Consider the following 57,671-nt stretch of genomic DNA (forward strand, 5'->3'; position numbering starts at 1 on the left):
ATTTACCATTCTATTTTGAAAATCAGGGTATTCAAAGAACGGGCAGAGGCAGAATGAACAGACTTTTATTCTCCTCTGCTTTTCTTTGAAAATAACTTCTTATTTTCAGGGTGCAAAGTAAAGACCCTCCTTGCTTAGGGTTATAATAAATGTGAATAATCTTCAGGAAGTTCAGCGTCAATATCTCTTAGATATTGCTGTAAAGCAGAAAGTGTGGAATGTCCTGTAATAAGCATTAGCCTATCATAGGTTTCATATTGTGAGTATTTAGAACGTAACTCTCTGTATAACTTGGTAATAAAGGTATGCCTAAAAGAATAAAGTCCATAATCTTCTCCTAAATTAAGTTGCTTCTTTAATTTTCCAAAGCGTTTAGTCCAATAATCGCGTTTATTTACCTCGCTTGTCTGCCAATCATCAACACCATTGGGAGTAAATAAGAAGTAATTAGGATTTGCTCCTTTTAAATGTTGAATTTCTTTAAGAAGTATTTCTGGTATTATCTTAATCTTTACCAGTTTATTTTTAGCACGTACATTTAACTTAGCACCGTCAAAATCAATATCTTTAATTTGCAATCTGCATACCTCTATAGGTCGTAAGAAGTTATAAGATACAAATTTAACAAACAAAAGTAACTCTTTATCCTTTTGTGTCATAAGAGTAAAAATATCGTCTTGTTGCTTCTGTGTGTAGGTTTTATTGCGTTCTGGTTTAGCTTGCAGCTTCTTAATTTTTGCAACTACATTTTGTTGTACAATCTCATTTTCTTCTAATGTAGCAAATATGGCATTGATAACTGTAAGTGTATTATTTCGGTTACGAGGGCTTGTTCTCAGTAGTATTTCATTCAAGAAGTCATTAATATGTCTCTTTGTTAAACTGCTTATAGGAGATTTATCTAAGTTTTTATCTATCAAGTATTTTTGAAATTGTTTAATACGATAACTATAATCAATAAAACTATTTTCTGAAACACTATTTTTCTTTAGTTTCAGAGCAAAATCAAGTGCAGATACTGTAGTGTATTGCTCGTTAATTATAGAATTTTGAGTATTTTCAGCATTAGGAGTATAGCCATTTTTTAAGATACGTTCAATGATATTTCGCAAGGTATGAATTTCTGTGTATCTACTATCAAAATCTTTATATACTTGGTTTATTTTGAAGAAAATAGAGGGTTGCTTTACCATTTTACCTTCTTTATTACGGAAGTAGTAATATACGTACCAACGCTTATATTTTTGCAGTATTTCCTCCTTTTGCTTTTCAGTAAAAGCACTTAATCGTTTCTGCTCTATAATTTTGGGGTATATTTTTGGTACTGAATAGTTTTTCTTATCCATAACCCTGTCGGTTTTACGATTATTGATATACTCGGTTTTATACTCGCTTTCTATAAGTTCGTTTAGTATAGACATAAAAAAATACGCTCTAAGGCGTATTTTTATTAGGTTTTTACCTTTGTAGCGGGAACTGGACTCGAACCAGTGACCTTCGGGTTATGAGCCCGACGAGCTACCTACTGCTCTATCCCGCGATTTTCTGAGTGCAAAAGTACAAACTTTTTTTTATATGACAAGCTTTTTTGTAACTTTTTTTGATATTTTTTATCATTCTATATATAAACGCTTGATTCTGTGCGCCATAGAGGTCATCAATTCATATGATATTGTCCCTGCTGATTCTGCTAAAGTCTCTGCTGTATGCTCCTTGTCAAATACTATTACCTCATCTCCTTCCTCACAATTTATGTGGGTGACATCTACCAAAATCATATCCATACATACATTTCCCAGTATAGGGGCTTTTTTTCCGTGTATAAATACAAAACCTTTTCCTTTGCCGTAAATTCGGTTAATTCCATCGGCGTGGCCTACAGGTATAGTTGCTGTTTTAGTAATATGACTGGCTATATAACCACGGTTATACCCTAAACTATCACCTACTTGTAGCGTATGAATTTGCGAAATAACACTCTTCAAAGCCATAATAGGGGTTAAATTAGGTTGCAATGCTGCATCATTTGCAAAACCATACATTCCTATACCACTGCGCACCATATCAAACTGTGCCTCAGGATAATTGAGTATCCCTGAAGTATTGCATTGGTGGTAAATCACTTTATGTGCAAAAGTTTGGTTTATCTTTTCTTGAAAAGCGATAAAACACTGTATCTGGTTTTTGGTAAACTCTCGTTCATTCATATCTTCTGAGGCTGCCAAATGCGAATAAGCTGTTTTTACCTTTACAGTAGTGTTATTTTTTAACAAACTAAGTACTTCATCTATTTGATTGAAATCAAAGCCTAAGCGGTTAAGCCCTGTATTGCATTTAAGATGCACAGGATAGTGAGTTAATTGGTGCTTTTGAGCATATTCTAAAAACAAATGTGTTGTCCTAAGTGAATAAAGGGTAGGTTCTAATTGGTATTTTATAATATCATCAAAATTAACACTTTGTGGGTGTAGTACTATGATAGGCAAGCTGATACCACATTTGCGTAGTGCAATACCTTCGGAAGTATAGGCTACTGCAAAATAGTTTGCCAACTTTTTTTTCTCTATATACGCAGCTATTTGGGTAGCTTCATTGCCGTATGATGAGGCTTTTACTACTGCCAAAAACCAAGTAGTGGGTTTTAGCTTACTTTTCAAATACTGTACGTTTCTCTCTAAAGCGTTAAGGTCAATTTCTAATACAGTTTCTTCAGTTTTCATTTATTCTTTAATTTTTCTAACATTAATCGTGTTTGTTCAGATAGCACTAATTTACCGGAAATAGCTGCATTATCTAATAGTTCTTTTTCCCAATGGTCTGTATGTTGCCAAGTAATGCGCTTCATTTCTGATAGTGCCAAAGGATTTGATTTCAATAAAGTTGCTATAAAATCATCAATCTCTTTATCCATATCTTTTAGATTTTCAAATACACGGGCAAACAATCCTTTTTGCTGTGCCCAATAAGCATTTTTCCATTGATTGGGTGCCATAAATAGCTCGTTAAGAGCTGCCTGTCCTGCTTTTCGCAAAATTACAGGAGCTATTACAAAGGGACCTATCCCTAATGAAAGTTCTGATAGCTTAATACTCGCACTTTCGGTAGCAAATACGTAATCTAAGGCTGCCACTAAGCCTACACCTCCCCCTACAGCCTTACCTTGCACTCGCCCAATAATAAGTTTTTTACAACGGCGCATAGCTAAAAAAAGATGGGCAAACCCTTCAAAAAAAGAGGTACCTTCAGCTTCATTGGTAATAGCTAAAAGCTCATCGAAGGAGGCTCCTGCACAGAAGGCTCTTTCGCCTTCGCTCTGCAACAAAATGATGCTTACTGCTTCGTTTTGGGAAAGTGTATCTATTTCTTTAGCTAAACGTTTTAAGAGCTCTGAAGGAAAAGAGTTTGCATTAGGATGCCCAAAAGTAATAGTTGCTAATTGGTTATCTATTTTGGTGTATAGAGAGCCTAAATGATTGTTGATATTCATAAGCTTTATTTTGAGGGCAAAAGTAGTAAATAATGTTTAAATATCAATGATTAATAATTAATTTTGTTTGATAAAAAAGTTATGGTTAGACTCTTGCTATTGGTGTGAGCTGCACGGGCTTCTAACCTTCGGTGCGAGCCGCACAGGCTTTTAACCTTCGGTACGAGCCACACGGGCTTTTATCCTTCGCTCAACCTTCGCTCAACCTTCGCTGAAGGTTCGGTAGTTATAAGGCTGATGTGACTGGTAAAAAAAACTTTGGCAAAGGCTGTGGAATGATTCCCATAACCCTTGCCAAAGTGCATACGCTGTACAAGTGTGTACTGCTATTTTGGTGTTTTACTAAAATACATCTTTGATGTGTTTCATACTATTAGTGATGCTGTCTTTAGCTTCTGAAAAATCACCTTGACCTATCTTTTTGATGATATTGGTAGCAAAGCCTTTCATTTGCTCAAAGGTAATGTGTGGTGGCATTGCTAAGGTGTCGCGATTGGTGTAGATGTTCACCAAAGTAGGTCCATCGTGCTCAAAAGCGGCTTTTACAGTAGCTTCAAGGTCTTCGGTTTTGCGTACTTCATAGCCTTTGATGTTCATCAGGTCGGCGAGCTTATCAAAAGGTGGGTTTACCATATTGGTTTGCCAATCGAGGTAGCCTGATACTTCCATTTCGAGTTTCACCATTGCAAGCGAACGGTTGTTGAAGACAAATATTTTTACGGGGTATTGGTACTGCATTAGGGTTGCTAAATCGCCTAAAAGCATAGAGAGACCGCCGTCTCCGCACATTGCTACTACTTGTCTGCCTTTAGCTGAGGCTGCTGCACCTATAGCCATTGGGAGGGCGTTTGCCATAGAACCGTGATTGAATGAGCCGGTGAGGTAGCGTTTGCCTGTTCCTTTTATAAAGCGTGCTGCCCATACTACATTCATACCTGTATCAACGGTGAAGATAGCGTCTTGAGCGGCATATTTATCTAATAATTTAGCGGCATATTCGGGATCTATTTGGTTTTCTTCGGTCTTCTTTTTGGTGTAGTCTTCCAATGATTTTTCGAGTTCTAAATACTCTTTGTGAATGTCTTTTAGGAAGCTATCATCGGTGCGTGTGCTTAGCTTAGGCAACAAAGCTGTAATAGAGTCTTTTATATCGCCTGCGAAGCCGTAATCTACTTTGGCACGGCGACCGATAATCTCGGGGCGTTCGTCTATTTGGATAATAGTACTTTTCTTAGGCAGGAACTCAGCATAAGGGAAGTCGGTGCCCAACATAATAAGGACATCGGCTTTGGCACAAGCGTCATAACCAGAGCGGTGCCCAAGCAAGCCGTTCATACCTGCAATATAAGGGCTATCGGCGCGGTCGAAGAATATTTTGCCACGGAAAGAGGCTACGATAGGAGCTTTAAGGGTTTCGGCAAGCTGTTCTACTTCTTTCACTGCGTGCTGACAACCGTGTCCGCAGTAAAGGGCAATTTTCTTATTTTTGCTATCGTTAAGCACCACCGCAAGTTTGTCGAGCTCTTCGTCTGAAGGGCGTACTACGGGTTTAGCCAAGAAGGTTTGGGTAGCAGTAGGCACTTCTTCAAGTTCGGCACCTGCCACATCACCTGGGAGTCCTAATACTGCTACGCCTTTTTCGTTGATAGCGGTTTGAATAGTGCGTTGCATCATTGTAGTGAACTGCTTAGGGGTATTGGCTACGTACACGTATTTGCTGCAGTCTTGGAATAGCAAGAAAGGGTTGGTTTCTTGAAACCAGTGGGTGCCGAACTTGTGAGTAGCACAGGTGCTGGCTATGGCAATCACAGGGTTGCCAGAGCGGTTGGCATCGTAAAGCCCATTGATAAGGTGTACGTGTCCAGGTCCTGAACTACCCATACAGCAACCGATACCGTTGAGTTCGGCATCCATAGAGGCAGCATAAGCCGCTGATTCTTCGTGTCGTACGTGTATCCATTCTAAACGTCCATCGCGGCGAATGGCATCATTTACGGGGTTTAGGCTATCGCCTGTAATGGCGTATACGCGTTTTACGCCTGCTTGTACTAACATTTCAACCAATTGGTCGGATACATTTTTGCTCATATTTTTTTTGTTTTACTAAACTTTTATTTTAAATATTTCAGACGCAAAAGTACGATTTTTTTCATTTTTTAAATGCTAATGTTTTGTTAATTTTTTCGGAGTAGTAAGAAAAACAAATAGTTATGTATTACTTATTGAATATTATTTTCGTATATTTGCAGCATAATAAAAAATACAAAAATTATGGCTAAGAAACTACCCGTAAAAAACGGGATAAAAATAGCAGTATCTATCATTGTGGTACTATTAGTGCCTTCTTTTATCTATCTTATTACCGATGATAGTGATTTTGGTGGAATTATTCTTTTTGCTATGGCTCTGTTTGCCAGCTTTTTGGTGGTAGTTATTTTTTCTATCTACTATAGTTTTTTCTACCGTTGGGCAAGGATATTATTAGGATGTCTGTTGGGGGTAGTTTTCTTAATTATTTTATATAACGTTTTTTCTCAATACAAATACCGCATTGAGGAATGGTATGCCAATTATACCTTGCCTGAGGAGTACAAAAGTTATGAAGATATGGATTTGGTTGCTGCAAAATCATCTTACCATAAAAAGGGTATGACTTTAAAACTTGTTACTCGTTATTTAAACCTTAACGATGCACTTTTTTACAACAAAGCAAACCAACTTATTTATTACAGAAGCTCGAGCTCTACTTTTATGCGTTATGACCAAGACGGAAGATTTATTGATAGCCTTGATGTAAGTATAACGCACTCACAATCGTATGAACCTCCTGTATTTTTAGGGGATTATTGGGTGGATGTTTATCAAGATTGCTATTTTTCGTGGGCGGTAGATGGTGATGAATATGCTCAGCCTATAATTCCTGTATATGATTCTGAAGATTGGAATGATGATACTCGCAAAATGTATTTCAAAGAAGTACAAAAAACAGCTGATTATTTTATGCTAACCCCCATAAATAGCAATGAGGCTGATGCTGGTCATAAGCTAAATCGCAGCGATTGCAGTGCTAAAGTAGTTTTCTTTAGGGAAAAAGAATGGTACTATTTTTATATGAATACACCCTCTAACTATGGTTATGAAGATTTTATAGCTGAAAAAGGCAAAAGATCTGAGGAAGAACTATTCCTCCAATTTAAAGAGCGGGCTACCAACGAAAGAAGTACACTGAAGCGACGCCTTATCCGCCCTCGTTATCTAAGTTATGACGATTATATATATCTGGATATAGCTACTTTTCAGCTAAAAAGTTCGTGGTGGTATAACGATGAGGAGCAGATGAAGGTAGAACCTACTACATTTTATTGGAACAAGGACGAGTCGGTAGAGAATTTTAGCAATTTTTATGTTTACCAGAATAACAACGTAAATTACAGCTTATTGAAGATTGAAGACGGAGTGTATATTCTCAAGTAGTTCTAAATCACTCTGGAAACAGTAATTCCATCGCGTATGGGGAGTAAAACGGTCTCTACACGGGGGTCGTTTTTTAGTTTTTGGTTATATGCCATTAGTGCAAGGGTATGCTTGTCGTTAGGCTTTACTTCTTCTACTACCTTGCCGCTCCAGAGAACATTATCAGAAAGAATAATACCACCTTTATTCATTCGGGAGATAACTAAATCAAAATAAAGGGCGTAATTTTGTTTATCTGCATCTATAAATACAAGGTCAAAAAAGGTATTAAGGGTAGGAATAATATCGGCAGCCTTGCCAAGATGTTGTACAATTTGGTGTCCATAACCGCTACGGTCAAAAAACTCACGTTGCAGGTCAGTAAGTTCTTCTTTTATGTCAATAGTATGCAACTTGCCTTCAGGAGATAGTCCTTCTGCAAGGCATAGGGTAGCATAACCTGTATAAGTACCAATTTCTAAGATAGTTGTAGGGCGTAGCATCTTGGAAAGAAGACTCAGAAATCGCCCTTGCAAATGCCCACTAAGCATACGTGGTTGCAATACGTTTAAGTGAGTGCGGCGTGTGAGCTCTTGTAATAGTGCAGGCTCATCAGTGGTATGGGTAGTGGCGTAGTTTTCTAAATCTTCTGATAAAAAGTGCATTATAAATTATTTTATATATAATAAAAAAGCTGCCCTAAAAAGGACAGCTTTTATAGTACCTGAGGAGGGAATCGAACCCTCACTCCGAAGAACACGAGTTTGAGTCGTGCGCGTCTACCAATTCCGCCACTCAGGCAAGTTGCTTTTTCAATTCGGGTGCAAAGGTACACAAGTTTTTTTAATATGCAAAAAAAACAACAACTTTTTTTCAATCTTTTTTATAACTACTTATACTTCAATACTAACCGATTGCGTCTTTGTATTACTTATATCTTCAAAAAAGAAGTCTATACGACCTAAATTGATGCCATAGCAGCCCACTTGGTTCACTAAAGTAGTCTTACCGCTCTTGTTGGTTACTAAGGTTGGTTTATCTAAAAAGGTATGTGTATGCCCTCCAATGATAAGGTCGGTATGAGAAGTTTGGGCAGCTACTTTCAGGTCTGATACTTTAAGAGGGTTATCGAGGTAGTCATAGCCAAGGTGCGACAAGCAAATTATTAAATCACATTGTTCTTCGTTGTGAAGCTTGTGTTCCATATCTTGGGCTATTTCTATAGGGTTGAGGTATACCGTTTCTCCGTATTGTCGTTTATTTACCAAACCTTCCAGCTCCACCCCTAAGCCATACACTCCTATTTTTATCCCTGCTACATTGTATATTTTATAGGGTTTTACGTGTCCTGCAAGGGCTGTATTGCTCACATCGTAGTTGGCGTTGATAAACTCAAAGGTGGCGTGAGGAAGCTGGGCTACCAACCCTTCTACCCCATTATCAAAATCGTGATTACCAAAGGTAGCTGCATCATATTTGAGCATCGACATTATTTTAAACTCTAATTCACCCCCGTAGAAGTTAAAGTAAGGAGTACCTTGAAAAATATCGCCTGCATCAAAGAGCAGTGTATTTGGATTCTCGGTACGTATTTGGTTGATAAGCGCAGCACGGCGTGCAGCTCCTCCTTTATTAGGGCGCAAAGGGTCGTTAGCTGGCAGTGGGTCTATATGGCTATGGGTGTCATTGGTATGCAGTATAGTAATCTGTTTTAGGGTTGAGTTAGCTTTCATTGAGAGCGTACTCCAAGCGCCTGCTCCTAATAACAACGAGGTAGCTCCTATATTTTTTATAAAAGTTCTTCTTTTCATCGTAAAATTAAGGTTTATATTCAAAGCGGTTATCCTGTTTAGCGTGTAGGGTATCTATTTTAGTAAAATAGTCTATGAGTACATTGCGTACTTTATAGTCCAACATATCTGTTTTTAGCGGATTACTGAAGAAGTACATCGCATCGCCGCCATACATTAAATAATCGGAAGTAGCTACAAGGTAAGTTGCTTTAGGATTAAAGGGCTTGCCGTGTATGGTGAAGTGGGTTATCTTGCCATCGTGGGTAATTTGCAATTGCACTTGCTTGGATAGCGGGTGCGGCAAGCGGTGTTTAATAAGGTAGTCGGCAAGTTCTTGTACCTTCTCGCCGCTCATTGTGAGCACTACCATTTCATTTTCAAAGGGCATCAGGTTATATGCCGACCCCATTGTAATATCGCCTTTAGGCAAATCGGAACGAATACCTCCAAAGTTAAGCAGTACAAAATCTATAGTTTGCCCTGTGCGCTTTTTGTAATAAGGAGCAATAGTTTCATATATTGCATCAGCAAAAAAATTGCTAATAGGCATATTTAGTGGCGGATTATTGCGGTCTTTCACCAAATCCTGAGCATTTTGTGCCAATACTTTATTCATTTCGTTATCCACGTGCTGCCTATAGGGTGCTATAAAATTCTCAATTGTAGCCTCTTGAGGGCTATTCTCGTCTATAGGTATATTTATTGCCTTAATGAGTGTCAGTACTTGGCTCATAGAAGTTGCACAAGCACTCAATACTATTAAGACAATAAAGTAAAGGAATAGTTTTAATTTTTTCATAAATTGTTGTTCTTAATTTTAGTCTATCGGTATTTTCATTTAAAACTGCACATTGGCAGCTACCTCTTTTTTCAGTTCTGCCGAAGCCTCTACCAAAGGCAATCGCACATAAGGCTCACAAAGCCCTTTGGCTGCTAATATAGCCTTGATACCTATAGGATTCCCTTCTTTAAACGCCAACCCTATTTTGGGTAACAAACCGTAGTGCAATTGGTTGGCTTCAGCTACTTTGCCTTCCAATCCCAAACGCACCATTTGCGAAAATTCAGCAGGATAGGCAATGCCTATTACCGAAATAGCGCCTTTACCCCCCATATACACTGAAGGTAAGGTAGTGCCGTCATCGCCCGATAGGAATGTAAAGCCTGCAGGCAGCTGTTTTAACAATTGCATATCAAATACCAAGTTGCCCGAAGCCTCTTTCACAGCGGTAATATTACTAAAATTAGTAGCCAAAGACACAATCGTTTCCGCTGTCATTGATACCCCCGTTCTGCCTGGTACATTGTAAAGTATAATAGGTAACGGACTTGCCTGTGCTATGGCTGCAAAATGGGCATACATACCAGCTTGTGAAGGCTTGTTGTAATAAGGCGTTACCGATAAAATTGCTACAAAGTCATCTAATTGAGTATGTTTTATCTCGTCTATCACATTTTGGGTGTTGTTACCGCCTATCCCTATTACCAAGGGTACGCGTTTGTTATTAACCCTCACAATAGTATTACATACCAATTGTTTTTCCTCTTTGGTGAGGGTGGGTGCTTCGCTGGTAGTACCCAAAGCAACAATAAATTCCACTCCACCAGCAATTACGTACTCTACAATCCTTTCCAAGGCAGGTATGTCCACTTGGTTATCAGCTGTAAAGGGGGTAATCAGTGCTACCCCTGTTCCTTTAAGTTCCATAATTTATTTTATTTACGAATGATTGTACTCAAAACTTTTTTTACTTCCGAAGCAAACAACTCTCCCTGCGCAGGCGAGCAGCCTATCACTATATCGTTGTATTGTAGGTCTATTCCTTGAAAACCAATGCGCAATTTAGCTTTTATAGACGATGAAAGCAGTAATAAAGGCAGTTTAGGCTCACTAAAATAGTTAATAAGCAAGTCAAATTCTTGTTCTGCAAGACGATCGGCGTGATAATTGCGTACCTTTCCCTGCCAATTGATTTCTTTATCAATCAAAATAGGGGTGCCATCGTTGTGTGTTTCTTCCGAAGTGCGTTTATAACCCAATATAATTTGATTTTCAGGACGAATATTGTAATATTTTATAAGGCTTAGCAGTGGTTTTATATCTTTCACCACATCCATATCAATAATACAGCCCACTTTCACAAGTTCGTTATTCAGCTTGTTGTTATATTTAGCCAAAAGTTTAAAGTTCTTGCGAATTTTATTCTTTATGTAATAATTCTTTATAAATTCCACAGTTTGTATAATTTTCTATATCTCTTAAGTTTCAGGCGACAAATATACAAAATATTTTCTATTTTTGAATAATGATTTTTTGAATTATTGCAGATATTAGTTAAGAATCAAACTGTTTTATTTCCTTCAGTTGCTCGTCATCTATGTTGTAAATGTCGTTTTTGATGATTTGTTGCCCTTGTTCGTCTATCCAAGAAGTATTGTAAATAATATTGATTTTAAACTTTGTTTTTAGAGGAACGCGATATTGGTTGCGCTTGCCGTGCATTGCTTCATTTACACGCTCTTCTGTCCAAGGGTTCTCAGCATCTTCATTTTTAAGTAGCTGATAAGCAAGCTGTGATGGATTTTGCACCCGTACACAACCGTGACTAAGGGCGCGTACTTCTCTGTCAAAAAAATATTTAGAAGGAGTATCGTGCAAGTAGATGCTCATATTATTGGTAAGAATAAATTTCACCAATCCCAATGAATTATTCGCCGATGGTGCTTCTACAAAAAAGAAACCGCGTTTGTGCACTGCAGGGTCGTTCCAATCCACCTGAGTAGGGTCTATTTTTTTACCGTTTTCGTACATCGTATAGCCTCTATTTTTATACTTTTCTGGGTTGGCTTGTGATACTATTTGGGGTATCATCTCTTTTTTGATAATACTTTGCGGTACCGACCACGTAGGGCGAAATTCTACGTATTGTATCGTATCGGTAAAAATAGGTGTAGAAGTAGCTGATTTTCCTACCACTACTTTAGTTTCAAAAAGTACTGAATCTTTTTGGTAAAGAGCAAGTTTAAAATCTGGGATATTCACTATAGCGTAATTATCGCCCAAATTGTTGTTAAACACGCGCATACGTTCCATATTTAGCTGTAGCAAGTCGCGCTCTTTGGTGGGGTTCATATTGATAAAATAGAGCGTTTGCTTACCCAAAACGCCATCGGGGGTAAGCCCTTTACTTTGTTGAAAACGTTGTACCGCAGCTATTAGGGTACTATCTACGGTTTCAGGAGTATCTGTAATAGAACTATCAAAGCCTTTTTGTTTCAGTATATTGCGCAGCTGTGTTACTACAGTGGCTGTATAGCCCACCGCAAAGTTTTTAGGATTGTCAATCGTTAGCACCGAAAGTGAGTCGGCAGTGAGCTTTTTAAGTGCTGCGTATTTTACCCGCATCTTTTGGTATTGTTTAGAGGTGGGTAATAAACTCGTTATCAGACCGCTCAAAGGTTCTTTATCGTCTATCTGCAACAATAAGTCCGAAGGGCTTAGCGTGTTTTTAGGTCTAAACCACGAGTGCTCTCCGTAAAACTTCTTAGCAAAACGCCCTTTGGTGAGGTGCTCTAATAGCAAGAAAAAAGATGCTGTAATTTCTTTATCGCATTCTGCCTTTACCTCATCGGGCACCTGATGGGCATAGAGACTATCCACTGTATTTTTAAGTGCTGTACGCCTATAGGTTTCGGGATTAAGCCCATCGCTATCTATGCTATCCAATACGGCAAGGTATTCAGCAAAAAGACGCGAAGGCATATCTTGGTACAACCAGCGCGTTTTCATTCCGTTTTGTATGTAATAACTAAGTGTGTGTGACTGTACACCTTTTTTGTAATTATTATCCAACACTACCAGCTGTGCAAATGCAGCTGCAGTAGTATCTACAGCAATAGTTAGTGCTTCTTTATACACTTCTTCGCCTGTTTCTCGCAAAGACGAATTGGGGTGTGATGAAGGGTCATTTTTACAGCTTTGCATCACAAACAATACACCTATGAGCAGTAAGTATTTAATAATCGTGTTTATCATTGTTGTTGTTTTAAGTTACGAATTACGAAAATTTATGAATAGCTTCTTCTATCACCTCATATACTTTGCTAAGTTGAGCATCCGTAATGATGTAAGACGGCAATATATAGATGCTGTTGCCTACAGGGCGCAGAATAACGCCTTTAGAGATGAAAAAGTTATAGAGTTTATCGCGGAAAGAACCGTAATAATCGGTATTTTCGGCTGTTTTGAGTTCAAAAGCTAAAATTACCCCCAAGGTGCGCGGATTGAGCACTTGTGGATATTGGGCAATGCGTTGCAAAAACTCGTGATGGCGTTGCGCTACACGCTTTAAGTTTGCTTGCATCTCATCTGATTGCAGTATTTTTATCGCCTCAAGGGCTATAGCACAACCCGTTGGGTTTGCAGTGAAAGTATGTCCGTGAAAAAGGGCTTTATTTACATCATCACTATAAAACCCATCAAATATTTTTTGAGTAGCTGTAGTAACCGCAAGGGGTATGGTGCCACCAGTGAGTGCTTTGGAGAGACAAATAATATCAGGTTTGTGCTCTAAATAATCGGAGGCAAAGGTACGCCCTGTGCGCCCGAAGCCTGTCATTACTTCATCGGCAATGGTAATAACGTTATTGGCTTGTGCTATTTGTATCAACTTATCGAGGGCTGCTGGCTCATAGATTTGCATACCCGAAGCACCTTGCACCAAAGCCTCAAAAATAAAAGCGGCAGGCTGATGCTCGTCAATCACTTGTTGTAGTTTTTGGGCAGCTGCATCGCTTCCTTTTTCGGGCAGTGGAATACGCACTACCTTCAGCAAGTGATTTTTGAAGGCTTCTGTAAAAAATGAAATACCTGAGGCTGCCATTGCTGCAAAAGTATCACCGTGAAAAGCATTCTCAAAAGCTACTACCGTAAATCGTTTTTCGCCTTTGTTAAAAAAGTATTGCAATGCCATTTTAATAGCAATTTCTACAGCGGTAGAGCCATTGTCGGAAAAGAATACTTTTTGCTGATTATCAGGCAGAATACTGATAAGTTTTTCGGCAAGAAGTACAGCAGGTTCGTGTGTAAATCCGCCAAAGAGTACGTGCTCTAAATGAGTGAGTTGTTTGTAGGCAGCTTGTGCCAATTGTTGGTTGCTATGCCCGTAGGGGTTTACCCACCAGCTGGCGATAGCATCAATATATTCGTTGCCGTTTTCGTCCCAAAGAAGCGCATCTTTTCCTTTTACAATAGCCAGAGGTTTAGCAGCAGTTTGGTGTTGGGTGTAAGGATGCCATAGGTGTTGGGCATCGCGTTGTTGTAAATTCATTTTTTCTTTGATTGTATAATGGTATTGGTTATAATATCTTTTTCTAAGCTCCAGCCTCTTGCAGGGCTATACTCTCGCCCGTATAATATAATTTGTATGTGGAGTTTATTCCATTTGTCTTTGGGGAAAAGACGCTTGGCATCTTTTTCGGTTTGAGTAACGGAAGAGCCATCGGAGAGCCCCCAGCGATGCATCAGGCGGTGTATATGGGTATCTACAGGAAAAGTAGGAATACCAAAGGCTTGTGATAGTACTACACTAGCTGTTTTATGTCCTACAGATGGTAGCGCTTCAAGCTCTTCAAATGTTTGTGGCACTTCGCCGTTATGTTTGTCAATAAGTATTTGTGATAAGCCGTGTATGCCTTTTGATTTCATCGGCGATAAGCCCAATGGCTTGATAATCTCACGTATTTCATCTACCGATAGCAGTACCATATCATAAGGATTATCGGCTTTGGCAAAAAGTATTGGGGTAATGGTATTTACGCGTGCATCGGTAGTTTGTGCCGATAGCAATACCGCAATCAGCAAAGTGTAAGGATCTTTGTGATGCAGTGGGATTTCTATCTGAGGGTAAAGTTCCTCAAGGGTATTGATGATAAACTTTATTTTCTCTGCTTTTTTCACTTCTAAGAAATTACGCCGCAAAGGTAATAAAAAATAATGATATAGTAGGCAACGAACGTTAATTTTTTGTTAAAAAGCGAAATAACACTATTTATGGTATTATTTTTGTACCCTGATAATCATAATGAAAAAGATTTTTATACATATTATTCTTTCACTACTCATCTTGTTCTCAAACTCAGGATGGGCAATATCTTTTCATTACTGCCATAACAAACTTACTTCGGTAACTCTGCAATACAGTGAAACTGACATAGAAGAGGGTTGTACCGATATGGATAGTTGTTGTGGTGATGATGAAGAGGCTGAAGATGATATGAGCAATGACGATGAGGGTTGTTGCAAAAAATCTTCTGTAACTTCTTCAACTTCTGATAGCGTTGATGTTGTAAAGCTGTTTAGCTTGCATCTTCCTATATTTGTGCTATCGGGTGAATCATTTGTTTTATTAAACGCTGACATTGTTCCTGCAGCAGCAAAAGAGTCTGTTACGCCTATTTACTATGGTTCAGGAGGTCTTCCGCTATATGCGCTTTACTGTCAGCGGGTGTTTTATGCTTGATACTTTTTTTGGATAAGGTGTAGGAAGGCTGCGCCAGTTCGGTTCGAGCCGCACAGGCTTCACATACTCGGCTGCGCCAGCTCGCCGACTTTCCTTCGCTCATCCTTCGCTCAACCTTCGCTGAAGGTTCGCTTAAAGAAGGGGCGAGATGACGCTGTATCAAAAGAAGTAAAAAAAATAAAACACTTAAAGAAAATAAAAATGTACAAATCATATATATTTATCATAGGGCTATTGTTGCCCTTATCACTCTTTGCTCAAACATTTAGCAAAGGAATGGTTGTAGATGAAGCTCACCAACCGCTAATAGGTGCTGAGGTATATTGGGAAAATACCGAAATTGGTGTTTCTACCGATGAACAAGGCAACTTTACCCTTAAAAATACCCCCGATTCACATACTTTGGTAGTAAAATACGTAGGCTACCAAATTAAAAAAATAAAAGTAACAGGACAAGCTCCATTACACATACAATTAGCTCCTGAAGCCGATTTAGACGAAGTAGTCGTAACCCAAAAACGTGCTAAAGTGATGAAATCTCAATTTCAGGTGGCTAACATACAAACAATGAGCAGCGGGGAACTGCTAAAAGCGGCGTGCTGCAACTTGTCGGAAAGCTTTTCTACCAATCCATCAATAGATGTGAACTTCTCTGATGCTGTTACGGGTAACAAACAAATAAAAATGTTGGGACTTACAAGTCCGTATATACTAATGGCAGAAGAGAACATTCCTGCAATGCGAGGGGCTTCGCAGGCTTATGGTTTATCGTTCGTACCAGGTACGTGGATAGAGAGTATTCAAATTACAAAGGGTGCGGGTAGCGTAATCAATGGGTATGAAAGTATATCGGGGCAAATAAACTACGAGATAGAAAAACCGATGAATACCTCGCCTTTCTTTTTAAACTTGTATGCTTCGGGCGATAAAAGATATGAAATCAACGCCCATACCAATAAGCGTCTGTCGGACAAGTGGGCAACAACGCTCTTGGCTCACGGCAATGTGCGTCAAGAAAAATCTGACCACAACAACGATGGCTTTATTGATAGTCCATTAGGAAACCAAATCAACTTGTTAAATCGCTGGCAGTATACCAATCACGAAAAAGGTTGGGTAGGCTTTTTGAACCTAAACTATATGAAAGACGACCGCCAAGCGGGTGAAATGCGCTTTGATAGGCTTACGGATAAACTTACTCACAATGCGTGGGGTAGCGAAGTAAATTCGGAACGATGGGGTGCTACCAACAAAATAGGCTATGTGTTCCCCGAAATGCCTTATAAGAGTTTCGGTTTCCAAAATTCGTTTTTGTCGCACAAACAAAACTCGTATTTTGGATTAAACCAATACGATATTCACCAAAAAAGTTGGTATGGTAACTTTATTTATAACTCTATCATAGGAAATGCAAAACACAAATTTGCTACAGGCTTAAACGGAAGTTATGACGATTATGACGAAGAATTAGCACTGCCTTATGCTTATAACGATTTTTCGCGTGTAGATAGACAAATGGGGGCTTTCTTTGAATATACTTATGACAATCAAAGCAACTTCAGCGTGGTGGCTGGCTTGCGTGCCGATAGTCACAACCACTTGGGCTATTTTATTACACCACGCTTGCACTTGCGCTATAACCCTTGGAAAAATGCTACTTTTAGGCTTTCGGCAGGTAGAGGAAAACGTGCTGCCAATGTGATTGCCGAAAATCAGCAGTTCTTGGCTTCTAATCGCCAATTTATACTAAGGGGTGATGGTGGTAAGTTGTACGGCTTCAACCCCGAAATAGCGTGGAACTACGGAGCGAGTTTCTTGCAAACCTTTAAGGTATTGGGCAAAAACGCAGAAGTATCTGTAGATTTTTATCGCACTGACTTTAGCAATCAGGTAGTTGCCGATGTAGATCACTCGGCGCAACAGGTGCTTTTCTATAACCTAAATGGTAAAAGTTTTGCCAATTCACTACAAGCTGACTTCAGTATCAGTCCTGCCAAAGGTTTAGACGTGAAAGCAGCTTATAAATATTACGATGTGGAAACTACTTTCACCAAAGGGCTAATGGAAAAAACACTTACCCCCAAACAACGTTGGTTTGCCAATGTAGCATACGAAACAGAAGATAACCACGAAAATAACCACTCTCAATGGAAATTTGATGTTACCTTCAACTGGCTAGGCGAACAACGCCTTCCTGATACAAGTGCTAACCCTCTGCCCTACCAAATGGAAGCGTATGCGCCTGCTTTTGCTACGCTCAATGCACAAGTTACAAAAGTGTTTTCTAAACGCTTTGAAGTATATGTAGGTGGTGAAAACCTCACTAATTACAAACAGAAAAATGGTATAGTAGCTGCTAATGCTCCTTTTGGTGCTTACTTTGATAGTACGATGCAGTACGCGCCTGCTTTTGGGGCTATGTATTACGCTGGACTACGTTTCAAACTAATAGCAGATAAATAAAAAGAAATAGAACTATAACAACAAAATAAAAAATAGTAAACAATGAACATTAAAACATTTTTATGGATAGCTTTAAGCCTAATAGGGCTTGGCACCGCAGGGGCACAAACTACGCCCAACAAAAACAAAAAAGTAGAATTTGCTGTAGGAGGCAATTGCGAACAGTGTAAGGCTCGTATAGAAAAAGCGGCTTACAGTGTGAAAGGAGTGAAAAGTGCTAATTGGAACATCAATAGTGGTAATATCACCCTTATCATAGACGAACGCAAATGCAGCGAAAGCGATGTGCAAAAAGCCATTGCCAAAGTAGGACACGATGCTGGCAAAGAACGTGCTGATGATGCTGTGTACAACAAGCTACACAACTGCTGTCTGTACGAAAGATTACCATAAACACAAAAGAGGCTGTCTCAAAAACGGGACAGCCTCTTTTGTATTTTATAAAGAACGTAGTAAATAATACTAAGCTTCGCAGCTGCTGCAATTTACAAAGTTCATTATCATTTCTTTAGCCACCGACTGGCTTCGTTGGTAATACAACGATTTTACCCCCAGCTTCCAAGCTTCAATCATTACTTTATTCACATCTTTGATAGGCATTACTGAAGGGATATTCAAATTCAAACTCTGCCCTTGGTCTATATACGCTTGGCGCTGTGCTGCCTGCGATACAATTTCCATAGGCGAAATTTCTTTAAAGGTCTTAAACACGTTCTTTTCTAACTGCGATAGCTCTTGCAAATGCTGTACAGAGCCATTATTCAAGCGTATAGAACGCCATATATCTTCATTATTCAATCCTTTTTCCTCCAATAATTGGGTAAGATACTTGTTTTTGCGCATAAAGTTACCCTTAGAAAGCCCTACTTTGTAATAATTGCTTGAATAAGGCTCGATACCTGGTGATACTTGTCCTAAAATAGCCGAACTTGATGTTGTAGGTGCAATTGCCATAGTAGTAGTATTGCGCCTGCCGTAGCCTTTTAGCAATTCAGGCTCACCATAAATATGCGCTAACTCTCTGGTTGCTTTATCAGCCTCTTCACGTATATGCTTGAAGGCACGAGCGTTGAACTGGGTAGCTTCAAAGCTCTCAAAAGGTATCATATTGCGTTGTAAATACGAATGATATCCCAATACTCCCAAACCTACTGCACGATGACGCATTGCAAAGCGGCGTGCCGATTGTAAGTAATAGTTACCCTTAGTTTTTTCAATAAACTCCGATAAGACGGCATCTAAAAAGAAAACGGCAAGCTTCACTGCTTTAGTATCCTTCCATTCATCAAAAAGCTCTAAGTTCATTGAAGATAAACAACATATAAAAGATTCTTCTTCTGATGAAGGCAACATAATCTCACTGCACAAGTTACTAGAGCGAATAATCATATCATTATCTTTGTACACCTGTGGGCGAGGACGGTTTACATTATCTGTAAACAGAATGTAAGGAAGCCCCTTTTGCTGGCGTGATTCAAGAACGCGCGCCCACAAACGGCGTTTTTCCATATCGCCATCAATCATTTCTTGCATCCAATAATCGGGCACACATAAGCCGAAGAAGAGGTTTTGTATGGGGAACTCTACATCTTTAATCTGTAGAAATTCTTCAGCATCGGGGTGGTCTATATCAAGATAAGCCGCAAAAGCACCACGCCTTACCCCTCCTTGCGATACCACATCCATAGCCGAATCAAACAGTTTCATAAAACTCACCGCACCGCTTGATTTTCCATTATCAGTAACTGCCGAACCGCGACTGCGCAATTCGCCAAAATAGCCAGAAGTACCCCCGCCTATTTTAGTCTGCATAATTACCTCGCCCAATTTGTGAGTAATACCTTCAATACTATCGGGCACGTGGACGTTGAAACAAGAAATAGGCAAACCGCGCTCGGTACCCATATTAGCCCATATAGGCGAAGAGAAGCTAATCCACCCCTTGGTAATCATCTCTTTAAAAGCAGGCTGTAATTCAGGCTTGTACAACCTACGAGCTGCAGCGTGCGTAATCCTATCTATCGCTCCCTCAACACTTTCACCCTTTAATAAATACCCCCGATTGAGTATCTGCTCAGACTCTTCGTTGAGCCACCATATATTTTTATCTTCATTCATAATTTTACTTTTTCAAGGGTGCAAAATAACGGCTTTTATTTTGATTTACAAAATTTAAATATTAACACAGTTTTCAACAACTCCACCACCAATACGCACACTCACTCCTTCAGCAAAGGATAAAATTGGCGCACCAAAAATTAATCATCAATCATTGATATTTAAACATTATTTACTATTTTTGCCCCAAATCATAGTTTTATGCAGATTATCACCTTAACTACCGATTATGGGCTGCGAGATTATTCAGTTGCAGCAGTAAAAGGAGCACTTTACAGAGAGTGCCCCACGGCTACTATTGTAGATATTTCGCATCAAATTTCACCCTTCGACATCTTCCAAACAGCTTATATACTAAAAAATGCCTATATTCACTTCCCCAAAGGTAGTATTCACGTAATAGGTGTGGATGATGAACGCACCTCACAAAAAAAACACCTTATTATGTACTATAACGGACATTATTTTATAGGTGCCGATAGTGGTATCTTCAATCTAATAACCGATAATAAGGAAAATATGGAACTATATGAGTTCAAACATCAATATCCTTCAGAACTATTCCCCACCTTGTTCGTCTTTCCAAGTATCGTACAGCAAATTTACAACAACGTTCCACTTGCCAAAATTGGCACTAAAACCGAACAATACATAAGAGCTACCTACTTAAAACCAGAAGTAAACGCCGATAATACTTATATTTATGGTGCTATAATGTATATAGACCATTATGGCAACGCCGTGAGTAACATTACACAAGAACTCTTTGAAGAAGTACGACAAGGACGCTCCTTTGAAGTAATCTTCAAAATGTACCCCTTTGATAAAATTTACAAATACTACAGCGAAATAGTTCGCAAATACTCCATAGAAGAACGCTCAGAAAAAGACGGCGAAAGTATGCTCTTGTTCAACGAACTCGGTTATTTACAAATCAGCATTTATAGAAGTAATTGTGATACCGTAGGAGGTGCTGCTTCACTTTTAGGAATCTACTTACACGACAGAGTATCGATACAATTTAAGTAAAAAATTAACTATCAGTATTTTAGCAATACCCTACTCCTACTCCTATATTTTTTGGATTAAAAATATAGGAAACTTTTTTTGTTTATTAAGTTTTTTGTAGTATCTTTGCACCCCGAAAATAAAGTTGTTATCAGAAAAACACTTTAGTTACAACTTATCATAAAATATAATCTTATAACAAATGAAAAAAGTTATCACTGTAATTATTATTATAGCCTGTTTAGGCTTAATGGGATACAAATTGTACTCTAATAAACAAAAAAATGAACAAGAAGTGGCTATCGTTGCCCAAAAAGATGCTAAAGTAGCTGTACGTATAGCCAAAGTTACTGAAGAAAAAATAAGCGACTTATTTACCGCTAATGGTACTTTCGTAGCCGAACAAGACTTAGAGGTATCTTCTGAAATGGGCGGACAAGTAGTGAAAATATTAGTAAAAGAAGGCGATTATGTGAGTGCCGGACAAATATTAGCACAAACAAAAAGCGACAGAACCAATGTGCAACTTGAAAATGCTAAAGCTGCCCTACAAACAGCCCAATCAGACCTTAAACGTTTTGAAAGTGCTTTTAATACAGGAGGGGTAACCGCTCAACAATTGGAACAAGCCCGTTTGCAACTGAAGAATGCACAAGCCAACTACAATTCGGCTTCTATACAATCAGGCAATACCGAAGTACGTAGCAAAATTAGTGGTATTGTTAGTAGCAAGAATGTAGAAGAGGGTACATTGGTAAATCTAGGGCAACCACTATTCAATGTAGTAAATATAGATTTCTTGAAGCTAAAAATAACTGTTGATGAGCAACAAGTAGGCAGATTAAAAGTAGGTGAAACTATTAAAGTGCGCCCAAGTGCCTCACCCGAAACTATAGAGGGTAAAGTAATTTTTATTGCTCCTAAAGCTAACAATGCTTTAAAATTCCCCGTAGAGGTATTAGTAGCCAATAAGGATAAAAAGCTAAGAGCTGGAATGTATGCTACAGCAGCCTTTGGCAACGAGAGTACAGCTTCCAATATATTGGTAGTGCCACACGCTGCTTTTGTGGGTAGTGTAAGCCAAAATAAGATTTTCAAGGTAGTAAAAACAGGCGAAGATGATTTAAAAGCCGAAATGATTACAGTACAAAGTGGTCGCAACTTTGGTGATAAAGTAGAAATATTATCGGGCTTAAATGCTGGAGATGAAGTTGTTGTAAGCGGACAAATAAACCTTGATAATCAAACTCCTATAAGAGTAGTAGAATAGAAGTTTTTATAGCTTTATACAAAAAAAGCCGTCAGTAAAATAACTGATGGCTTTTTTATTATATTGTAACAATGATTACTCATCGCCGTCCATATATTCCAAAAACTCTTTGATAATTTTGGTAGGGTTAGCTTTTTTCGTCCATAGAACAGGGGTTTCTTCAAAATCGTGGTGATGAATAATGATGGGTATGTTCTTACCAAATACTTTTTCAATAATGCCTTCATCAAAGAGTTGTTTTGCAAGGGCTATTACTTCTTTGATAAATTCTTTGTCAAACTTATCACCTTTTTTAAGGAGCTTTTCATATAATTCGTCATCGTGTTCTATAGCTCGTTCATTTTCTTCGTCTGTATAGAAATAGGGTGTTTTGGCGAACCATTTGGCTAATAGCTTGTCTTTTTTACCTCCAATAGTTTCTAAATCGTTTTGTAGCCAATAATCATAGTGCCATTTAGCTTCTTCTTTAGAGGGCGCATTGTAGATTTCCTCCTTTACGTTGTTCAGGGTGTTGTAACTAAGTGTAACTTTTGGAAAACGCAAATCGTCATCTTCGCAGGTATAACACAATGAAAGTGTGTATATATCTTTGAGTTCTTCATCATTGGCTATTTCCTGAACAGCGTTTTTCAACTTTTCATAACTCTTTTCTACAAAGTTCTTTTTCTCTTTTTCCACTATAAAATGTTGTTTTTAGTTTATATTTTTTTGAATTGTTTTTCTTAAAAAAATGCCTGCAAAAGTACATTTTTTATTTGATATAGCGAAACTTTTATTTTATTTTTTTTATCATTAGTAGTTTAGCTTACAATTTTGTATTTATTAGTAAGTTTCAGGGCTACAGTTTCTCCAAAGGAGGTAGTGTTTTTTACTTGTATTTCATTGTTACTCTGCTGTATAGTGAGTGTGAGTTGCAAAGAGGGGTGTTCCTGTGGATTGATAAGAGCCATAAACTTTACATTGGTAGTTTTTTCTAAGAAGAGTTCTTTGCCTGTAATTTCTTCAGTAATATTCTTAATTATTTGCATCATACACACTCCTGGTGTAATAGAGTTATTAGGAAAATGCCCTTCAAAAATAGGATGTTGAGGGTTGAGGGTAATCGTGCAAAGGTAATTTTCAGCATCTTGCTGCTCCAAACTGCTGAGGGTATAAAAATCTTTTAGCATAGGTTTAATAAGGATTTAAACTTTATTTTAGTAAACAAACTACATTGTAAAATTTGTTTCATCAATATTGGTGTTCAGCTTTTTATTGCTAAACAATATTTCGGTATAATCTTTTGAGGGTTGTATGAGTTTCACTCGTTCTACTATGTAATCAGCTCCAAAATAGAGTTCTATTTCGCCTATATACTTTAGTAACTTCTTATCGGTGGGCAGGAGCTTTACAAGGGTACTTTTGTCTGTTTTGGTGTAGCTGATAGTAAAAGCTTTATCGTTGAACATATCGCCTGTGATAGTGCCTATTATAAGGTTGTTTATCTTCTTAAAGGCTTTATTATCAGCGTTTATTTGTGATACTTTTCCTGCATCGTTTATAGTGATATGGTTGTTATGGAAGATAATTCGGTACTGATAGGGCTTGGTGTATTGCCAATTGAGTTTAGCGGGCTTAGCAAAAGCCATTTTGCCAAAGCTCTCAATATCCTTGGTCATAAAATCGGAGTGTTTTCTTTGCAAAAAGTCGGTTTGCATTGTTTGTATAGATTGATTTTTGGCTTGTACTTGGGCTTTGAAGGTTTGCACTTGTGCTGGCGTAAGAGTTTGTGCTTGCGCTAAATAACAGCCACAGAGGCTAAAAAGTATCAACAGTTTTTTCATTCTATATGGTTTGTAATTGTATAGTTATTTTCTTTGAGGTATTGCAATAAGCGTTCCAGAACGCGAAGAGTATGTAAGTGCTTATCGTGTAGCAGGATTATATTGCCGTGAGTGAGTTTGCGTACAATTCTATTAAAAAGTTGGTCTTCATCTTTGATAATTGTATCCAAGGAGCGTATATCCCAACCTATAGTTTTTTTGCCCGTAGTGCGTATGGCTTTAGCTAATTTGGGATTGGTAATGCCATAGGGCGGACGGAATAGGTGGGTGTGTATGCCTAATTGTGCTAAGGCTTCATCGGTGCGGTTAATTTCGTTTATGAGCTTTTGGGTACTGAATAGGTTTTTGGGTTGGTGACTAAAGGTGTGGTTGCCTATGAGGTGCCCTTCAGCCTGCATACGATTGATGATTTCAGGGTATTTTTGTACTTGCTCACCTATACAGAAAAAGATAGCTTTGGCGTCATAACGTTGTAATAAGTCTAAGAATTGCGGGGTAAGTTCAGAAGGTCCGTCATCAAAAGTAAGAACTATTGTTTTGGTGGGTCGTTGTTTTAAAAAATACTGAGTTTTTACAAAATACGACAACCTCACATCAAAAACGCCCCACGAAGTGATGCCTAAATATATGAGTGTTAGCGTTATATAGGTATAAAAAGGCTGCTGCCATAGGGTACAAGTGGCTATGGCGAGTAAAAAGAGTATAGTAATATAAAAATGTTTGCTTAATTTCATATGTTTTTATTCATTTGCAATTGCAATGCTATAAATTTTCTATTACAACGAAGCTAATAATACCAAACTAAAGTCCTTATTGCGATAGGAATTGATAAGCAATACATATTTTGCTTGGGTGTGTTTTATATAGTGGCTGGCGTAACATAAACCAAAGGCAGAGGCGGTGTAATACTCGGCACAAAGAGGCTTGTAATGTATGGTGGGAGTAGCAATATTGCGTTGTTGGTCTTCGCCTGTAAAAATGAGGGTTATATCATCAAGGGTAAGGTTGTTTCGGTTTAGGAAATTGGTGAGAAATGGGGAAAACTCATCGGGGGTGAGTTCATTACGCAGGGTTATATCAACAAGCTGAGCATAAGTAGAAGAGGTTGGTACTGATGAAAGTACAAAAAAGCTCGCCCCCTCCCCTTTTTGGTTAAGCCCTACCAAATTATGCAAAAAAACAGTGTGGGGGCTGTGCTCATCAACTCCACCTACCAAAGCGGTAGCGATAGTGCCTTGTTCCATTTGTATTTTGGCATCTAATAAGGCAGACTCAAACGATACGGCTCCGTTTACGTAAGTAAAATTAAGCCCTTTGCACTGCAAATTGAGGGCTATTTGCCCTGCAACTGTGTTGTGCGTAGATTGTATAAAAGAGGTAGGGGTGAGATGCTGCTCATTATTCTGAAGGAGTGCCGTAAGAAATTTTTCGGAATCTTGCACGCAACCCATACCTGTACCTACCAAAATAGCATCGGGAGTGGTGATATTAGCTTCTTTGAGAGCTTCGGTAGCGGTGGCTATGCCCATTTTTACGCCTTTAGCCATACGCCTACTGGCATTGGGGGTTATATACTCTTTATAAGAAGGTTCTTGAGCGTAATACACTTCTTCAGAAGAAACTTTAAGCGCTGCTATGCTTTGTTCTTCCTGAAAGAAATGGGTTAAGAAAGTAGGTTGTATTGAGATACAGGATGTTCCGTTGATGTAGGAGTTCATTTAATTATTAATGATTAATGGTTGATGAAAAGGTTTATTTTTTGTTGTGTTTCGGTATCTACAGGTAAATATTTATTGACTATGAGTGTATCGGTTTCATCATCGTGAATAAAAGTATGAATGCTCTTTAAAAAGGGTTTTTCTTTTAAAAGAATTTTATATTGATCTGTACGAGTGTTACCTTGAAACATATTTACCTCTAATGTATCGGCATTATTTACAACATTCATCTCATTGACTGTGATTGTATCATCATAAAACATATAAAAATAGGGTATTAAATATGATTGTTTTGAATAGCGCAAATAGTATTTTGTACTTTTTTCGTCTTGATAGCACTTTATAGTATCTCCTTTAAAAAGAATTTCCTTTTTGTTAGCTTCTTCAAATAGTGCTACATTCTGTGTGTTTTGTTGTTTTTCAACACAGCCTAACAAGAGCATTAATAGTATAACTATCAGATATTTCATATTTTACTTTTTTTACTTTTCACAAAAGATAGTATTCCCAACAATAGTACTACCCCTATTGCGTAATATACAAAAGTGGGGGTGATAATCTTGTCGCCTGTAGCATAGCTGTGCATACCTGTAAGGTAGAAATTTACGCCGAAATAGGTCATCAATATACTGCCAAAAGCAACAACGCTCATAAAATTGAACGCCCACAAGCTGCGCATTTTGGGTACTAAGCGCAGGTGGATTACAAAAGCGTAAATCATTATGCTAATCAGTGCCCACGTTTCTTTAGGATCCCAGCCCCAATAGCGCCCCCAGCTTTCGTTTGCCCACATACCGCCTATAAAATTGCCAATAGTGAGCATCACCAAACCTACAGTAAGCGATAGTTCGTTGACAATGGTAAGCTCTTGCTGAATTTTCTTAAGCGTAAGTACGTTGTTTTTGGTAGTAAAAATTATCAGCAAAAGATTGATAGCCCCCAAAAGCATTCCTAAGGCAAAAGGACCATAGCTGGCTACAATTACAGCTACGTGCAGCATCAGCCAATAGCTATTGAGCACAGGCTGTAGGGTGCCAATAGCGGGATCCATCCAGTTCCAATGGGCTATCATCAGTATCATAGCGGTTACAAAAGCAGTGGCTGCTACCGACAGAGGAGAGCGGCGAGAGAAGAAAAGTCCTGCGCCTATAGCCGACCAGCCCACGTAAATCATACTCTCATAAGCATCGGTAAAAGGAGCGTGCCCTGATATGTACCAACGCAGGATAAGCCCCGTAGTATGAAGGGCAAAACAGCACCAGAGCAGGGCAATGGTCAGCTGGGTAAGTATTCTAAACACTCGTTTAGGGGTGAAAATATGCCATAATTGCACAATAAATAGTGCTATGCCAAGATACAAATACGCCTGAAAGAGCCATTCGAAAATATTGATGCGGTTATACCATAGTTCTGTTGTTACTTTGTAGGGTGAAGGGAGTATTGAAGCCGAATAGAGCTCTTGCTGCAGTTTAATATTCTCTAATACTTTATCGGCTTTGCTGTAATCACCTGTTTTTGTGGCTTGTTGCAGCAGGATAAGATAAGCCGGCAGCGCGTTCTTTACAAACTTTTTGTAGAGTGGGTCGGTGATTTGGAGGGTATCCCTTAAGTAATCTAAGTGAGAAATCCACTTGTGATTGGTATCGTTAGGTACTGGGAAGACTTTGAAAATGTCGCCTTGCAATGCACGATTTAGCAAGCCGATGCGCTGGTCTACTTCCTTAAAATCTTTCTGAAACTGATTGGGAGTATTGGTATTGTAAATGTCTTTTAGCAAAGGGGCGAGTTTATAATGCCCTTGTGCATCAAAAAAGTCGCTGGGTTTTACCCATTTACTACCTTCTTTTACACCCAAAAAACGATGCAGACTATCATTAGCTTTCTTTACATACACAAGTTCGCTCTCATACCACAATTGCGGACTGAGAAGCATAGAGAGCAGCACTTGGTCGGCATTGAGCCCTTGGTAAGTGTCGTGCTTGCTGAGTTTTCTCAAGAGTTCTGAAGAAAAAGTATTAATAGGCTTAATGCGTCCATCGTCTTGAATGAGTAAGGCACCAAATCTAGCAGCGTGGGTTTTATCTACTACAGGATAAGATTGAGCCGTTAGCAATGAAGTAGTTATAAAGAAAAGGAAAAGAGCCCCCGCTAAACGTTGCTTTTGTAGTGATTTAAGTTGTTGGCTGAGTTTCCTAAACCGCGACTTGCCTACAAACATAAATAGCAACAACCCAATAAATAGCAGTGAGTAGCCTATATAAGTAATCAGCGTACCCCAAAAGTCGTCATTTACGGAAAGTATGGTACCTTGTTCATCGGGGTGAAAAGACGATTGAAACAAGCGGTAGCCTTTGTAATTGAGAATATGATTCATATAAATATCGTAGTTGAAGCTATCTTCACGACTATCAATCGATACTTTACTTTTAAATGAGGCATAACTATTTTCAGTTCCTGGATATTTATCAGCTATAAAATCATTTAGTTTGATGCTAAAGGGCAACAATACTTCACGCGCCCCGTAACTAATGTGAAAGTCTAAACCATTGAGGCTTGCAGTTGTGGGAGGGTGTTGTAGCCCCTTGTGCCCCATCACAGTAACTTGCTGCCGTTCGTTACCCGAAGTAATAGTAAATACCACTGTGCTCATTCCCTCAGTAGGTTCAGAAAAACTCTGATAATCCACCTGGAAGGGTTTTCCTTTAAAATCGGAATGCCATTGGTAATGATTGGAAGTATAAGTAGAGAAAAGTACCTCTTTTTGGTTTCGTTTTCTGAGCGGTTTTCCTTGATAATCACCATCTACTAAAACTGTAATATAAGTACGGCTGGAAAGATAGGCGTTAGCAGTTTCACCCTCGCGTAATGAGATAGTACCTTCATCGCCAAAATAACGCGTAATGCCCGCCCCCACAATGATAAATACCCACGAAAGATGCAAAATAAACACTGCCCAATTTTCTTTTTTTAGCAGGCGATAACGCTGTATATTCCCTATAAAATTCACTACAAAAAACACTATCATCGCCTCAAACCACCAAGTGTTGTATACCCAAATGCGCGCAGTATCGGTATCGTAGTTGCTTTCTATGAAAGTACCACAAGCCATAGCGGCTGCAAAGGCAATAAAAAGAACTGCCATCAGCTTGGTAGAATAAAAAAAAGAAAGAATTTTTCGTATCATAACAGCGGCAAAGATACGTTATTTTTGATAATTACCAAAGTAATAAATAGGGTATTTAATTTTATTTTTTTGAAAAATATTGGTATTTAAAAAAATAATTGTACATTTGTGCGATTATTAAGTATTTAAGAAATGGAAAAGTTTGGCGATATTATCAATGTAAGCACTCCTGTACTACTATGTTTTTATTCTGAAGGGATTGAAAACTCACTGCATATGAATGCGGTATTGCGTGAAGTTGTTTCTATTTTTAAGAGTCACGTGAAGGTAGTAAAAGTAGATATAGACAAAAATAAAGAACTTAGTAAAGCACTAAAAATTAGCACAATACCCACTATTATCATCTTTAATAAACAAAGTTTGATATGGCGAGGAGAAGGATTTCAAGATACAGAAGTATTGATGAAAGAGCTCAATAAATTTTTGCAGTAATCAGGGGCTTATGAAGTGTAGTGAGAAATAAGAAGCCCTACTACCAAATCATAACTATTAATACCCACACTCTGTTTATTTGCTTTTAAGAAAACATTATAGCTGGACTTGAATACAGGTTCAGCTTTATTTTTATATTGTTCCCAGAAAAGACGCACTTCTTTGTAATTTTCGAAAATACCTTTGTGAACCTTTGCTCTCAGTTCTTCGTAATGCTGAGGGGCTACCATAGCTACCTCACCCAAAAAGTAACGCAAGGCAAAAAGCTCGGCACTGTAATTAAAATAAGGATTTTGAACTTTTTCAGCTGCCAAATAGCCCAAATAATTCGCTTCTTGTTCAGCAGCATACCCCATTTGGTGCGCTATCTCGTGGCAAGCCGTAATAGGAGTGCTATAGCCCACCATTAGTCCGTTTACTTGGGCTTCATTGGTAAAAGGATTTAGATAACCACTATAGCCCATATAAGTAAGCAATTTGCTGTACAATGAGGGTTTAACGCTCTCTATAGCCTTAAAATCAGTAATACCTTGTCTATTCAATGGGTAAGCCGTTGCTGCAATGCGATATATTTCAGATTGTGATAACCAAAAATCTACCTTAGTACTATCATTTGCTGCCAACTTACTATGTAAAGCGTTAGCACGTGCTATACAATTTTCGGTAGCTTTTAGCAATTGCTCCTCTGTATATTTTCTATCAATATGAAGACTTTCTGCCAAAGGTATTCTAAAATAGTTAAAACCCCACAGCATAAAAAATGCAAAAACAAGGCGTATTAGTTTAGTAAATAATTTGTCTAAAGTCTTTAGCGGTTCTTGCCATAACTTCCTGATGTATTTCACTGTCCCAAAAATAATGGCAATAAGCAATATAGTATAAAAAACATCTCCAAAAGAAAAAGGCAGCCATCCCCACAAAAAATGCTGTATTTTGGCAATAAAAGGATAAATACCACAGCTATAAATAGACTCGGTGAACGCAGGAAAGTTACGAAAAACCAACCATATTGCTACCAAAATAGCAAGTATAATATATTTTCGCACTGTCTTTTTCTTCATTGCTTCTATTTTTTATCGTCTTTGCCCTCTAAATCTCTCTCAAATTGTTTTACCTCTCTAAGCTGCTCTACAATCTTATCAATAGTTTCTTTTTTATCTACTTCAATAGGTATTTCCACCTTCAAGTATTCCCAACGTATCACCAAATTCACTTTGTCATTAGAGATAGCTTCAAATGAAAACTCCAGCGACTCTTGCAACTCTTTAGTTTGCGTTACAGGTACGGTAAATTCTATAGCGTTTTCATTGGGGTCGTAACTATAAGCGCCCCAAGCGTTCGAGTCGTAGTTGAGCACTACCGTCCATTGGTGAGCTTCTGGGGTTACAAATATAGCATAATCACCTTTTTTTACGGGTAAACCTCCAAACTTTACAGGCTGATAAAATGTAATACTTGTAGCCTGATTAGCCCCCAAGCGCCATATTTTGCCATAAGGCACTAGTTCGCCAAATATCTTACGCCCACGCACACTCGGGCGACCATAATCTACTGTAATTTGGCTTACTGAAAATTGTTGGGTAATCACTTGGCGCGGACTTGCCATTGGGTAACTAAAGTTCTGCCCAAACGACCACAAGCCGCATAAGAAACATACTATAAAAGTAATCTTTTTCATCTTATTCAAAATTCAAGTTCAGAAGAAAACCGCGAGTTTTCATACCATTTAAGTTGCTCGTCCAAGGGCTATTAGGGTCGTTATCGGGTACCAACTCATTGTTGATAGAGAACATCGCCCTTGCCGAAGCCGAAACCCTAAAATAATGCGTATAAAAGTCAATACCTAAACCAAACTCATAAAAGTATACATTCTTTTTTACGCGAAAGGTACGATCAGCATTATCAATTGTTAGGTTGTCATTGCTACTAAGGTTGAAAACTGTCGATGCCCCTGCTGTAAGAAAAGGCTTCACGTTAAACCAACGTATAGCACTGTATTTCAACAGCAAAGGTATGTATATATAAGTAGATTGTGCATCGCGCTCCCAATCACGAGCTTCACCAAAACCAGGGAAGGTAAGCACACGCTTGTTGTATACCAACCCAGGTTCTATGCGCAAATCCAATTGTTTTACCAAACGCATCGAGCCTGTCAGCCCTACATTGAAGCCTATTTTGCGTTCCGTAAGCACCTCTTTAAGCCTATCTACACCATAATTGAGTTCGTTGTAGTCTATTTTAAAATCAAAAGTATTTGCCCCAAAATAGTAGCCCCATTGGTAGCGCTTTTCATCAAAATGCTCTAAATTTATCATTGGTTGCTTGAATTGTGCATAGAGTTGAAAACCACCCATACACACAAGTAACATCAATAGAGTTCTTTTCAGACTTTTGTTATTCATTATTTATTTTTATTTTCTATTTATTTGCAATGTAAATGGTAGCTACCCCTCCTAAAGTTTTAGGGTGATAGCTCGTATGCTGATAGCCTACCTTATCCAATATTTCCTGAAACTTCTTGCCATAGGGAAAGTGTATGGCTGAGTTTGATAGGTATCGGTATGCCGAGCGGTCTTTAGAAAACAACTTGCCTACCAAAGGCATCACATAGTTGGTATACAAGTGATACCCCTGCTTAAAAGGAAATTTTTCGGGTACTGAAGTTTCTAAAACTACCAAGCGCCCGTTAGGTTTCAGCACTCGTTTTATTTCAGAAAGTCCTTTTTCTAAATCCTCAAAATTACGCACACCAAATCCCACCGTTACAGCATCAAAGCTTTCATCGGCAAAAGGCAGTTGCTCACTATCGCCTTGCACTAAGGTAATGCGGTCGGTAAGGTTGCGCTTTGCCACCTTTTCACGCCCTACCGATAACATCCCTTCCGAGATGTCTAAGCCTGTTATTTTTACCCCTTCTATTTCGGTGAGGGCAATTGCCAAATCGCCTGTGCCGGTAGCCACATCCAATACTGCTGTAGGGTGTATTTCAGCTACTTTCTGTACTACAAACTTACGCCATTTTATATCCGACCCCAAAGAAATAACACGGTTTAGCCCGTCATACGTACCCGATATGGTATTAAACATTTGGGTAACTTGTTGTTTCTTGCCCTGTGCCGAATTTTGATAAGGTGTAACTGTGTTTGCTGACATACGATGCGTAATTTTTTGCAAAGATACAAAATAATTATAAATGACAAATTACAAACCACAAATTATTTGCGCCAAGATTTAATAGCTAAGTGTATTGCTCGTATGCTTTTTTTAGATGTTTCTTTACTTCTTCAGCCAATGAAGCAGGCGAAAGCACTTTCACATACTGACTGCGAGCGCATATCTCCATCACAAAATTGTAGTTAGGAACAAGCTGTAAGCTGATACGCACCTCATCTTCATTATCCTCTAATAGCTCTTGCGAAGGGTGCAGTGGTAAGGTTTTAACGTACTGCCCCTGCTCGTAGTCAAACGATAAAATGATTTCTTGCGGAGGTGTCTCCGTATCAATCATTACTCCATAAGTATTTTTAAAGAGGGCTTCTATATTCACCTTTTGGCGGTGTGCTTTGGTAGCTGTAACCTCCAATTGCGTGATACGGTCTAAGCCAAAAGTCTTAAACTGCATAGGCTCTTTGTGCTCTGCCGCTATAAGATACCAACGCCTGTTGTGTTCCTTTAAGGCATAGGGCACCACCTCGCGCTGGCGAGCTACCCCTTCCCAAAATTTGGTGTAGAAAAACCGCACTGTACGCTCTTTTTCTATAGCCTCAATAATGTCTTCAATATAGTTTAAACCCAGCGTTTTTTCTTGTCGTTCAAATAGTAGCACCTCTTGCATCTCTTTGGTGCGGCGGTAAGCATCCACCAATAAGATATTGTCAAAAATAGCATAGCGATTTGTTAGTTCACTTTCTTCAATCACCCACCTATCTCTGCCGTTGCGTACTATGTAAATCATAAAAATATCTTCTAACAGATGTCTATCCCGCTGAAAAGTCTTTTCCGAAAAAGTAAACTTATCTTCCTCGCAGTCTTTATCCTCGTGTTTTTGCTTTAGGTAATCGTATAACTCCCGATAGCTAAGTCCCTCTTCAGGAGCTCTTTCAAGAGCTTTTACAATATACACCAATCGCAATAATTGTTCTTTTTTAGCCATAGTTTTTTAGTATTATATTTCAGTAATTGTTTTAAAATTCTTCAGTAGCCGCTCTATATTCTCCTTCCCTACAGGGTTTTGGCTGTGTACTGCAAAAGCAGGCAAAGACAACTGATGGTCTAAACAATAATCCACCAAATATTTAGCACAATCATAGCCCGAAAGCCCCTCGCCCAAATCGTGGTCGAACGAAATAAAATCAGGCAACCCATACCGCTGAAGATAAGCTACAAATTCCTCATAACTATACACCCGCTCAAACCCCTCAGGAGTTGTACGGAGGTCATCTAAATAAAGATTCATTGCATTACTTTAAAAATTACACTGCAAAGATACAAAATAAAGTGGACATATTATGACCAACTATATTTTTTCTTCAATAAAAAATCCCCACTTTTTTAGGAGTGGGGAGAGGTTGATAGCTATTATTTTAGAATTTCTTCTCGTAAGAAATTTAGATATTTAGTTAGATTTTCAACTACTTTTTGAGCATTTACAAACCCTTTTTCATTAGCCAACCAATTTTCTTTATCAACAATAGCAACTGTCATATATTTGCCATTACCAAACCTATCAGGTTTTCTAATTTCGTTTAATCCTAAAGCGTTTGCTTTCTCAATAATTAAATTGTAAAGCTCATTACGAGTGTTTGCTCTGTCAAAATTATCAGGCAAATCAATATCGTCAGGGTCTGTAGATAATTTAAAGCACAATTTCCCTTCTTCAAGTTGTATGTATACGGGATAGTCTCCCCAATACTCCCAATTAAGAATGGCATTCCAAAAACCTCCGTTTGGATTGTTTACATAATGCCATTTTAGTATATTGATTTTAGTTTCAATAAGTTTGAAAAAGCCTTGCCAATCATTGCCATTCCATTCGTCTAAAGGCTTATGTTCAAAGTCAGTACTTAATTTTTCTAAGTTAGTCATACGTTCGTAAAAATCAATAAAGATATTGTTTTTAATATCTTTATGACTATTAAGTAAAGTTATGAAGTCAGTCCTATCAAAGATAGCGTATCCTTTATCTTTTATTGCATTAAAAATACTCAAACTTTCATTCCCTGTTTTAAGGTAAATACAAATAGGTGTTTCATATTTGTTTTCTGAACACCATTTTTCTGCTATTTCCTTATAACGTTCTAATTGATTAGAATGTTCAGAACTAATGGTTTTATCCTCTATTATGATAAGATATTTACCATTTACTTCTGCCCATACATCAATGTTTTCCCACTGACGCCCTGCTTCAACTGTAAGTATGGGCTCATTAAAATTTGGAATTTGTTTTTTTATGAGCATAGAAACAAATTCTTTTGCACATAGATTTAATTCCTTGCCATATTGCTGATTGTCATCATCAGCAAAAGCCAATAGCCAAGTGATAAAAGCATCCTGACTAAGTTCTTTGGTAGCGATGTCAAAAATGTTTGGTTTCATAAATATATTTTTTATTTGTTGCTGCAAATATACAACTTTTTTTAATACAACATTAACTTTTTTTTATTTTTTCTATAACTCTTCAAAGGCATAAATACGCTTATTGTTTCATTGGCTGATAGATAGACTTCCGATGCTATTCTTTCACGGAGTTCACCATTTTCATATAAACTCAATTCCCAAGTATACCCTCGCCATTTGTATTCGCAACCCCATACTATTTCGCCCTCTGCATTCTCTCTTCCTGATTCAAATGTTAGCCAGTCGCCAGAGTCATCCTGATTAGAACCTTCATAGCTCAGTATATAGCCATTGTCAATATTACCCTGTTCGTTGAAAGTTACACTTCCTAACCTGATGTCTCCCCAGCGATTTACAATGTTGAGCTCTTCAAAAATACTTAGCGTTTGATAGTCTATATTCAACTTTTCGTTACAAGTTCTAAAAGTTAAACAATTCTTAGTTGCGTTTGCTCCAAATTCTACCTCCATTCTTAGAAACATAGAGTCCTTTGGAAGTAGTAGCTAAAAGCTCTGAACCATTAGCTGAAATAGACTGAAAGTCTCCACAAGAAGAGCTTGTATAACGGCTACTCCAAATTCTGCCCCCATTAGTGGACACATATACTCCCTTAGAAGTGATAGCAATAATCTCACTACCATAAGAGGTAAGATCATAAAACGCTCCACAAGAAGAGCCTGAATAACGAGAACTCCAAATTCTACCGTCATTGGTAGAAACTTCAATTTTGTTACTGTTGGTGGGACAAATTCTCAGTAATTCGCTCCCTAAGTTAATTAAATTCGCCATATAATTTGAATTAATTGGTTTATACTCATCTTTCAAAAACACACCAAGCGCAGGCTTCCTATTACTTCGTCTGGAGCCCGACCAAAGGCTAACACAAAAGCAAAAAGGAATACCTGCGCTTATAAGGCAGGCATCTCGGCATTTGCTTTCCTTGTGTTATTGAAAATGTTTGGTCGTATTCCAGAACAGGAAAATCAAAGCGAAACGCTATATCGTTGTATGTATTTGTACCTCTATCTCAAATATTCGTATACTTTTTAAATTTGCGACAAATATACAATCTTTTCCGGATATATATCCCTTTTTGCTAAAAAAAGTTTTATTTTTCTTTTTTCAGCCGCAAAGATATAGTACAAAGTGGACAGAATAGGTCAGATAACAATATTTTTTTCATTTTTTATACCTCTATACATTTTTCCCAGTCAAAACCTTCGTGTTCCTCGCGCATCACATAGCCTAATTGATTAGTGAGTAGCTGGGTGTTACCTACCTTAAAGTCGGGCTGGTTAAAATGGTGATGCCCATAAATCCAATAATCTATAGGGTTTGAGACAATAAAATCGGCAAGGTCTTGCGCAAAGGCTTCATTTAGCGGACTGTCGGCGTATATTTCGGGATAATGCTCTTTAGTGGGTACGTAATGGGTAGCAACTACGATACGCTCTATCTCGCCAACTTGCTTGGCTTTAGCCGCTTTTTTCACTTCTTTCTTCAAGAAACGCACCGCTTCTTTATTGAAATAGTTAAAATCAGCTATTTCTAAGGAGTCAATTTCACCTCCTTTAGTGGGGTTTAGCACAGTAATATAGCGGAAATCATTCATTCCATACTTTATAGCTTTCTCGTTCTTTTTGCTGATATGGCTCCACATTGTGCTAAGTATCAGCTGAGTGTCGCCTATACGCTCGCTATAGTTGTCTACCAAGTAGAGGTTAGGCACTTCTTTCAAGGGCTGCTCACAGCGAGTGCTGGCGTAGTGGTGCGTATAGAGGTAATACTCGTGGTTACCAGGCAACCAAAATACCTTTTCAAAACCCTTGCAAAGGTCAGCTATTTCACTTTTATAGAGGGCTTTAGAGAGATTTACAAAAGGCACAAGGTCGCCAGCGATGATAAGAATATCACCCACCCGCTTTATAGGGCAATTGCTCAAAAAGTTTAAATTATCCTCAAATTCAAGGTGTAAGTCCGAACAATATTGTATTTTCATAGGCTGTTATTGCTGTGCTTTAATAGCATTAAGAAGTGAGAGGAGGTCATCAGCAATTTCTTGCTCAATAGCTTGGAGTTGAGGATAGTTATTTAAGAATTTTTCTACAAACCAAGCGTTTACCTCAATGCTAAAAGGTTCTTTAAAGGTGTTTTTGTAGACCTCTGTGTTTTCTAACTTTTTAGGGTGTTCTAAAGAACGGAAAGAAAGATATTTTTCATTTTGCTTTAGATCAATCCTGAAGTCTAAAACATCATTTCCAACTCCCTTACATTGAGCTGCATAAATGTTTTTCTTATTTTTCCATAGAGTAAACTCTAATTTTTCAGCCAAAATTTTGTTTATCTGTTCAATATTAACATCAGAAGCTTTTACGTTAGGTTTAAAAGTAAAAGATTTGAGGGGCTTACCTTCATAAAACTCTTTTATGTTAGTATCAATAGCTTCGTATTCTGCTGTTGACACGGCATAAGAGGGATGAGAAATGGCAAGTACTTGTTTCCCAAACAAATCTCCTCCTTGTACAAGGAGTCGTTTAGTTTTACCTTTTAGTAGTGTTTTTTCAATTTTAGAAATACTTTCAATACCTTCTAAGCCCAAAACAATAATATGTTTAGGATTGATAATCTCAATAAACTTCTTAGTAAGTTCTTTACATATTTGTATTGCTTCAGGATGTTTCTTGATTTTTTCAAAAACAGAAGTGCCAAAGTACACATAATTCATAAAACAGTAGTTATTACTATCTACTGCTTGCTTGATAAACGGAATTCTGTTTAAACCTCTAAAGATTTTCCATTCTTCTTTTTCCTCAATAAAAGGATTGCCTTTTAACAAGCGTTCAATGGTCATCTTACCATCTTTAAATTCCCATTTATCCTTTGTCTTTTGTTCATTATACTTTCCTTCTGATCCTGGGTTTAACCCAATAATCAAGAGTTCGGGATTCATTTTAGCTTCTGTTTGTAGAGGGTAGTAAGCTAAATCAATTTGTTCGGCAAAGGGGGTGATTTTCTCTATCACTTCAGCTGCCCATTGTTCTAATTCGGGTACGAATTTACTCATATTAGTTTTGTTTTAGTTTTTCGTTGCAAATATAATATTTAATTTTGATTTAAACGGTGTTTAAATACTGTTTTACTCTAAACTATAATCTATAATAACTTGTTGTTTGTAGTTTTCTCCTTTCTCGTGAAAGATTAAAGAACCGTGTTCTGTATTCCGAAAATAGCTATTGGCAGGACCTTTGCCATAAGTTACTTGTTTTTCATCATCGCATTTAAGTATACAATGATTGGAAATTTCTCCATTTTCACTTTCTATATAGGTTTCGGTAGTACGCCCTTTATCATCCAATAAAGTAACTCTATCAAATGGTTCTCCCATTCCGCTAGGATAGGTAAATCGTTTTATGATTTTATTTTTCTCATAAGTAGTAAAAATTCTTTTTTCAGGATCTATCCAGTCACCAGAACAATAACACTCAATTTCCCGACCTTGCTCATCAAAAATTGTATAAGATTCTTCTAAAAAACGATAAGCACGATTGCGAGTAACGCATCGCTCTTTGTTTTTCTCGTAAGAGTATTTACTAATAGATTCTAATTTACCATTCTCCATACGTGTCTGTTCTATAACTCTCCCTTTTTTGTCGTAAGCAAATGTTATTATAGCGTCAGTTGTAAATGTACTTTTATTACCCCAACAGAGGTTTTCCACTATTAACTTGCCTTGAAGGTTGTACAAACGTTGTATCCTACTCCATATATTACCTTCTCCATCCTCCTCCGTTTGGGTAGTGCAATTACCTTGTGCATCGTATTCATAGCGTATTATGCTATCTCCCCAAAAACGTTCTTCAAAGAAATTAGTAAACTCGCTATGTATGCGTTTTACCACTTGTTTTTGGTCGTTGAAATAAGTAGTATCAATGTTTATAAAAAGAATTTTAGAAATATCAACCAATCCTGAGTTGATGATTTTTTCTTTAAGAGTTGTGTACATATTAATTATTTTTTACAATAACTTTTAAATGTTCTTCACATTCATCTTCTTTAATGTAAAAATGGTGGGTAGTAAGAAGTTCAATATCGGTTTCAACCCCCTCATCAGCACGCCATTTTTTTAATTCTTCACGGGTGAGGTTGCCCTCAGAGTCGTAGTAGTAAAGAGTGCGTTCTAAGAATATTTTATCTTTTGTTTGAAATTTGAGGTTAGGGCGTTCGCCTATAACCTCGAAACTATTTTTATATTCTCGTTTTTCATTGCGCTCTACTTTTTGCCCTTGTTCATTGTAGAGAATGATTTCTGTACTATAATAGCCGTCAGACCAGGGAAAACCTTCTTTATCTTTATCAACATACCGACTCACTTCTTTTACAAGTACTCCTGCTTCGTTATAAGTGTATTCTTGAACTGTTTTATCTGTTATTTCATCACTTCGCACATTTTTCTCACCTGTCCATTTTTTATATTTTACTTCATAATTAGTCTCTATTTTTTCTATAATTTTACCAGTAAGGTCAAAGGTGGTAACTTCTTTTTTACCTCTATGGTCATCTTCAGTATAAGTAGTTTCTATAGTTTTATTCCCTTTTTTTTCTATGAGTTTGCGACTCTCTTCGGCAATTTCTTTAGGATTATCGAGATATATTTTTGTGCGAATCACTTCATCTCCTTTATAAGTGTAATATGTGAGCCCTCTAGAATCTCCGTAGCGATTGGTATCTATGCGTTGCATTACTCGGTTTTGCTCATCATATACTGATACTTCTATAGAGCTTAAAGTATCTTCTTGCCAAGAATGTGCTTGAAAAATTCGGTTGTTTCGAGCGTCAAAAGTACGATATTCTATGCGTTGTTCTCCCCAAGATGATACATATTCTTCTATAGCACATATATTATCTCTCTCATCACAAGCAATATTATCTATATTTGTTCTGTTAGCTTTTTCAAAGTACCCTTCACAACCATGCCAAGTTTTCTGTTGTATGCCTCCAATCTTGTCAGTACTTTTTATCTGAAGGCTAATTTCTGCTACCTGCTCAGGCGCAAAACCTAAGTTTTGTACCCATTCTTTAATAGGTATATGTTTAGCTCTCAATTCCTGCTCACTGTATAAAGGCAAACTAAATTGAAGAATCTCACGACCAAATTCATAGAATGACTTATGTACTATCCCTTCGTTGTAGTCATAACGTTCTACTAATCTGGGTCGCCCGTGGTGTACAAAGCGTCTTTCTAATAGGCGTCCGTTTTCGTCAAAATCCTTTTCTTCTAAAGCAGGCTCTTTGTAGTCTATACTGCTGGGTATATTGCAGGTCATCGCCTCAAAAGCATCGGCAAAGGCTATTTTATGTTTTTCTGAAAAATAAGCTAAAGTCATAATTGAGTGTTTTATAAGTTTGTTTTTATCGTAATTTCCAAGTGTTCATCATAATCATCTGTTAAGGTGTAAAAATGATGAGTAAGATGTGTAGGAGTGCTTTCTAATAAAAGTTTTCCCTCTGTATCGTAAGTATAAACAGTCTTTTCTGAAGTATAAACTTCTTTGTTTGAGTTTTTACGCCTATAGATACGTTCTATTTTTTGCCCTTGTGTGTTGTAAAGTAAAATTTCAAGTTCAGTAAAATTATTGGTGCTGAGGTGTATTTCCTTTGTAAGTACGCCTTGCTCGTTGTAAATATACCTACTGATTTTCTCACTACTTTTTTTGTGTCTATTGGCGTAAGTAGTATTTATTCTATGTATTACTTTGTCATACTCGTTAAAAGTAGTAAGCTGTTTAACAGTTTCAAAGTTATCATTATAATGTTGAGCTATTTGGGTGAGAGTACCTTTTTTAAAAGTATGTGTATACCCTTCTTTTTTACTTTTAGTAGGATCTTTGGGGTCTATTTTTATTACCTTTGTTTTGCTTTTTTGCGGTTCAGGAGTATAATTCAGAATATTGCAAACTCCCTCTCGGTTAGTGATAATTTTCTGCCTAAGTTTCTTATTATCATCGTAATGATACACCTCTACTGTACTAAAAGTATTCTCATCCCAAGAGCTTAATTCAATAAGGGTCTGACCATTCAAATCAACAGTGCGCAGTATGTTTCGCTTTTCGTTCCAATAAGCATTAAATCCTTCACTAGAATAGAGTTTTTGTCTTTCATCATAGCGTATATTATCTATCCCCATACTGCCTTTTTCAGCAAAAAATCCCTTACACCAATTATAAGTCTCTTGCAGTTTTTGCCCTTTTTCGTTGTAGTTTTTTAGACGTACAGTTATTTTGGTGATTTCTTCAGACTGAAATCCTAAATTCAGTATACGTTCTTTGATAGGCAGGTAAAGAGCTCTTTGCCTTTCTTCTGTATAAATAGGGCAGATAAGGTGTACTATCTCTTCACTATAAGGATATAGTTTTTTATGCACATAATCGTGCTGATAATCATATATTTCTCTAAAGAGGAGTTTCTTTTCATCGTTGTACAAACGGCGTTCGGTAAGACGATTTTGTTCGTCGAAGTCTTTTTCTTCACGAGTATCTTGGCAGAGCATAGCTTCCAGTATATCAGCATAAGCTATTTTTAGCTTGTCACTAAAGTTGTCTAAAATCATCATAACAAGGTGTTTTTTATTATTTCTGCGGCAAAAATACAGCAGACACAGGACAAACTACGACCACCAAATAATAATTTGCAAAAAAAATGACAAACCTCGCTCTCGCAAGATTTGCCATTTGTATTGTAGTCTTACATTAGGACAGTTTTCCTTATAAACAGTCTCTTTTTTAGGTTTTTCCTTTTAGAACTGTTCACAATCATCAAGTAATTCAGTCATTAGCAACTACTACAAACTAACGACTAACGACTAATCACTAACGACTAACTACTACTTAAACGCTTTCGTTTTGTTCTTAATAATCAGTTCTTTTTGTTCAGCAGGGATAGAGTATTTATTGCCATAGGCAGCACCTTCCCAGTCGCCGTAAGAGTAGTTGGGCAAGATGATAAAGCGCTTGCCAAACTCATTGCGGTTGTTGTGCACGGCTTCTGAGCGTCCTTCGGGGGTACGGCTGTCGAAGTCTTTGGCAAAGTCAGAAAGGTTATCGCCCATTAGTAGCACGATGTCGTAATCTTTAGCTATCTGTAAGCGGCGGTTTTCTTTGCTTTTCTCGGCAGTGCGGAGTATCAGTCTACTATCGGAAGGGAAAGGAAAGTTGTACTTGCGTAAGTTCTTGGCAGTACCTTCGCGCTCTTTTTCTAAACGATTGGTTACGTAGAAGATAGCCACTCCTTTGCTGTCGGCGTATTTAAAGAAATCCAACGCCCCTGCTAGTGGTTTGGCATCGCCTAATACCGTCCATTCTTCCCACGCCTCTTGCGAGTAGCTGATACCCTTTTTAGCACAATAGGCTTCAAAAGGCGAGTTGTCTAAGAAAGTCTCGTCAATATCAGTAACGATAGCGAGCGGTTTATCGCCTTTTTTAGCGAGAGCCTCGTCTAAACGAAGCTGAGCTACATTGAAGGCTTGCAGACAAAGCGCTTCATATTCAGCAGCGTTTTGCTGAAAGTAAGAAGACCATAGTTTGCCATTGGCAATAAGCGCACTTTCGCCCTTGGAGGCTTGCGCTGCGGTAGTAGGTTTGGTAGCACAACAACTCCCCAACAAGAGAGCCGCTACCCCAATTAATAAATAATTCTTTTTCATAATATATCAAATATCAATTTTCTTATATAGAATCGCTTTCTAACGACTAACGACTAATGACTAAAATTAATTATCTTATCTACAATCGTCTGGGCTAGTTTTTCTTTGCTTTCAAGTGTCCAGCCTGCTATATGGGGGGTTAGGATTACATTGTCTGCCTGCAAAAGGTATTTAAAGGCTTCGGGCATCTGTTTATCACTAAAGAAATCTTCAAATGAGGCTTTCTCATACTCAAGCACATCCAATCCTGCGCCCAATACTTTGCCGCTTTGTAGGGCGCGCACTAGGTCATCGGTAATGACGCTCTTGCCGCGCGCTGTGTTCAAAAACCAAAAACTCTTGGCAAAACTATTGATAAACGCTTCATTTATCATTCCTGCTGTTTGGGGCGTTTGTGGGGTGTGCAGACTTACCACATCTGCCTGACGGAAAAAATCTACTAACGTTACTTGGCGAGCATTTTCATCGCCTTTGTTAGGCAGTATATCGTAGCAAATTACTTGGCAATCGAAGCCGCGCAATTTTTTAGCAAAGCTCTTGCCCATATTGCCGTAGCCTATAATGCCTACGGTTTTGCCGTCTAACTCCCAACCGCGATTTTCCTCACGCAACCATTTGCCGTTTCTGATTTCGTTATTTGCTTTTTTAAACTTGTTTAGTAGCGATAGTAGCATTCCTAAAGCGTGTTCGCCCACTGCATTGCGGTTGCCTTCGGGGGCTGCTATTAGCTCAATGCCTTTGCTTTCGGCATAGGCTACATCTATATTTTCTAGCCCTGCTCCTACCCTACCTATAAATTTTAGCTGGGTAGCTTTGTTTAAAAATGCTTTATCGATAGGAAACCTACTGCGAATGATAATGCCATCGTAATTTGCTATTTTAGCCTCTATTTCAGCCTTAGTACTAGTGTAATCTTCGTGGTTTTCAAACCCTTGTGCCGCAAGCTGTGCCAGCATCAAAGGGTGGTTTTTGTCTATATGAAGTATTTTCATCGTTTTATACTTTTTGCCGCAAAGATACAAAATAATTATTAATTATTAGGTGCGAGTCGCACATTAGGTTCGACTCGCACAGAGTAGCGGGTTAGTGGCTAGTAGCTAAGGGATTCCTATTACTGAACCCGCCATTTTTTACCACCTAAAATTCCTAGTATTTCGGGGGTTTTCTGGTCTTGGCTTAAGAAAATTTCACCGCCTTTAGAGTGCAGGCTCTCTGCAAAGGCTTTTAAAGCTGCGCCTATAAGCCCCTCACCATTATGGCGACCGATACCTACCCTATTGAGCTTAGTGTTGGCACTCACATTCAATTGGGTAATAGGGGTGCTGCTTACAACTAATTCTTCAAGCTCGGGGAAGCCGCCAAGGGCAAGGGTACTAAGCTGGGTTGTCTCTAGACCTAATACTTTAAGATGGGGCAATTTGCCAAGTGTTAAGGAGCTTAAAGGATTAAAATCTATATATAAAATCCTTAAGTTATCATTATCAGGGATGTTTAGCGATTGTAGCTTGTTTCCACTTGCTCTGAAATCCTCAAGGTAAGGATTGTGAAGTGCTATGGCTGAAATGTCATTTCCATCACATTTCAATAATGAAACTTTACCATAAATCCTAAAAGTGTTCGCTTTTAAGGAATACGTTTCTTCCCCAAAGTTAGTAACTGCTATATCAATGCCTTCCTCCCATTTGTTATTGCCATTGAGGTCTATCCATACCGTTTTTTCATCCTCTTTTGCTGCTTCAATTCTCAGTGTTACACTACTTTTTTGGGTAGTAAGCTGTATATATTCTTTCACCTCATCGCGGTTTACTTGGGTAGTAGCGGGTGCCTCTGGCTGGTTCTTATCTTTAGAACAGCCTGCAAAAATTAGCAAGAGAATTAGCAAATTAGCAAATTTGGAAATTAGCCAATGGGTGTGGTGTGGGTTTGTTAACTTTTTCATATTGATTTTTTTTATTTATTAGGTTAATCGTTAGGTTTTTTGCTGGTTATTGGTGAGTAAGAATTAGGGAATTAGTAAATTAGTAAATTAGCTAATTCCCTAATTCTGGTATTGGGTACTCTATTCAGCTACAATATGCAAATCGGGGCAGTGGGTACCATCTTGTTTGAAGAAGGTGTAAAAGAAATCTTTCTTTTGTACGGTGGCTCCTACGGGGTCAACAACTTTGCACTTTGAAAGGGTAATACCTTCTAAAGACACTAAAGCTGCTACCTCTTTATTATTTATATTGATTTTTAGATTGGCTTGGTTGATAATAATCTGTTTTTTAGCTGAAATTTGATAGCTTGATACAACCTTACAACCTGCCCCTTCTATGGTAATATTCGCTTCGGAGTAAATGGCATCAGTATTTTTAGTGTTTATATGAAGCTCACCAGTTCCGGTAATGCGCAAATCGGCTGTTTCTATAACTTTACTAGTGGCTATAGAATTGTAACCGCGCAACACTATGGTAAGGGTTTGAGTAGCCGAAATAGCTGCTTTTTCTTTTCCATCTTCGTAACTTACTGAAATATCAGCTCCTTCAAGGGTAAGCACGCTATTGATAGGGTCGTAGTACGCTTTACCATCTTCTAATGCTGGAAATTGATTTTTATGTATATAGTAATAATTGCTAGAGGTAAGCTCTTTACCGCCTATATACACACCATATCCGCCTTGAGGTACTTCGGCATAAGGAGTATTAGGATTGCCGTTGTAGAGGCTTTCTGTAGCATTTTTGTCGTAATACATAGCTATCCAGTTTTTGCTTGCCAACACATCCAACACTTCTTTGGTAACTTTGTTTTTTTCAGTCTCACCTTTAAGCGATTGCAAGTATATTTTAGCCATTTCGGTATCTACTCTTTGGGGTAGCGTTTTTACCATAGCAAGCATAGCTTCGGCTGAGAAGTTATTCTTTGTTACATCTACCCACTTAAGATTTTTATTTTGGCTAAGGTTTAAATTGGCAAGTTCGTTACCCTCTACATTCAAGCTTTTTAGGGCAGGAGCGTGAGTTACATCCATATACTTTGCTTTGGTAGGGTGTAGCCTAAACTCGGTAGGGTTGCTATAGAAGGTAAAAACATTAGGACCCTTTGCTTCAACCGGAAATATTTGTTTTGCTTTGAACTGGTATGTTTTTTCTACTATACCTTGCTGTAAGCCGTTGTTATTGGTGTCGAACCAACCTTCGCCTTCAGCCTCTATAAGGAAGGCTTGAAGTTGATGTTCGGTGTAGAAGGTAATATAGTTGGTTTCTCCTTCCTTAATATTAGGTTTTATAGGCCAGTCTTTATAAGTAGTTTCTACTTTGCTGGGGGGTTCATTGCCATCGCTTTTAGAGCAAGCAGCGGCAAAAAGTAGCACGCAAATTAAGAAATTGGCAAATTTAATAATTTGCAAACGCGCAGAACGCAGGGAAATTAGCGACTGCTCTGAATGGGTTTTTGTCAACTTTTTCATAATAAATGATGTTTAAAATTATTTTATTTTTTTAGTATTCATCTTCCACTTCTAAATTCCAACCTTTTCCTTCTAAAATTTCCTCAATTTCATCTGTTACTTGGCTTGGGCTAAGCACTATTTCGGCACCATCACCTTCTTGAGCTTCTGCTAGCTGTTTTACAAAATTTAGAAGTGTTTCTCCTTTTATTCCTATCCCTTCTGGGCTGAGGCTAGCCGTTATAGAAGCTAATAAATTTTTTACTTTTATATTGGTGATAGGGCAACCTTTGATAGAAAGAATTGAAATTTGTGGGTTATTAGAGAGGTCTAACTCTGTAACTGCCCGTAGCTGTAAGGGTAATAGTGGTGGAGGTAGTAGCTGAGGCACTACCGGCAGCAAATACCATATAGGGTTGCTTGCTATCCACCTTGGGCTGGGGTGTCCAATCTTTGAGGTGTTCGGGGGTTTCTACTTGGGTAGTAGCAGCAGAAGGAGCCTCTGGCTCGTTCTTATCTTTAGAACAGCCAATGAAAATTAGCAAATTAGCCAATGTGAAAATTAGCAAATTTGAAAATTTGGAAATTAGCAAATTTAGAAATTTGCCAATGTGCGTGTTGTAGGTTTGTGAACTTTTTCATATCGATTTGTATGTGTTGGATTAATACTTAGTTGTTGAGGTAAGGTGATTGGCGTATTCGCCTAACCTCAATTAGCAAGATTGCTAATTTGATGATTTACCATATTATTTCGCTGCAAAGGTACGATAGTTTAGCCAATAAGAGTTTGCATTTTCTGCCAAAATGTAGGCAAAATCGGACATTTTTTAAAATTACAAAACTTGCAAAATCAGCCATCACCCCCCTGCTCAGCCCTTGCTACGCCTCAAAAAGCAGTGTAAGGTCGTAGCAAAAAAATAGTCGTTAGGTGCGAGCCGCACAGGCACCCAACAACTAAAATCGCCTGTGCGGCTCGCACCTAACGACTAATTATTATTCTGAAATGATTTTTTAAATTCATCATACAATTTATCGGAGGCGTTGAGGTCTTTGATAGTTTTGTAACGTCTTCCTACCACTTTGGTTACTCTGTCATTTTCATCGCAAGTAATCAGGTAAGAATGTGTAAGACCATCTTTAGGCTCATAGAAAGAAGTAGCATAAACTTTATTCTTACTCTTTTTCTTACCCGATGAGGCTAAGAGTTCTCCAAAACCTTCTTTAATAGTAATATCAGTAGGCAAGACAGGAGTGTTGGGCGAATAAATATAAAAGCTAACTTTCTTGTCGGGCGAGGTAAAAATAGCACTTACAAAAGTATCATCGTTGTTGTCTGAAGGCATAGAGCCTTCGGCAGTGAAATTAGCTGGGTATTTTACAGTAAAATTACTACCGTAAAAATCTTTCTTTTGTGCATAAACTCCCAAAGTAAGCACAAAAAAGAAAATTGCAATAACTGATTTGTTCATAATCCTTGATTTTAATTATTATTTATTCTGCTGTTTTATATCCTTTTCGGACTTCTTTCACCCATTTTTCGTTTACCCATTTGAAAATAACGTGTTTGTACTTTACTTTAGCATCTTCCAACCCTGCTTCGTCAAACATTGTTTCATACTCCATATCAAAAGGAATAGAACCTACGCGCATTTCAATTGAAGTTCCTTTGCGAGGAAGCACGTATTGAAAAACTACCCTATTTTTGAATAAATCTTGCAAAATAGCTTTTTCTTTAGCATTAAGGTGAGAGGTCTCAAAAAAATCACTGAGCTGAACGCCATAGGTTGGAGGTTCGTAGCTTGAGTCCTCTTTCAAATTTCCGTTGTCGTATAAATAAAATTTGAGAGCTCCATTGCCTTCGTCTTTGTTTACCCCCACGAGTTTTCGCCCGTCTTTGAGGTTCCAGTAGCAGATTTCAAATTTATAGCCTTCCAAAAAATAATAAAAGGCTGAAAGATAACCACTTCTCGGATCGCATACATCTATATAAGCATAAGTACCTTGGTAATTTTCAACATCTGTATTAGGTCGTTGACCAATGGTTTTAAGCATTTTCTTTCGATTTTTGAGAGTAAAATCTTGATGATCGAAAGCACTATCGGGCAGCATCAAAAAAATATCTTTGATACCTATTTTCTTAGTTGCGTTGGGTTGATTGTTGTTCTGCGCTACCATCCCAACCACAGATAAGAAGCATACAATACATAATATTCGTTTCATAAATTTATTAGTTTATAAAAGGAGCTACGCCCTTGTAAGGATGACTATAACTAACGGGTTCTGGATCTACAAGTATGTCGCCCGATGATTGTACAAGATAGTACTTATCTTGGCTCGGCTCGTCTGGCTTAGCGGTTTTAACTACTGAAAACTGAGCAAATTCCTTTGCTATATAACCATTCCCTTTTAAGCGTCTAAAGTTATAAACTTTTAGGTATTTCAAATAGGCTTGAAACTCGCTGGAATAAGTACCCCCTGCTTCCTTTTCGGTATCTTTCATCAGTGCTGTATCCACTTCCACTGTAATAGTATAAGGCTCAATAGGGTTATAGCCTGTTGCTGGCTTGCTCCCCGCCAATAAAGAAGCCGCTGCATAAGGCTTTTTGTACTCGTAGAAAACTCGTTTAAAACTATCTACAACAAACCCTTGGTAAGTAGCGGTTACACATAGCTTAACGCACTCTTCGCCAATAGCTTTGTTATGACTATACATTTCCATAGCCATAATTTGCAATAAGATAGCACCTCCTAATCTAGTACCTACTTTTTCGCGTACTTCCCTAAACTCTTTAACCGAATCGGGAAAACGATTGAAGGTAAAAGTTTCGGTGGCTTGCCCTGTAGGATTCTCTCCTATACGTCCCTCAACTTCTACTGTAAGAGGTGGTAAATTCTTTTTACCTGTAATAGAAGTTGTAAGTATATTAGAATGGGAGTTCACATTAGCGTTCGGGTCTTCTTTTTTGCAGCTGCTAAGGCTTAGTGCTGCAACTATAGCCGCAAGGGTTGCCCCTTTTTTGATTAATTTTATTGCCATAATCATAGTGTATTAATTACTTTTCAAAAAGTTAGTAGTATTCTATTTTATAAACCCTTATTGATGGGTTTTCGTCATTAATTATGGTTGATTGTACAATATTACCTTTATCGTCATAAACGTATTCGTTAGTATTTTCACGATGGTCTTCATCATACTCAATGCCAGCAGGAGTATCAAAAGTTGATTTAGTAATATTGCCATACTTATCATAAAAGAAAAGAGAAATGGTAGGTGGATTTCCTTTTTCGCTAGTTCTTTGCTCTATTCTTTCGCACAAGTTTTTGCCGTTGTATGTGTAAACAGATTCTGATTGGGGCATTGGGTCTTCCCCTGCATAAAAACATTCTTTCACCAAAAGGTTTTGCTTGTTATAGTACTTAGCAGTATAGCTTTTTTGATCGTAGCTATTTGAGTTTCTCTCTACAACCTTTTTCCCTTCAGGGGTAAGCGTAAGCTCGTAGCTGTAGGTTGTTTTATCTTCCATATTTTCTTTGTTGTTTTTATAAGTAGATATGCAAGCAGTGAGGTATCCATCGGCTGAGTACTCATAGCGGTCGGTCGATTCGCTATCGGCATCCTTTCTTTTGATAGCTATAAGTCGGTTTTGGGCATCGTACTCGTATAGTGATTCTAAAACAGGCGCCTCGCCTTCTTTTTGATAATTAGCTACACGTGCGAGCAAACCTTCTGGGGTAAATTCTTTTACTACAATAGGTTCATAATCTTCAACCAACGCTCCGCGTTTTACGTTGTTATTGTCGTCTATTTCTACTTCATAGTTATATTCTGTTATTTTTTTCACCTTACCTTGCAGGTTAAAGTCTTTCCAACAGCAATTTTCTACTAAACCGAGTGTGCTACCGGATGAGGTAGCATTACTATGGTTTGAATTGTTGTGGCAGGCTATAAATGCCAAACAAAAGACCGAAAATGTAATTACTTTTTTCATAGTTAATAATTTTATTTGTTTAAAATATCCCCCCTTCCGCTGTGACACTCGCAGACTCCCTTCAAAAAGAGAATAAGGGGGGGGATATCATACCTGAAAAATTTTCGGGGTAGTTTCAAATACTAAAATTTCTTTTCCCAACCTTTGGCTTCAAGCAGGTCTACAGCAGTTTGGGTGATAACCGGCGAGAGGGCTTTGAAGACGCCTTTTTTCTCTTTATCTTTGCGTGAGGGAAGGCGTTTTAAAAATTCATTAAAATTCTTTGTGCCTATTAGCTTTGGATTGGTCATCACTACTTCGCGAAGTTCTTTTATAAAGTTTTCATTAGTAGAGAGTTCAATATTTTCTACGCTCTCACTTCCGCTAATGTCAATTACTTCAAGGCTGTTGGCTTTGATTATTTTGCAATTGGTAAGGGAGCTGCAGTTGGTAACTTTGAGTGTTTGGATAAAGCGATTTTGCACCTCTATGGTAGTGAGGCTTTTTTGCCCTGTAAGCAATAAGCTGTTGATATGCCCAAAGATGGTTACATTTTTCGTAGAAGCCCTGTACTCTTTAAGAGGTTTGAGCTCTTCACCAGCATCTTTAGTAAGGTTGCCATTGAGGTCGATGTAGGTCGGGTTGGCATCATCGTTAGTGGTTGTTACCTCACTGAAAGAGAAAGTATTGTTTTCGGTTGCGAAAGTAAGCGACACTTTCGGTGCGATAATCGCTTCAAGCAAAGGAGAGCTATTATCATCTTTACACTGCGTAAGTAGCATTGCGGTGAATGCTAACATCACTAAATGAATTTTTTTATACATAGCCAAAATAATTTATTGTATTATCATTATTACTTCACAAGTACCGTGCGCATACCTATGCCTTTATAGCGCAATTTGCCGTATTTGCCTCCTCCTTGATAATCTTCGCAGAAACTATAGTCGTGAGCAGTGAGCTTGCCTGTTTTTTTATCTTTGTACACAGCCCAAGCCATTACAGCACGATCGGTGGGTACATTCCCATTGTAATGCACTTGCCAGCTATCGTTGATTACTACTACACGAATTACCGAAGGGTCTTGCTTTTTAGCAAGTGCCAATACTTGCGCACTGAGCTGTTTGTGCATAGCCCCTGGGGTAAGGGTCATCTGTTCGGGTTCAGGCATTACGATAGCATCATCTATAATCTTGATGTATTCAGGACCTTCGCTATAACGCTGGTAGTAGGCTTGTAGCTGGGTGAGTTTGTTGGCATTCACACTGTAATTGCGATGCTGGGTAAGTACTTTTTTGTAAAGCTCATTGGCTGCTAACATATAAACAGTTTTTTTATAAGCTTCTTTTTCGCCCTCTATTTGTTGGTATAACTGTAGTACGCTTTCAGCTACATAGGTGATGTCGGTAACGGAGCGCGCCATTTCCACCATCATTGCTTCGCGGCGACCTTGTGCCGACTCATTGGTGTAAGGAAACACCCATCCTTTTTGAGCATCGGCTACCCCTGCTTTGTTAGCGACGGCATACTCTCTTACTAAGCGCACTCGGGGGCTTTCGTTTGCCAATAAAAAGGCAAGATTCCAAGGGGCTTGCTTGCTATTGGGGTCGGCAAAAAAGCGCGCCGCAAAAGGATAACGAAACATATCATCTTTGTTTAGTGCCAACTTTTGTCCATCGGCACTGATAAGTTCTTTGTTGTTGTTCTCGTTATACCCTATCAAGGTTACAACGCCACTGAGGTCTGACCCTGGAGGGGTAGCCAAGAATCTGTACATCAGTTCGAGGTAGTGTATGTAAGGGTAATCTTGTCGTCCTTCGCCTAAGCAGTAAATATTAGGATATTTATAGTAAGGCTGAAGCGGAAAATACTGCGGGTCGAGATGCTCGTAGGCAGCGTGTACCTGCTTATAGGGGCGACTAAAGCCGGATTGTACCTTATCGCTATTAGCATCGGGGTCAGCCTTAAGCGCCTCTTTTGAGGGAGAAAAATCGTGCTTGTAGAGATTGGTAAGGTCTACACTTTTTAAGCCTGCTTTTTCCGCTGCCCTATTAGCAGTTTGTTTAGCTTCTTTTTTACAGCTTCTTTAGCTTCATTTTTTATAGCTTCTTTAGCTTTGTTTAGCAAATTACCCAACTGTGCATTGGCGGTGGTAGTGAAAGCAAGTGCCAATACAACAGTTGCTGACAGTGCAATGATACGATTGAAATGTAACATAGTAATAAATGTCCCCCTATAAACCTCTTGTCAGAGGAACGCCGTATCGGGGACTTGGGCATTAGGTTGATTATTTATTCTATTTCCCAATTCAGACCTCCTAAGAGTGCTTCAACTTCTCCTGTTACTTGATCCAAACTGCTTAGCCCTACCTTACCTTTATTATTTTTTGGTCTTTGGGGTAGTTGTCTTAGAACATTCATAAGAGCTTCACCTTGTAGTAGGTTACCCTCTTCGCTTTCAAAACTTATCTTTTCTATTTTATTGTCCTTTCTTATTTTTAGCGTAGTTAGGGGAGTTCCTCCTACATACACCCATTTTATTTGAGGGTTGTTGCTAAGATCTAAACTAGTAAGCTTTGTGTTTGATACTTCTATATGCTCAAGCTTAGTGTTTTCTTTAAGATCTAAGCTGGTTAATTTTTCACAACTAAATACACTTAATTTGGTAAGATTAGGAAAATACTTTGTTGTTATGGTGGGTACAGGTATTGTTTCGTTTAGGTGCAATTCTTTAAGATTGGGAGCTCCTTCGGTTATTATCTGTGTATAGGTATCTAATTTCAACACCTCCAAATGCTCTATATTTTCTATATAAGGAATATTATTATTAAAAATATTCAATTCCTTAAGAGCTGTGTTATGGCTAATATCTATAGCACCGAGCTTGCCATTCGTCCAAGTAAATGATTTTACCTTACCGTAAACCTTAAAAGTTTGCGTTTTTAGTAGGCAGTTATCTGCGGGGTAGTATTGGTCAATCCCTTCGTCCCATTTGCCATTGTTGTTCAGGTCTACCCATATCTCTGCCTTATGCTGTTCCTCTGCTTCTATTTTTAGTATTATGGGTTTTCCTAAGTCGAGATAAGAGGTCAGCTCTATGTAGTTGCTTTTGTCCAAGTCAGTAAGATGCGCTTCTGTAAAGGGCACTTCTCTGCCGTCTACAACTTTTATGGCTGCCCATTGAGTTGTTTTTACAGTCTCAAGCACCTTTTTTGTTACTTTATTAGCATCTCCATCGTTGCTGCGAAGTCGTATGGATGCATTAGGGTCGGTAGTTTTAGGTAAAGAGGCTATAAGGTTCAGCATAGCTTTCTCGCTAAGCTGGTTATTCGATACATCCAACCACTTTAGTGTCGCATTCTTGCGCACATCGGCAGCGATAAGAACATTATCCGAGACATTAAGCCTTGTTACTCTACCATACACAACAAAAATCTTGTTAGTAGGCTTGAAAGCAATAGGCTTAGTAAAATCAGTAATGCGCTTGTCTACCCCCTCATCAAAAACGCCATTGTTATTAGTATCTACCCACACATCGGTAGCAGAGGCGGTATTTCCCACAGCGAGAAGACCGATGAGGGTAGGGGCAGTAGCTTCAGTAGCAAATGCCATATAAGGTTGTGTGCTATCTACCTTAGGCTGAGGCACCCAGTCTTTCAGGTGAGCAGGCGTTTCTACAGGGGTAGAAGGAGCCACAGGCTCATTGTTATCCTTTTTAGAGCAACCTATAAAAGTTAGCAAGAAAATTAGCAAATTTGCCAATTTGAAAATTTGCGAATGTTCAAACCGCAAAGGAATGAGCCAATGCATAACGTGTTTTAATGATATTTTTTTCATAACAATATTTTTTTATGTTAATAGTAGGCTCAAGCGCCTATAGTTTTTTTTAGATTTCAAGGTTCAGGGGTTAGTTTTTAGATTTCAAGCGTTAGGCAGGGTGAGGGCAGAACTATTTTGCTAATTCTCAGAAAACGCTTTCCACTTCTTGCCCTCTAAAAGTTCCTTAACCTCCTCGGTAACTTGGTCAGGGCTTAAAAATATCTGCCCCTCTTTGCCTTCTTCGCGTGTAGGTAGCTGATTTATAAAGTCCATAAGTGCTTCTCCTTGTATCCCGTCACCTTCTTCGGTAAGCTCAATATTTACAACTTTTAGCGCTGTATTCCCTGCTATGTTTAGCTTAGTAAGAGGAGTACCTGAAGCGTATAAGTTTTCAAGCTGAGGCTGATGCGAAAGGTCTAAGGTAGTTAGCCCTGTGCCATCAATATGTAGCGAAGTAAATTTCTGATTTTTACTAAGGTCTAAGCTTTTGATACTTTTAAAATTGAATATAACTAAACTTTCAAGCTCAGTAAAGAGGCTCGTATCTATAGCAGCCAAAGGGGTAGTTTTGTTTACATTCAAATAGGTAAGCCCCTTAGGCAAATGACTGTTTTTTAGGGTATGGCTGTCTATTTTTAACGTTTTTAAAAACTCTAAACGCGCTATAGAGGGAAGGTTGTTATCTTTCGCATACAACTCTGTAAGAGCAGGGTTATGACTGATATCTATGGCACTAAGCAGATTGCTTTCGCAATTCAGCTTCTTCACTTTACCATAAATTCTAAACGTTTGAGCTAGGAGGGTATACTCCATACTCTTGTCTAAGCTCGTTGGTTTTTGGTCTATGCCCTCGTCCCACTTGCCATTGCTGTTAAGGTCTAACCACACCTCTGCTTCGTCTGCCTTGTCTGCACCTATATAAAGATTTACTTTCTCGCCTATGGTTTTTTCGGTGGTAAGCTCCATATAATAAGAGCCAAGGTCAGTCGGAGTAGGAGGAGTCACAGGCTCATCGTTATTGCTTTTAGAGCAGCCTACCACTGCGGAAGCTGCTACAAGGACTGCAAAAAATCCTTTTCTGAAGTTACAATTTTTTTCCATAGCAATCATTTTTTTTAAAATCTTGAGTTCTTATTTTTATAATTTTTAATATTGCTCAGCATCATTACCTTTTGCCCACATTGCTATCCAATTTTTAGCCTTTAGGGTTTGTAGTATAGCAGGAGTTACCTTATTCTGTTCTTTACCTACAGCCCCTTTGTCTTCAAGAGTGATGATAGACTGCTCTTCATCAGTAGAGCGGTCGGGCAGTGCAGCTACTATGCGCTGAAGTTCATCAGCTTTCAGGTGGTTGAGCTGTAAGTATAGCACCCTTATTTTAGGTGCTTTGCTAAGGTTGAGCGTAGCGATAAGGTTATCACTACACCACAATTCCTTTAGCTGGCTACCATCCATCACCTCCAAATGGGTAATGCGCTGTCCTTCGCATTGTACATTCTCAAAAACCCCGTAGATATTGATGGTTTTAGCATCGATAGTATACTTATGTATACCCCACTTTACCTCTTCACCTTTGTCTTTTTTGGCATTGCCATTAAGGTCTATCCATATTGTTTTGCTGTTAGCCTCTTCAAAAGGTACTAACGATATTTCTATTTTTTCGCCTTTAGCCTTATCGGTAGTCAGACTTATGGCAGGCTGCTGAAGCACTGCAGGTAATTTCTTTTGTGCCCAAAAAGACAAAGGCAAAAAGAGTAAAATTGTAAATATTGATTTTGACATATTACTTTATTTTATTACTTTTTTTTCTATTTACTAACATCTAATTCTCTCATTTGCTAATTCCCTCATTTGTTAATTTCCAAATTTCCAAATTTGCTAATTTCCTAATTCACCTTCCAAAACTTGCTCCTTAAGTAGTTCTTCACTGCCTCGGTAGCTTGAGCAGGGCTTAAGTATATACTGCCCTCTTCGCCTTCCTTCTGTGTAGGAAGCTGCTTTAGAAAATCCATAAGTGCCTTGCCTTGTAGCCCTTCACCCTTTTGGGTAAGCTCAATTCTTACATATTGCAGTGCTCTATTCCCTGCTACGTTTAGCTTAGTAAGAGGGTTAAAATCAGCGTATAAAATTCTAAGATTAGGCTGATTTGAAAGATCTAAGGTAGTAAGCCCTGTGTTATAAACGGATAGGTTTGTAAGTTTTTCGTTCTTGCTAAGGTCTAAGCTTTTGAGGTTTTTGCAATTATCTATGTCTAAAATTCTAAGTTCGGTAAAGAGGCTGGTATTTATAGTTGTGAGAGGGGTGGTTTCTCTTACAATTAACTCGGTAAGCCCCTCAGGTAAACTGCTGGCGAGCAGCGTATGGCTGTCAATACTTAACTCTTCTATATCCTCTAAATGCGCTATAGAGGGAAGATTGTTCTCTGCAGCATACAACCGTGTAAGAGCAGGGGTATGACTGATATCTACCTCAGTAAGCTGGTTCTTCGGGCACTTCATATTCCGCACTATACCATAAATTCTAATTCTTTGAGCTTGGAGGGTGTATTTTATTTTTCTGTTGAATTCCGTAGGTTTTTCGTCAATACCTTCGTCCCATTTGCCATTGCCATTAAGGTCTACCCATACCCCTGCTTTGTATTCATCGAATGCATATATATCAAGCTCTATCTTTTCGCCTACGGCTTTTTTAGTAGTAAGCACTATATAGTGAGAGGTATTAAGCCCCTCAGTCTTAGTTTCTTCTTTTTTGGCAGTAGTAAAAGTCTTTTCGGGGTATTTAGCTTTGTTACCGGCTTTATCAAAAACCTCTACCCATATGGTATAAGTGGTGCTGGGGGTAAGTCCTTCAATCTTATAACTGAAAAAAGCTGCCTTAGGGGTGCCGCTGTTCTTTACTTCGGCACTGCCATTCACTTTCCAAAACACTTGGTAACGCAACCCCTCAAAAGAGGTTTTGTTATCGGTAGCGGCTTCCCAGCTGAGAGTAGCGGTTTGGTCGGTAACTATTATCCTATCGCTAATAGCTGCAGGGGTAGGTGCTTGGTTATCAGGTTCTGCTGGGGTGGTAACCTCCTTAGCTTCGTAGTCGGTAGCGTTATTAGCTTCGTCCATTACTTTTACCTTTACCACGTAGGTAGTTTTTTCGGTAAGTCCTATAAGGGTAAGGGCAAGCATATTTTCTTTTAGTTCAGAAGTTTTTACTTCGCTGCTGCCTTTTACGTTGTACAACACTTGGTAGCGCAATTTTCCGGCAACGGTTTTATTGTCGGTAGCTGCTGTCCATTTTAGGTTAAGGGTGTTAAAAGTAGCGGTAGCCTCGCTAATAGCACCTGCCTTAGGAGCTTCCTTATCGGCAGCTTCGGGAGCTGCTGGGGTGGTAACCTCCTTAGCTTGGTACTCGGTAGTGTTATTAGCTTCGTCCATTACTTTTACCTTTACTATATAAGTAGTTTTTTCGGTAAGTCCTGTAAGGATAAGGGCAAGCATATTTTCTTTTACTTCGGAAGTTTTTACTTCGCTGCTGCCTTTTACGTTGTACAACACTTGATAGCGCAATTTTCCAGTAGCGGTTTTATCATCGGTAGCCGCTGTCCATTTTAGGCTAAGGGTGTTGAAGGCAGTAGCAGTAGCCTCAGTAATAGCACCTGCTTTAGGAGCCTTAGTATCGGCAGGAAGGTCGGGTGTTTCTTTATTGTCTTTTATTTTCAAAGTTTGCCAACCGCGCTGTTTGGCAGCTATTAGCACGGCATCGGTTACAGCATTACCATCGCCTTCAGCCCTGTGCAATACCACTTCAGTAGTACCCGTAGCGGTAGGCAATGATTTTACAAGGTCTAACAAGGCTTTTTCTTCAAGCCAATTGTCGGCAATATTC

58 protein-coding genes and 2 tRNA genes (1 of these 60 running past the window's edge) are annotated in these 57,671 nt (G+C 38.4%); 7 read left to right on the forward strand and 53 right to left on the reverse strand.

Annotation, left to right across the window (positions count from 1 at the left end):
* Positions 1–140: 140 nt before the first annotated feature.
* From J4N46_RS09130 to J4N46_RS09150, 5 genes are all read right to left on the reverse strand, one after another.
* Positions 141–1,421, reverse strand: a complete 1,281-nt coding sequence (locus J4N46_RS09130) for a tyrosine-type recombinase/integrase (RefSeq protein WP_208059037.1) — start codon at positions 1,419–1,421, stop codon at positions 141–143.
* Positions 1,422–1,467: 46 nt separating this feature from the next.
* Positions 1,468–1,540: transfer RNA gene (locus J4N46_RS09135), tRNA-Met, on the reverse strand.
* Positions 1,541–1,613: 73 nt separating this feature from the next.
* On the reverse strand, positions 1,614–2,720 hold the full coding sequence (alr, locus tag J4N46_RS09140) for an alanine racemase (protein WP_208059038.1): 1,107 nt from the start codon (positions 2,718–2,720) through the stop codon (positions 1,614–1,616).
* Positions 2,717–3,487: an enoyl-CoA hydratase/isomerase family protein gene (locus tag J4N46_RS09145; RefSeq protein ID WP_236013920.1), complete on the reverse strand. Its 771-nt coding sequence runs from the start codon at positions 3,485–3,487 to the stop codon at positions 2,717–2,719. Before J4N46_RS09145 ends, alr begins: the two co-directional genes overlap by 4 nt.
* Before the next feature lie 342 nt (positions 3,488–3,829).
* Positions 3,830–5,575, reverse strand: a complete 1,746-nt coding sequence (locus J4N46_RS09150; RefSeq protein ID WP_208059039.1) for a thiamine pyrophosphate-dependent enzyme — start codon at positions 5,573–5,575, stop codon at positions 3,830–3,832.
* Positions 5,576–5,758: 183 nt separating this feature from the next.
* On the opposite strand from J4N46_RS09150, the gene J4N46_RS09155 reads away from it, so the two are divergent.
* Positions 5,759–6,961 (forward strand): hypothetical protein, encoded by a 1,203-nt coding sequence (locus tag J4N46_RS09155; protein WP_208059040.1) that lies wholly within the window; start codon positions 5,759–5,761, stop codon positions 6,959–6,961.
* Positions 6,962–6,963: 2 nt separating this feature from the next.
* Here J4N46_RS09155 and J4N46_RS09160 read toward each other — a convergent pair whose 3' ends face one another.
* The 9 genes from J4N46_RS09160 to J4N46_RS09200 all read right to left on the reverse strand — a co-directional run bounded on the left by J4N46_RS09160 (position 6,964) and on the right by J4N46_RS09200 (position 14,692).
* The gene (locus J4N46_RS09160; protein WP_208059041.1) at positions 6,964–7,605 is read right to left on the reverse strand and encodes an O-methyltransferase; all 642 of its coding nucleotides are present in this window, start codon (positions 7,603–7,605) and stop codon (positions 6,964–6,966) included.
* 56 nt (positions 7,606–7,661) lie between these two features.
* Positions 7,662–7,741 (reverse strand) — tRNA-Leu (locus J4N46_RS09165).
* Between the two features lie 92 nt (positions 7,742–7,833).
* The gene (locus J4N46_RS09170; protein WP_009415849.1) at positions 7,834–8,751 is read right to left on the reverse strand and encodes a bifunctional metallophosphatase/5'-nucleotidase; all 918 of its coding nucleotides are present in this window, start codon (positions 8,749–8,751) and stop codon (positions 7,834–7,836) included.
* A gap of 7 nt (positions 8,752–8,758) precedes the next feature.
* Positions 8,759–9,532 (reverse strand): 5'-nucleotidase C-terminal domain-containing protein, encoded by a 774-nt coding sequence (locus J4N46_RS09175; protein WP_208059042.1) that lies wholly within the window; start codon positions 9,530–9,532, stop codon positions 8,759–8,761.
* 39 nt (positions 9,533–9,571) lie between these two features.
* A complete protein-coding gene (gene dapA / locus J4N46_RS09180) occupies positions 9,572–10,441 on the reverse strand; it encodes a 4-hydroxy-tetrahydrodipicolinate synthase (protein ID WP_208059043.1) in 870 nt (289 codons plus the stop codon).
* A gap of 8 nt (positions 10,442–10,449) precedes the next feature.
* Entirely contained in the window at positions 10,450–10,968 is a 519-nt protein-coding gene (locus J4N46_RS09185; protein ID WP_208059044.1) for a DUF6913 domain-containing protein, read from the reverse strand.
* A gap of 100 nt (positions 10,969–11,068) precedes the next feature.
* Positions 11,069–12,769, reverse strand: a complete 1,701-nt coding sequence (locus tag J4N46_RS09190) for a L,D-transpeptidase family protein (protein WP_208059045.1) — start codon at positions 12,767–12,769, stop codon at positions 11,069–11,071.
* 22 nt (positions 12,770–12,791) lie between these two features.
* Positions 12,792–14,063 carry an adenosylmethionine--8-amino-7-oxononanoate transaminase gene (gene bioA, locus J4N46_RS09195; RefSeq protein WP_208059046.1) on the reverse strand — a complete coding sequence of 424 codons (1,272 nt, stop codon included), beginning with the start codon at positions 14,061–14,063 and terminating at the stop codon, positions 12,792–12,794.
* Positions 14,060–14,692 carry an endonuclease III domain-containing protein gene (locus J4N46_RS09200; protein WP_208059047.1) on the reverse strand — a complete coding sequence of 211 codons (633 nt, stop codon included), beginning with the start codon at positions 14,690–14,692 and terminating at the stop codon, positions 14,060–14,062. Before J4N46_RS09200 ends, bioA begins: the two co-directional genes overlap by 4 nt.
* A 124-nt stretch (positions 14,693–14,816) precedes the next feature.
* On the opposite strand from J4N46_RS09200, the gene J4N46_RS09205 reads away from it, so the two are divergent.
* From J4N46_RS09205 to J4N46_RS09215, 3 genes are all read left to right on the forward strand, one after another.
* Positions 14,817–15,254 carry an HYC_CC_PP family protein gene (locus tag J4N46_RS09205; RefSeq protein ID WP_208059048.1) on the forward strand — a complete coding sequence of 146 codons (438 nt, stop codon included), beginning with the start codon at positions 14,817–14,819 and terminating at the stop codon, positions 15,252–15,254.
* 201 nt (positions 15,255–15,455) lie between these two features.
* The gene (locus J4N46_RS09210; RefSeq protein ID WP_208059049.1) at positions 15,456–17,717 is read left to right on the forward strand and encodes a TonB-dependent receptor; all 2,262 of its coding nucleotides are present in this window, start codon (positions 15,456–15,458) and stop codon (positions 17,715–17,717) included.
* Between the two features lie 42 nt (positions 17,718–17,759).
* Positions 17,760–18,110 (forward strand): heavy-metal-associated domain-containing protein, encoded by a 351-nt coding sequence (locus J4N46_RS09215; RefSeq protein WP_208059050.1) that lies wholly within the window; start codon positions 17,760–17,762, stop codon positions 18,108–18,110.
* 69 nt (positions 18,111–18,179) lie between these two features.
* Here J4N46_RS09215 and J4N46_RS09220 read toward each other — a convergent pair whose 3' ends face one another.
* Positions 18,180–19,835, reverse strand: a complete 1,656-nt coding sequence (locus J4N46_RS09220) for a ribonucleoside-diphosphate reductase subunit alpha (RefSeq protein ID WP_009415839.1) — start codon at positions 19,833–19,835, stop codon at positions 18,180–18,182.
* A gap of 201 nt (positions 19,836–20,036) precedes the next feature.
* Between J4N46_RS09220 and J4N46_RS09225 the strand changes: the two genes are divergently transcribed.
* Together J4N46_RS09225 and J4N46_RS09230 are read left to right on the forward strand one after the other, a co-directional pair.
* A complete protein-coding gene (locus J4N46_RS09225; protein WP_009415838.1) occupies positions 20,037–20,864 on the forward strand; it encodes an SAM hydrolase/SAM-dependent halogenase family protein in 828 nt (275 codons plus the stop codon).
* Between the two features lie 181 nt (positions 20,865–21,045).
* Positions 21,046–22,113 (forward strand): efflux RND transporter periplasmic adaptor subunit, encoded by a 1,068-nt coding sequence (locus J4N46_RS09230; protein WP_208059051.1) that lies wholly within the window; start codon positions 21,046–21,048, stop codon positions 22,111–22,113.
* Between the two features lie 75 nt (positions 22,114–22,188).
* Here the strand turns inward: J4N46_RS09230 and J4N46_RS09235 are convergent, their stop codons facing one another.
* The 7 genes from J4N46_RS09235 to ccsA all read right to left on the reverse strand — a co-directional run bounded on the left by J4N46_RS09235 (position 22,189) and on the right by ccsA (position 28,796).
* Positions 22,189–22,791, reverse strand: coding sequence for a beta/alpha barrel domain-containing protein (locus J4N46_RS09235; protein WP_009415836.1), 603 nt, complete (start codon positions 22,789–22,791; stop codon positions 22,189–22,191).
* A gap of 122 nt (positions 22,792–22,913) precedes the next feature.
* Positions 22,914–23,282 carry a 3-hydroxyacyl-ACP dehydratase gene (locus J4N46_RS09240; RefSeq protein WP_208059052.1) on the reverse strand — a complete coding sequence of 123 codons (369 nt, stop codon included), beginning with the start codon at positions 23,280–23,282 and terminating at the stop codon, positions 22,914–22,916.
* Positions 23,283–23,321: 39 nt separating this feature from the next.
* Positions 23,322–23,936 carry a LolA family protein gene (locus tag J4N46_RS09245; RefSeq protein WP_208059053.1) on the reverse strand — a complete coding sequence of 205 codons (615 nt, stop codon included), beginning with the start codon at positions 23,934–23,936 and terminating at the stop codon, positions 23,322–23,324.
* Positions 23,933–24,670, reverse strand: coding sequence for a polysaccharide deacetylase family protein (locus J4N46_RS09250; protein WP_208059054.1), 738 nt, complete (start codon positions 24,668–24,670; stop codon positions 23,933–23,935). The genes J4N46_RS09245 and J4N46_RS09250 overlap by 4 nt, the downstream gene beginning before the upstream one ends.
* Positions 24,671–24,712: 42 nt before the next feature.
* Complete coding sequence (locus J4N46_RS09255) at positions 24,713–25,654, reverse strand: beta-ketoacyl synthase N-terminal-like domain-containing protein (RefSeq protein WP_208059055.1); 942 nt, start codon at positions 25,652–25,654, stop codon at positions 24,713–24,715.
* Between the two features lie 14 nt (positions 25,655–25,668).
* Positions 25,669–26,124 (reverse strand): hypothetical protein, encoded by a 456-nt coding sequence (locus J4N46_RS09260; RefSeq protein WP_208059056.1) that lies wholly within the window; start codon positions 26,122–26,124, stop codon positions 25,669–25,671.
* On the reverse strand, positions 26,121–28,796 hold the full coding sequence (ccsA, locus tag J4N46_RS09265; RefSeq protein ID WP_208059057.1) for a cytochrome c biogenesis protein: 2,676 nt from the start codon (positions 28,794–28,796) through the stop codon (positions 26,121–26,123). Before ccsA ends, J4N46_RS09260 begins: the two co-directional genes overlap by 4 nt.
* A 174-nt stretch (positions 28,797–28,970) precedes the next feature.
* Between ccsA and J4N46_RS09270 the strand changes: the two genes are divergently transcribed.
* Entirely contained in the window at positions 28,971–29,270 is a 300-nt protein-coding gene (locus J4N46_RS09270) for a thioredoxin family protein (protein ID WP_009415829.1), read from the forward strand.
* A gap of 8 nt (positions 29,271–29,278) precedes the next feature.
* On the opposite strand, the gene J4N46_RS09275 is transcribed toward J4N46_RS09270, so the two are convergent.
* The 31 genes from J4N46_RS09275 to J4N46_RS09425 all read right to left on the reverse strand — a co-directional run.
* Positions 29,279–30,331 (reverse strand): DUF3810 domain-containing protein, encoded by a 1,053-nt coding sequence (locus J4N46_RS09275; RefSeq protein WP_208059058.1) that lies wholly within the window; start codon positions 30,329–30,331, stop codon positions 29,279–29,281.
* A gap of 5 nt (positions 30,332–30,336) precedes the next feature.
* The gene (locus tag J4N46_RS09280; protein ID WP_208059059.1) at positions 30,337–30,948 is read right to left on the reverse strand and encodes a DUF2911 domain-containing protein; all 612 of its coding nucleotides are present in this window, start codon (positions 30,946–30,948) and stop codon (positions 30,337–30,339) included.
* Position 30,949: 1 nt separating this feature from the next.
* A complete protein-coding gene (gene porT, locus J4N46_RS09285; RefSeq protein ID WP_009415826.1) occupies positions 30,950–31,672 on the reverse strand; it encodes a type IX secretion/gliding motility protein PorT/SprT in 723 nt (240 codons plus the stop codon).
* A gap of 16 nt (positions 31,673–31,688) precedes the next feature.
* Positions 31,689–32,423, reverse strand: coding sequence for a bifunctional demethylmenaquinone methyltransferase/2-methoxy-6-polyprenyl-1,4-benzoquinol methylase UbiE (gene ubiE / locus J4N46_RS09290; RefSeq protein WP_009415825.1), 735 nt, complete (start codon positions 32,421–32,423; stop codon positions 31,689–31,691).
* Positions 32,424–32,508: 85 nt separating this feature from the next.
* Positions 32,509–33,423 carry a helix-turn-helix transcriptional regulator gene (locus tag J4N46_RS09295; protein ID WP_208059060.1) on the reverse strand — a complete coding sequence of 305 codons (915 nt, stop codon included), beginning with the start codon at positions 33,421–33,423 and terminating at the stop codon, positions 32,509–32,511.
* Between the two features lie 12 nt (positions 33,424–33,435).
* On the reverse strand, positions 33,436–33,726 hold the full coding sequence (locus tag J4N46_RS09300; protein ID WP_208059061.1) for a cyclic-phosphate processing receiver domain-containing protein: 291 nt from the start codon (positions 33,724–33,726) through the stop codon (positions 33,436–33,438).
* Between the two features lie 122 nt (positions 33,727–33,848).
* Positions 33,849–34,865: a PD-(D/E)XK nuclease family protein gene (locus tag J4N46_RS09305; RefSeq protein WP_208059062.1), complete on the reverse strand. Its 1,017-nt coding sequence runs from the start codon at positions 34,863–34,865 to the stop codon at positions 33,849–33,851.
* 41 nt (positions 34,866–34,906) lie between these two features.
* Positions 34,907–35,290 (reverse strand): hypothetical protein, encoded by a 384-nt coding sequence (locus J4N46_RS09310; protein ID WP_208059063.1) that lies wholly within the window; start codon positions 35,288–35,290, stop codon positions 34,907–34,909.
* 34 nt (positions 35,291–35,324) lie between these two features.
* Complete coding sequence (locus J4N46_RS09315; RefSeq protein ID WP_208059064.1) at positions 35,325–35,675, reverse strand: WD40/YVTN/BNR-like repeat-containing protein; 351 nt, start codon at positions 35,673–35,675, stop codon at positions 35,325–35,327.
* A 397-nt stretch (positions 35,676–36,072) separates the two neighbouring features.
* A complete protein-coding gene (locus J4N46_RS09320) occupies positions 36,073–36,885 on the reverse strand; it encodes a metallophosphoesterase (protein WP_208059065.1) in 813 nt (270 codons plus the stop codon).
* Positions 36,886–36,891: 6 nt separating this feature from the next.
* Complete coding sequence (locus J4N46_RS09325; RefSeq protein WP_208059066.1) at positions 36,892–37,950, reverse strand: uracil-DNA glycosylase family protein; 1,059 nt, start codon at positions 37,948–37,950, stop codon at positions 36,892–36,894.
* Between the two features lie 72 nt (positions 37,951–38,022).
* Entirely contained in the window at positions 38,023–38,889 is an 867-nt protein-coding gene (locus tag J4N46_RS09330; RefSeq protein ID WP_208059067.1) for a hypothetical protein, read from the reverse strand.
* Between the two features lies 1 nt (position 38,890).
* Entirely contained in the window at positions 38,891–40,270 is a 1,380-nt protein-coding gene (locus tag J4N46_RS09335; protein WP_208059068.1) for a hypothetical protein, read from the reverse strand.
* Positions 40,271–40,281: 11 nt separating this feature from the next.
* Positions 40,282–41,496, reverse strand: a complete 1,215-nt coding sequence (locus tag J4N46_RS09340; protein WP_208059069.1) for a hypothetical protein — start codon at positions 41,494–41,496, stop codon at positions 40,282–40,284.
* Between the two features lie 270 nt (positions 41,497–41,766).
* A complete protein-coding gene (locus J4N46_RS09345; RefSeq protein WP_208059070.1) occupies positions 41,767–42,585 on the reverse strand; it encodes a 5'-nucleotidase, lipoprotein e(P4) family in 819 nt (272 codons plus the stop codon).
* Positions 42,586–42,638: 53 nt separating this feature from the next.
* Complete coding sequence (locus J4N46_RS09350; protein WP_208059071.1) at positions 42,639–43,577, reverse strand: 2-hydroxyacid dehydrogenase; 939 nt, start codon at positions 43,575–43,577, stop codon at positions 42,639–42,641.
* 119 nt (positions 43,578–43,696) lie between these two features.
* Positions 43,697–44,524: a leucine-rich repeat domain-containing protein gene (locus tag J4N46_RS09355; protein ID WP_208059072.1), complete on the reverse strand. Its 828-nt coding sequence runs from the start codon at positions 44,522–44,524 to the stop codon at positions 43,697–43,699.
* Positions 44,525–44,644: 120 nt separating this feature from the next.
* Positions 44,645–46,033: a hypothetical protein gene (locus J4N46_RS09360; protein ID WP_208059073.1), complete on the reverse strand. Its 1,389-nt coding sequence runs from the start codon at positions 46,031–46,033 to the stop codon at positions 44,645–44,647.
* 31 nt (positions 46,034–46,064) lie between these two features.
* Complete coding sequence (locus J4N46_RS09365; protein ID WP_208059074.1) at positions 46,065–46,403, reverse strand: hypothetical protein; 339 nt, start codon at positions 46,401–46,403, stop codon at positions 46,065–46,067.
* On the reverse strand, positions 46,333–46,557 hold the full coding sequence (locus tag J4N46_RS09370) for a hypothetical protein (protein ID WP_208059075.1): 225 nt from the start codon (positions 46,555–46,557) through the stop codon (positions 46,333–46,335). Before J4N46_RS09370 ends, J4N46_RS09365 begins: the two co-directional genes overlap by 71 nt.
* Before the next feature lie 441 nt (positions 46,558–46,998).
* Positions 46,999–47,481 carry a hypothetical protein gene (locus tag J4N46_RS09375; protein WP_208059076.1) on the reverse strand — a complete coding sequence of 161 codons (483 nt, stop codon included), beginning with the start codon at positions 47,479–47,481 and terminating at the stop codon, positions 46,999–47,001.
* Positions 47,482–47,503: 22 nt separating this feature from the next.
* Positions 47,504–48,232 (reverse strand): hypothetical protein, encoded by a 729-nt coding sequence (locus J4N46_RS09380; protein WP_208059077.1) that lies wholly within the window; start codon positions 48,230–48,232, stop codon positions 47,504–47,506.
* 7 nt (positions 48,233–48,239) lie between these two features.
* Complete coding sequence (locus tag J4N46_RS09385) at positions 48,240–49,049, reverse strand: DUF6935 domain-containing protein (protein WP_208059078.1); 810 nt, start codon at positions 49,047–49,049, stop codon at positions 48,240–48,242.
* A gap of 31 nt (positions 49,050–49,080) precedes the next feature.
* Positions 49,081–50,001, reverse strand: coding sequence for a hypothetical protein (locus J4N46_RS09390; RefSeq protein WP_208059079.1), 921 nt, complete (start codon positions 49,999–50,001; stop codon positions 49,081–49,083).
* 122 nt (positions 50,002–50,123) lie between these two features.
* Positions 50,124–50,804: a hypothetical protein gene (locus J4N46_RS09395; protein ID WP_208059080.1), complete on the reverse strand. Its 681-nt coding sequence runs from the start codon at positions 50,802–50,804 to the stop codon at positions 50,124–50,126.
* 29 nt (positions 50,805–50,833) lie between these two features.
* Positions 50,834–51,754 (reverse strand): hypothetical protein, encoded by a 921-nt coding sequence (locus J4N46_RS09400; protein ID WP_208059081.1) that lies wholly within the window; start codon positions 51,752–51,754, stop codon positions 50,834–50,836.
* A 248-nt stretch (positions 51,755–52,002) separates the two neighbouring features.
* Positions 52,003–52,194, reverse strand: coding sequence for a hypothetical protein (locus J4N46_RS09405; RefSeq protein WP_208059082.1), 192 nt, complete (start codon positions 52,192–52,194; stop codon positions 52,003–52,005).
* Positions 52,195–52,268: 74 nt separating this feature from the next.
* Complete coding sequence (locus J4N46_RS09410) at positions 52,269–53,813, reverse strand: leucine-rich repeat domain-containing protein (protein WP_208059083.1); 1,545 nt, start codon at positions 53,811–53,813, stop codon at positions 52,269–52,271.
* A gap of 120 nt (positions 53,814–53,933) precedes the next feature.
* Positions 53,934–54,896, reverse strand: a complete 963-nt coding sequence (locus J4N46_RS09415) for a leucine-rich repeat domain-containing protein (protein ID WP_208059084.1) — start codon at positions 54,894–54,896, stop codon at positions 53,934–53,936.
* Between the two features lie 45 nt (positions 54,897–54,941).
* Positions 54,942–55,577: a hypothetical protein gene (locus tag J4N46_RS09420; RefSeq protein WP_208059085.1), complete on the reverse strand. Its 636-nt coding sequence runs from the start codon at positions 55,575–55,577 to the stop codon at positions 54,942–54,944.
* A 104-nt stretch (positions 55,578–55,681) separates the two neighbouring features.
* Positions 55,682–57,671: the 3' portion of a fibronectin type III domain-containing protein gene (locus J4N46_RS09425; RefSeq protein WP_208059086.1), read on the reverse strand. 455 nt of this gene lie beyond the right edge of the window; only the last 1,990 of its 2,445 coding nucleotides appear in the window; its start codon lies beyond the right edge, outside the window — the gene reads right to left on this strand; it ends in the stop codon at positions 55,682–55,684.

The organism is Capnocytophaga bilenii (genome assembly GCF_017565765.1).
In the GTDB taxonomy this organism is placed as follows: Bacteria; Bacteroidota; Bacteroidia; order Flavobacteriales; family Flavobacteriaceae; genus Capnocytophaga; species Capnocytophaga bilenii.

Bases quoted from the DNA above. Each gene is read 5' to 3' on its own strand.
- J4N46_RS09420 (WP_208059085.1), bottom strand. From the start codon at position 55,577: ATGTCAAAATCAATATTTACAATTTTACTCTTTTTGCCTTTGTCTTTT.
- J4N46_RS09215 (WP_208059050.1), top strand. From the start codon at position 17,760: ATGAACATTAAAACATTTTTATGGATAGCTTTAAGCCTAATAGGGCTT.
- J4N46_RS09380 (WP_208059077.1), bottom strand. From the start codon at position 48,232: ATGAAACGAATATTATGTATTGTATGCTTCTTATCTGTGGTTGGGATG.
- J4N46_RS09295 (WP_208059060.1), bottom strand. From the start codon at position 33,423: ATGGCTAAAAAAGAACAATTATTGCGATTGGTGTATATTGTAAAAGCT.
- J4N46_RS09150 (WP_208059039.1), bottom strand. From the start codon at position 5,575: ATGAGCAAAAATGTATCCGACCAATTGGTTGAAATGTTAGTACAAGCA.
- J4N46_RS09405 (WP_208059082.1), bottom strand. From the start codon at position 52,194: ATGTTACATTTCAATCGTATCATTGCACTGTCAGCAACTGTTGTATTG.
- J4N46_RS09230 (WP_208059051.1), top strand. From the start codon at position 21,046: ATGAAAAAAGTTATCACTGTAATTATTATTATAGCCTGTTTAGGCTTA.
- J4N46_RS09320 (WP_208059065.1), bottom strand. From the start codon at position 36,885: ATGAAAATACAATATTGTTCGGACTTACACCTTGAATTTGAGGATAAT.
- ubiE (WP_009415825.1), bottom strand. From the start codon at position 32,423: ATGTCAGCAAACACAGTTACACCTTATCAAAATTCGGCACAGGGCAAG.
- J4N46_RS09220 (WP_009415839.1), bottom strand. From the start codon at position 19,835: ATGAATGAAGATAAAAATATATGGTGGCTCAACGAAGAGTCTGAGCAG.
- J4N46_RS09175 (WP_208059042.1), bottom strand. From the start codon at position 9,532: ATGAAAAAATTAAAACTATTCCTTTACTTTATTGTCTTAATAGTATTG.
- J4N46_RS09260 (WP_208059056.1), bottom strand. From the start codon at position 26,124: ATGAAATATCTGATAGTTATACTATTAATGCTCTTGTTAGGCTGTGTT.
- alr (WP_208059038.1), bottom strand. From the start codon at position 2,720: ATGAAAACTGAAGAAACTGTATTAGAAATTGACCTTAACGCTTTAGAG.
- J4N46_RS09355 (WP_208059072.1), bottom strand. From the start codon at position 44,524: ATGAAAAAGTTAACAAACCCACACCACACCCATTGGCTAATTTCCAAA.
- J4N46_RS09240 (WP_208059052.1), bottom strand. From the start codon at position 23,282: ATGCTAAAAGATTTTTATACCCTCAGCAGTTTGGAGCAGCAAGATGCT.
- J4N46_RS09390 (WP_208059079.1), bottom strand. From the start codon at position 50,001: ATGAAAAAAGTAATTACATTTTCGGTCTTTTGTTTGGCATTTATAGCC.
- J4N46_RS09130 (WP_208059037.1), bottom strand. From the start codon at position 1,421: ATGTCTATACTAAACGAACTTATAGAAAGCGAGTATAAAACCGAGTAT.
- J4N46_RS09280 (WP_208059059.1), bottom strand. From the start codon at position 30,948: ATGAAAAAGATTACTTTTATAGTATGTTTCTTATGCGGCTTGTGGTCG.
- J4N46_RS09385 (WP_208059078.1), bottom strand. From the start codon at position 49,049: ATGGCAATAAAATTAATCAAAAAAGGGGCAACCCTTGCGGCTATAGTT.
- J4N46_RS09225 (WP_009415838.1), top strand. From the start codon at position 20,037: ATGCAGATTATCACCTTAACTACCGATTATGGGCTGCGAGATTATTCA.
- J4N46_RS09305 (WP_208059062.1), bottom strand. From the start codon at position 34,865: ATGAAACCAAACATTTTTGACATCGCTACCAAAGAACTTAGTCAGGAT.
- J4N46_RS09330 (WP_208059067.1), bottom strand. From the start codon at position 38,889: ATGTACACAACTCTTAAAGAAAAAATCATCAACTCAGGATTGGTTGAT.
- J4N46_RS09410 (WP_208059083.1), bottom strand. From the start codon at position 53,813: ATGAAAAAAATATCATTAAAACACGTTATGCATTGGCTCATTCCTTTG.
- J4N46_RS09300 (WP_208059061.1), bottom strand. From the start codon at position 33,726: ATGAATCTTTATTTAGATGACCTCCGTACAACTCCTGAGGGGTTTGAG.
- J4N46_RS09250 (WP_208059054.1), bottom strand. From the start codon at position 24,670: ATGAAATTAAGCAAACATTTTTATATTACTATACTCTTTTTACTCGCC.
- J4N46_RS09255 (WP_208059055.1), bottom strand. From the start codon at position 25,654: ATGAACTCCTACATCAACGGAACATCCTGTATCTCAATACAACCTACT.
- J4N46_RS09245 (WP_208059053.1), bottom strand. From the start codon at position 23,936: ATGAAAAAACTGTTGATACTTTTTAGCCTCTGTGGCTGTTATTTAGCG.
- J4N46_RS09160 (WP_208059041.1), bottom strand. From the start codon at position 7,605: ATGCACTTTTTATCAGAAGATTTAGAAAACTACGCCACTACCCATACC.
- J4N46_RS09335 (WP_208059068.1), bottom strand. From the start codon at position 40,270: ATGACTTTAGCTTATTTTTCAGAAAAACATAAAATAGCCTTTGCCGAT.
- J4N46_RS09375 (WP_208059076.1), bottom strand. From the start codon at position 47,481: ATGAACAAATCAGTTATTGCAATTTTCTTTTTTGTGCTTACTTTGGGA.
- J4N46_RS09400 (WP_208059081.1), bottom strand. From the start codon at position 51,754: ATGTACAGATTCTTGGCTACCCCTCCAGGGTCAGACCTCAGTGGCGTT.
- J4N46_RS09315 (WP_208059064.1), bottom strand. From the start codon at position 35,675: ATGGCGAATTTAATTAACTTAGGGAGCGAATTACTGAGAATTTGTCCC.
- J4N46_RS09205 (WP_208059048.1), top strand. From the start codon at position 14,817: ATGAAAAAGATTTTTATACATATTATTCTTTCACTACTCATCTTGTTC.
- J4N46_RS09145 (WP_236013920.1), bottom strand. From the start codon at position 3,487: ATGAATATCAACAATCATTTAGGCTCTCTATACACCAAAATAGATAAC.
- J4N46_RS09395 (WP_208059080.1), bottom strand. From the start codon at position 50,804: ATGTATAAAAAAATTCATTTAGTGATGTTAGCATTCACCGCAATGCTA.
- ccsA (WP_208059057.1), bottom strand. From the start codon at position 28,796: ATGGCAGTTCTTTTTATTGCCTTTGCAGCCGCTATGGCTTGTGGTACT.
- J4N46_RS09360 (WP_208059073.1), bottom strand. From the start codon at position 46,033: ATGAAAAAGTTGACAAAAACCCATTCAGAGCAGTCGCTAATTTCCCTG.
- bioA (WP_208059046.1), bottom strand. From the start codon at position 14,063: ATGAATTTACAACAACGCGATGCCCAACACCTATGGCATCCTTACACC.
- J4N46_RS09325 (WP_208059066.1), bottom strand. From the start codon at position 37,950: ATGAGTAAATTCGTACCCGAATTAGAACAATGGGCAGCTGAAGTGATA.
- J4N46_RS09170 (WP_009415849.1), bottom strand. From the start codon at position 8,751: ATGAAAAGAAGAACTTTTATAAAAAATATAGGAGCTACCTCGTTGTTA.
- J4N46_RS09275 (WP_208059058.1), bottom strand. From the start codon at position 30,331: ATGAAGAAAAAGACAGTGCGAAAATATATTATACTTGCTATTTTGGTA.
- J4N46_RS09340 (WP_208059069.1), bottom strand. From the start codon at position 41,496: ATGATGATTTTAGACAACTTTAGTGACAAGCTAAAAATAGCTTATGCT.
- dapA (WP_208059043.1), bottom strand. From the start codon at position 10,441: ATGGAACTTAAAGGAACAGGGGTAGCACTGATTACCCCCTTTACAGCT.
- J4N46_RS09270 (WP_009415829.1), top strand. From the start codon at position 28,971: ATGGAAAAGTTTGGCGATATTATCAATGTAAGCACTCCTGTACTACTA.
- J4N46_RS09350 (WP_208059071.1), bottom strand. From the start codon at position 43,577: ATGAAAATACTTCATATAGACAAAAACCACCCTTTGATGCTGGCACAG.
- porT (WP_009415826.1), bottom strand. From the start codon at position 31,672: ATGAATAACAAAAGTCTGAAAAGAACTCTATTGATGTTACTTGTGTGT.
- J4N46_RS09345 (WP_208059070.1), bottom strand. From the start codon at position 42,585: ATGAAAAAGAATTATTTATTAATTGGGGTAGCGGCTCTCTTGTTGGGG.
- J4N46_RS09415 (WP_208059084.1), bottom strand. From the start codon at position 54,896: ATGGAAAAAAATTGTAACTTCAGAAAAGGATTTTTTGCAGTCCTTGTA.
- J4N46_RS09155 (WP_208059040.1), top strand. From the start codon at position 5,759: ATGGCTAAGAAACTACCCGTAAAAAACGGGATAAAAATAGCAGTATCT.
- J4N46_RS09210 (WP_208059049.1), top strand. From the start codon at position 15,456: ATGTACAAATCATATATATTTATCATAGGGCTATTGTTGCCCTTATCA.
- J4N46_RS09190 (WP_208059045.1), bottom strand. From the start codon at position 12,769: ATGATAAACACGATTATTAAATACTTACTGCTCATAGGTGTATTGTTT.